We start from the raw sequence: 57671 nt of genomic DNA, 5'->3' as shown, positions 1-57671 counted from the left end.
GTAGCCAGAGGTGGGGAGATCGTATCCCGCAGAACAATTTCGGGCATCCTGCCGGTGTTCGATGTGGCTGTAGCGCTGTATGAGTCGCCGGTAATTTCGATTGCTGCTATCCGCGGTCGCACCCGTGGAGTAGGTATTGAGTTTGCGGCGGCCTGTGATATCCGCTTTGCCAGTGATAACGCAATATTTGGTCAGTTTGAAGTAGCTGTAGGAACAATACCTGGAGGAGGGAGTATGGAATTTCTGCCGCTTTTAGTGGGTAGGGCGCGTGCGCTGGAGATCATTATAGGTGGGGAAGATCTGGATGCCGGTATTGCCGAACGTTATGGACTAATTAACCGGATGATCACAGATGACAAGCTGAACGAGTTTGTACACAATTTTGCGCTCCGCATTAGCCAGTTTGAGCAGGTAATAACCGGGAAAGCTAAGGCGCTCGTCAATGAGCGGGCTCCGAGGCCACAGTTGGCACATATGAATGAGTCCCGCGCAGCGTATATCGAAACTGCCAACCGGCCAGAAAGAAAGCCCGTCATAGAAAAACTCCGGAACTGGGGTTTTCAGCAGGATAGCGATTTTGAATATAACGTAGGCGATTATTTAAACCGGATCGGTGAGAATAACAATATTCATTAATGAACCACTACAATATTGTCTCAATAACACAACTTTAATTTAATATTTATGGAAAACGAACCAATTATCGTTGATTCCAGCTTTTCCGCAGTGATCAACGCTCCGATCGAAAAGATCAATATCCCTGAATGGTGCTTTTCGCTCCCCGAAGATGAGTACCAGGCATGTTCACCAGCCCACGTTACTGCTGGTGTTACCACATCGCCGGAAGGAAAAAGGATGTCAATAAACGTGGAGGTATTGGGTGGCAGCCCCATGGTGCAGCATTACGTAGAAACGTTGTCGGAACCTGCACATCTGATTCTGGAGTCAGTGTCGGATGTGTTTACACCAACAGGCCGTGTCAATATTTTGGTGCATTGGGAATTAACCGTTGAGAAGCTAGATGAAAATACATGCAGGTTTACCAACCGGGTAATATCAAGACCAACAGAGGGGTTTCTAAAAGCTTTGGAGAAACAGGGTATGCCTTTTGATCTGTTTAAAACACAACGGCAACCTGTTTCTATCTATCATAATCAAAGTGAAACCCCGTTGTTTGCCAAAAGCATCGAACGGCATGCTTTAAGAAGTTGATAAGGGCCTTAATTAAAATTCAAAAAAATGGAAGCTCAAACCTATTTACGCGAAGCAACAGCGTTGATGTTTATCGACCCTTATAACGATTTTTTATCAGAAGGCGGAAAGGTGTGGCCAAGGGTGAAAGATGTTGCAGAGAATAATAACTTATTAAATAACCTCAGGACCATTGTTAAGGCGATCAGAGAAGCCGGTATCCAAATTTTTATTGTACCTCATAAACGTTGGGAACCAACTGACTACCAATACTGGAAGTATCCTAACCCAACCCAGGTAGGTATCATGAGCCGCCATTCCTTTGCAAAGGGCACCTGGGGTGGCGAATGGCATCCGGACTTTGCCCCCCAGGAGGGCGACATCGTGGCCAAAGAACATTGGGCCCAAAGTGGATTCGCCAATACAGATCTGGATATGCTGCTTAAGCAACGGGGAATCACCCATGTGGTTGCTGTTGGATTACTGGCGAATACCTGTGTAGAAAGCACTTGCCGGTTCGCTATGGAACTTGGTTACCATGTAACGCTGGTGAAAGACGCGACAGCTGCCTATACGCCGGAAATGATGCATGCTGCCCACGTCCTGAACGGACCTACTTATGCGCATGCCATACTAACAACAAGTGAGCTGATGGAATTATTGCCCCCAGCGCTGCCTGAAGCGTAATTAATAGTAGCTTTAAGCGACAAACCACCGGATAGCGGTGGCTTGTTGCTTTATAGAAAACGCCCAAATGCCATCTGAAATTCGATAACTATCCAACACACTACTGTGGTATCTCGATAAGAAAATTTCATTAACGAAAGGGGAACGAGGATCTTAACAACGTAATGATATCGTCATATTTAGCAGGTTAATCAAAATGCCCGGATTGTTTTTCTAAGCAAAAATTCCGAAATTTAAATGGGTATTTAATTGCCCTTCATTCAGCCTGGTCGATAGCTAAAGTAAGTTTACCAACTAATTGGATTGTCTTTTGTGAATTAGGACTTAATCCGAGGTATTATATTCAAATTATTAGCTTTTACGATATCAACTATCTTTACCCATGTGCAAGATTGCTCAAATGATCCCCCATTACTTAACTCTCCTGATTAAAGGTGCTTTATCCAAATTGGCGGTGCTGATTTTATGTTGTATACTATCGGTCTTATCTGTGTCCGACGTTGCAGCCCAGAATTTTTCAGAACTACATCCTCAGGAACTGCTTCCACAACTTAAAGCCAGTAAGCCGGATACCAACAGAATAAGTCTTCAGATAAAGATGGGAAAATATCATCTTTATAAACCAGGTGAGTTAAAAAATGACCTGGACAGCGCCCTCGTTTTTTTTAACGAGGCCCTGGAATTAAGCATTAAGCTTCGGGAAATTGACTGGCAGTATAAAGCCATTGGAATGATAGGTACTTACTACGTCGAAGCGGGTGACAAAAAAAGGTTTATACAGTCCTTTATGGATATTATCGCCCATTATCACGATACAGGAGATAAGCAAAAGGAAGCCACCGCCTGGCATGAATTAGCTAAACTTTACGAGAATACTATGACCGACGGCGAAATGCAGGACAGATTAGAATATTACCAACATGCCCGGTCCTTGTTTCTGCAAACGAATGACCAGATAAATGCAAACGACGCTTTACGGGGTATTGCCGGTATTCAGATGAGAAGAAAGCAATTTGACATAGCAGAAAAAGCATTGCAGGAGGTGTTGACTCAATATAAGAAATTAGGGTATAATAAACTGCATTTTACGTATGAGATGTTACAGTATCTGGAGTACGACAGGGGGAATTATAATCGGTCCATCGCTTATTGTCTGAAAGCCATCGAGAACATGAAAGTAACTGGCGATACTGGCTGGCTCGCACATTTCTACGGCAGTATCGCTAAATCGTATGTCACTACCGCAAAATTTGATGAGGCACTGGAATGGCAAAGGAAAGCAGCGACAGTGAAGAACCCGGATTTTCCGGATGTATGTGGCCTTGTTCAAATATTATTAAAATTAAACAGAATGGAAGAAGCACGTACTGTTTTGGAAACCGTTCTAAAGCAGGAATCAACCATAACTTATGATCAAAGAGTATATCTCTATCGGATAGTAGCACTTTATTACACAAAAGTTAACCAGTACGATGTAGCGCTTTTATACTATAAGAAGTTATTAGCCCTGGATCTGAAAAAGAATTATCATAGTGAGGCAGTCCACAATCCCGTATTATTAATTTGTTATACAGAAATGGCCGATGTTTATCAAAAGTCCGGTAATTTGGAGGAGGCAGGAAAATACTTTAAAAGTGCTGAAACCCTCATAAAAAATAGCACAACACCTATGCAGCCTGGCCTATTGGTAACTTTATATACAAACTTATATAAGTATCTACTCGCCAGAGGCAATTATCAGGCCGCCATCAAACATCTGGAACGACGGGACCAGCTCAAAGATTCAATTTTTACAGCTGATAAAGATAAACAGATAGCAGAATTACATGTGCAATACCAAACAACGCAAAAGGAGCTGTCCATAAAGGAACTGAACAGTAAACAGGCTGCTCAAAAGGCGCAGTTAGACAAGGTTAACCTGCAAAAAAATATTACCATTGGCGGAATAATACTATTACTGCTACTTTCAGGAATAGGTTATAAATCATATCGGGCTAAGCAAAAGACCAATTTGCAATTATTGGCCAAACAACAACAGATCAACCGCCAAAATACTACACTGCAACATTTGCTCAAAGAAAAGGATTGGCTACTAAAGGAGGTCCACCATCGTGTAAAGAATAATTTACATACTGTGATATGTTTACTAGAGGCGCAGGCCCGCAATCTTGAAAATGACGCTTTGGAAGCAGTAGAAAACAGCCAGAACCGGATATACGCAATGTCACTGATACACGAAAAGCTTTATCAGTCAGATGACATTAAAACAATTGACATGGCCGAATATATTCCTGAACTGGTGGAATCCCTCAAGGATAGCTTTGGAGTCGTTAAACAAATAAAGTTCAAACTGAATATCGATCCTGTTGAACTGACGCTTTCACAAGCCATCCCATTAGGCTTGATTTTGAACGAAGCGGTGACCAATTCTATCAAATATGCCTTTCCCGGTAACAAGCATGGTGAAATCTCCATTTTTATGGAGGATGACCAGGACCAGATCACTTTGCAAATAGCCGACGATGGTATAGGAATGCCAGCATTTGATAAAAATGCCGAGCCCGAATCCATGGGACTGCGGTTAATACAGGGGTTAAGTGAGGATATTGACGCCACTATTAACTTTGATGTTAGCCAGGGAACCAGCATAACTATTGTGTTTAAAGCAGATGCATTAAATGATTTAGCCGGAGTTTCGGAGTCAAGGGAGAAAAAAGAGGAGTATGCGTAAATGAAAAAAGCGACTGTTTTAAGTCGCTTTTTCAAGGTAGTGACCCTGTAGGGACTCGAACCCTAGACCCGCTGATTAAGAGTCAGCTGCTCTACCAACTGAGCTACAGAGTCTTAACATCTGTTAAATTCCGGCTTTCAAATTTAACGGTTTCTCTGACAATATTAATCCCTAAATTAATTAAATTTGAAAGGATAGTAAATATCGTTAACGCAAGATAAAATTGTAGTCCAATGCAAGAAGCGTATATAGTTGCCGGTTACCGTACTGCGGTTGGCAAATCCAAGAGAGGAGGTTTCCGCTTTTACAGGCCCGATGATCTGGCAGTTGATGTGATTACCGGCTTGCTCAAGTCCGTACCACAACTCGATCCCAAACTGGTCGATGACCTGATTGTTGGAAACGCTGTGCCCGAAGCAGAACAAGGTTTGCAGATAGGACGCATGATTTCCGTGAGAGCGCTGGGCATTGAGGTGCCTGGGATGACCGTTAACCGCTATTGCGCATCAGGACTGGAAACCATCGCCATTGCTACCGCTAAAATTCAATCCGGTATGGCCGATTGCATCATTGCTGGTGGTACCGAAAGTATGAGCCTGGTGCCCGTAGCCGGATGGAAAACTGTTCCCAACTACTCCGTTGCTAAATCCAACCCGGATTATTACATAGGGATGGGCCTTACCGCTGAAGCCGTTGCCAAAGAATTTAAAGTCAGCAGGGAAGATCAGGACCTGTTCTCCTATAACTCCCACCAGAAGGCCTTAAATGCTATCAGCAACGGCTATTTCAAAGAGGGGATACTACCTATTGATGTAAATGAAGTATATGTAGATGCTAAAGGTAAAAAGGCCAACCGCTCCTACATCGTAGATACCGACGAGGGCCCACGTGCAGATACCAGCATTGATGCCCTGGCTAAACTCAAACCCGTATTCGCCGCCGGCGGCTCCGTGACCGCTGGTAACTCCTCACAAACATCCGATGGCGCTGCTTTTGTGATTGTTATGAGCGAGAAAATGGTGAATAAATTAAACCTGAAGCCTATCGGGCGACTCGTATCCTGCGTTTCTGCCGGTGTACATCCGCGCATCATGGGCATCGGCCCAGTGGCCGCAGTGCCTAAAGCCCTGGAAAGAGCCGGTAAATCCCTCAGCGATATCGACCTCGTAGAGCTCAATGAAGCCTTCGCCTCACAGTCTATCGCCGTTATCCGCGAGCTCGGTATCAATCCGGATATCGTTAACATCAACGGCGGCGCCATCGCCCTGGGGCATCCCCTCGGTTGTACCGGCGCTAAACTCACCGTGCAGCTCCTCGGTGATATGAAACGCCTCAATAAAAAATACGGTATCGTTACGGCCTGCGTAGGTGGCGGACAAGGTATCGCCGGCGTCATCGAAAATCTCAGCTAAAAAAATTAAATATTCCTTGCAACGAGCCCGCAGTAATTGCGGGCTCGTTTTTTATTGTCTATTATGACTCAATATCTTATACTTTTTTCTATATAGATTAGGAATGCATATGATAAATTAAATTATAATATTTTAATCTACTTGAATTAAACTTTTTACTAATTTACCGCCTGATTAAGCAAAATTGCTATCAACCATATCGTTTATTATGGATCGCAGACAATTCCTTACCCTATCGCCTGCACGTAGTACTGTTGCCGCCCCCAAAGCAGCCCGCACTACCACTGGCATAGCTCCTTATTCCGGCCCCTGGGGCAAACAACAAATACTCCACCTCCTGAAAAGGACCATGTTCGGCGTCACACCGGCCGATCTTGCCGCATTCAGCAGCATGGGTATGCAACAGGCCGTAGATACCCTCCTCACCGTACAGCCGGACCCACAGCCACCCGTAAATAACTACGGTACCGATTCTACCGGAGTGTCGCTCGGCGCCACCTGGGTAAGAGCACCGAAGGGGGATATAGATACCGAAAATGATCGAATTACCTCCTATAAATCATGGTGGATCGGACAACTGATCAACCAACCCAGAAGCATACACGATAAAATGGTACTCTTCTGGCACAACCATTTCGTTACGGAAACCATCACTGTGCAAGATAGCCGATACCTCTACCAAAACTATCTGACCATGCACCGGCATGCCCTCGGGAACTTTAAGGCACTTACCAAAGCCATCACCCTCGACCCGGCCATGCTCATCTATCTCAATGGTTACCTCAACTCCAAAGGAGCCGCAGACGAAAACTACGCGCGCGAACTCCATGAGCTCTTTACCGTAGGGAAAGGGCCCGACTCCAAGTACACAGAAGATGACGTAAAAGCCACCGCCCGCGTACTCACCGGATTCCGTATTGATGATGCTAACCTCACCAGCACCTTCAATACCACCCAGCACGATATAGAAAATAAACAGTTCTCCGCATTCTATTCCAATAAAGTCATCTCTGGAAAAACAGGTACGAACGGCGCTACAGAGCTCGACGACCTGCTGACCATCATATTCCTGCAACCGGAAGTAGCGAAGTTTATCTGCCGCAAACTCTACCGGTTCTTTGTGTACTACGAAATAGACGATGCAACAGAACAAAACGTTATCGCACCACTGGCCGATATCTTCCGCACCAGCGGCTATGATATCAAAGTCGTACTCAACGCACTGCTCACCAGCGAACACTTCTTCGATCCGCTGAATTATGCCTGCCTGATTAAACCTCCGGTGGACTTCTGTGTAGGCGTGTTTCGCGAGTTTAATGTGCAGTTCCCGTCAGATTATACCACCCGCTACGAATGCTGGAAAGTAATCCACAGTACCGCTGCCTACATGCTGCAAAACCTCGGCGATCCGCCGCTGGTAGCTGGTTGGGATGCTTATTATCAGGCACCGTCGTTCCATGAGCTGTGGATCAATACCGATACACTGCCTAAACGGAATATGCTGACCGACGCCCTCATCAGCGATCGTGGCTTTAATTTCAATATGTTCATCGACCCGATGGCTTTTGCCGCGCAGCTGCCCAATCCCGGCGACCCGGTAGCACTCATCTCTGATTCACTGGATATATTATATCGTATAGGCGTTTCCGATAACCTGAAGGCCTTCCTGAAAGGAACCATCCTGCTCACCGGCCAAACCCAGGATTATTACTGGACAAACGCCTGGCAGCTGTATATAGCCAATCCGAACGATATGCAGGCCCGGAGCGACGTCCATATCCGCCTCCAGGCACTCTATAAATACATCATGGACTTGTCTGAATACCAATTATCCTGATCTGTTGATTTACCCTTATGAAAAGAAGAGACTTCCTTAAATATACCGCCCCCGCTACAGTGCTGCCTACACTGCTCGGTGGATTTTCCGTGAAAGCATTCGGCGCTACGCCACTCCTGCAGGCACTAAGCGCCGCCGCAGATAATGACCACGTGCTCGTCATGATCCAGCTCACCGGTGGTAACGACGGACTCAACATGGTCATCCCCCTGGATAAATACGCTGCCTACCAGTCCGCACGTACCAACATCGCCATACAGGAAGGAAAAGTGCTGCGGCTCGACGGCTATACGAAAGCTGGCCTGCATCCTTCCATGACGGGGATACAAAAGCTCTACAACGACGGGAAAGTAAGCATCATACAAAGTGTGGGCTACCCTTCGCCTAACTTCTCGCATTTCCGTGCCACCGATATCTGGCTCACCGGCTCTGACTCTAATCAGGTGCTCACCACCGGCTGGGGAGGACGCTACCTCGAAACACAACACCCCGGCTTCCCGGACGGTTATCCTAACGCTGATAACCCCGATCCGCTCGCCGTGCAGATAGGCTCTATCGTATCACCTGCCTTCCAGGGCACTGATGCGAGTATGGGCATCGCCATCACCAGTGCTACTGATTTCTATAACCTCATCGATGGTGTGCTGGACCCCGTGCCCAACACCAAAGCAGGTAAAGAACTGGAATATATACGCCTCATCGCCAAACAAACAAACAGCTACGAACAGGCGATTAAAAAAGCCGCCGCCAAAGTAACGTCGCAGGGCGATTACCCCGCTAATAACTACCTCGCTGCACAATTGAAAATTGTAGCGCGACTGGTAGCCGGCGGACTCAAAACCCGTCTGTATATGGTGAGCACCGGTGGTTTCGATACACATGCCAGTCAGGCAGAAGCAGGCGATACTTCTAAAGGGGCGCATGCCAACCTGCTGGGAGGCGTGTCCGAAGCTATCAGCGCGTTTATGGCGGACCTCAGAGGGCTCAAAGCTAGCCGCCGCGTTGTTGGGATGACTTTCTCCGAATTTGGCCGCAGGATCAAATCCAACGGCAGTATGGGTACGGACCATGGCGCCGCTGCTCCGATGATCGTTTTCGGCGATTATGTGATGCAGGGTGTACTCGGTAATACGCCATCAATCCCCGGTGCGAGCTCCGTAAATGATAATATCCCGATGCAATACGATTTCAGATCCGTATACGCATCCATCCTCCAGCAGTGGTTCTGCGTGAAGCCGGACGAACTTCAGGCCGTTTTGCAGAAGGATTACCAGCAGCTGCCACTCATCAGCGGTGTGGCCTGTGGCGTAATCACCGGTATCCCCGATATCACACCTGATGAGGATAAACATCTGATTATCAATAGCCCTAATCCATTTACCGACCGTACTACCATTACCTATATCACCGGCTCCGGTAATACCATGGTCCAGATTTTTGATACCATGGGACGGCTGGTAAGTGTGCCTGTTAACAAAGTGCATGCGCCCGGTACTTACACCTTTACCTTTGATGCCAGCTACCTGCCTACCGGTATTTACTATGCCCGCTTCCAAAATGGCGCAGTGCAGCAGGTAAGGCCAATGCTTAAAGTGAGGTAAATCAAATAGTTAGTTTAATTTTCGATTAAATTTTGTGCAACACTGTTGCAAACAGGATTGCTTTGACTATCTTTGCCCCGTGTACAAAATGTTCTGGCATCGGTTTTTGGCTATAATGCTGCTGGGGGTATTCTCATTGAATACACTCCCCAGGGAATTTATCCATGAATTCACCAGCCACCATGATACACATGATACCATACATCCGGTAGGAGATGTTACTATTTCCTCCCATCACCAGCACTGCGATTTTCTGCAGATAGGTATCGAGCCTTACGAGGGATTTGTTACTTCATATATAGCGCCGGTTCAAACGGTAATTTGGGTGTTGCAAAACCCCGCCTGTCCGGCCCCTGAGCATGCGATTCACCGTAATCTCCCTCCCAGAGCACCTCCTGAAGTGCTTCCATGTTGATATACCATTTCTGAAACAATGCAATAACGGAGAGAGCCAAACTGCGCGCAGCGCGGAATTCAATATCTGATGCCGGAGGCATCGGATGTAAATGACCTCCAGCCTTTTTAACTGATTTATCATAACCTTGATATGCAATACCTGCGTGTATTTATGACCCGCTTTTCGGTGATAACGCTAACCATGCTTGCGTTATATTCATTTGCTTATGCCGGCAACGCAAAAGATGAGCTGACCAACAACGCGCTCACCGGAAAAATTACAGATAAGAAAAATCATTCCGCCTTACCCGGCGCCACTATATACCTGCCTGATCTCAAAGTAGGTGCCTCAGCGGATGCCAACGGTAACTACAGCATTAAAAATCTCCCTAAAGGAAAATTCCTGGTAGAACTCCACTACATCGGCTATGCCGCATATACGGAAGTGGTGGCCATTGAAGGTGCTACCAATCACGATTTCGAACTTTCTGAAACACTGATTGAAAAAAATGAAGTGGTGGTAACAGGTGTAAACATGGCTACCTCCGCTAAAAGTAATCCGGTGCCTATCAGTATCATTCGTAAAGATGACTTGGATCAGCATATTTCCACCAATATCATTGACGCAATTTCGAAAGTCCCGGGCGTCAGCCAGTTATCCACCGGACCGGCTATCAGTAAACCTTTCATCAGAGGTCTGGGCTACAACCGTGTAGTAGTGGTGAGCGACGGTGTACGGCAAGAAGGTCAGCAGTGGGGAGATGAGCATGGAATCGAAATAGATGATTACAATGTAAGCAGAATCGAAGTGCTCAAAGGCCCGGCATCCCTCATGTATGGATCGGATGCGCTGGCGGGCGTCGTAAATATTATTACCCCTTCTCCTTTACCTGTAGGGAGAATTAAAGGGAATGTGGAGGCAAACTATATGTCTAACAACGGTACCATGGCTTATCATGCGGATATTGCCGGTAATCAGAACGGGCTTAGCTGGAGCGCTTACATCACCCAGAAACAAGCACACGATTATAAAAACAAGTACGACGACTACGTTTTTAATTCCCGCTACAATAACACCAACTACGGCGCCAGTATCGGTATCAATAAAAAATGGGGTTATTCACACCTGACCTTTACCTCTTTCAATCAAAACCTTGGTTTGGTAGAAGGAGAGAGAGATAGTGTGGGCGGCTTCATAAAACTGATCAATAACGGGGGAGTGGCAGAGGAAACTTCGGCAACGGACAGTGATAACAAGTCCTATAGCATGAATGTGCCGAAGCAAAAAATATCTCACCAGAAAATTGTTTGGGATAACAGCCTGTACCTGGCCAATGGCGGGCGTTTGGCGCTTACCCTCGGTTATCAGCTGAACCAGCGTAAAGAGTATGGTGATGTGCTGGCACCAAACGACCCGGAGTTATTCCTGAACCTGAAAACTTTTAACTACGGGCTTCGTTACTTCCTGCCGGAAATGAATGGCTGGCAAACAACCGTTGGCGTAAATGGAATGCAGCAAACCAATACCAATAAAGGAGAGGAATATCTCATCCCGGCATATGATCTGTTTGATATCGGTGGTTTTGCCGTGACCCGTAAATCCTTCGGGAAACTGACCCTGACCGGTGGTGCGCGTTTCGATAACCGCTCACTCAATTCCAAGGCACTATTCCTGGATGCAGATGGTAAGCCAGCTGCAAGTGGCGACGAACGTTTTACCGCATTCAATAAAAACTTCAACAACGTATCTGCCAGCGTAGGAATCAGCTATGCCGCCAGCGACCGGGTAACGCTGAAAGCCAATGCAGCCAGAGGGTTCCGTGCGCCAAATATCGCGGAGCTTTCTGCCAATGGCGTACACGAAGGTACCATCAAATATGAATACGGTAATACGGACCTGAAGCCGGAAGTGAGTACCCAGGCGGATATTGGCGTTGATTTCAATACCGAGCACGTAAGTTTGACCGCTAATATTTTCTATAACCACATCAACAACTTCATTTATTCCCGTAAACTGTTTAACCAGGCTGGCAGCGATTCTATCCCTGCGGACAATAATGAAGAAGGATACGCTGCATTTAAATACCAGCAAACTACTGCTAACCTGTATGGCGGTGAGTTGATGCTGGATATCCACCCGCATCCGATCGACTGGCTGCATTTCGAAAATACGGTGTCGTATGTACGTGGTTTATCTGCTAACGGTACCGACTCTACGAAATATTTGCCAAATATTCCTTCGGGGAGATGGTTATCTGAACTTAAAGGTAAGTTCAGGAAGATCGGCAGTGGCGTATTGCAGAATGCTTATGTAGGTGTGCAGATGGACATGAACTTTGCACAGAATAATATCTTTAGTGCGTATGAAACGGAAACGCCTACTGCTGCATTTACCTTGCTGAATGCAGGCTTCGGTTCCGACTTTGTGAATAAGAAAAGCAGGACGCTTTTTTCCCTGCATTTTGCGGTGAATAACATAACGGATGTAGCATACCAGAGTAACCTGAGCCGGCTGAAATATGCGGACGTAAATCCGCTGACGGGGCGTGCAGGTGTGTTCAATATGGGGCGCAACTTCAGTGTGAAGCTGGCAATTCCGATTGATTTTAAATAAGCATAGACATACCATAAATTTCAAGCGGTTGTATCAGCATTTTTTAGCGGTACAATCGCTTGTTTCTTTTACAGCAGTAGGATTTAACATATGAAAAATATAAATATTTGTAAATCTGATTGTTAAATTGAAAGATTAGTAGTTATCTTTATTTCCGATTACAAGCTGTGAGAATCTGAATTATCCTCTTACCCTAATAAGAGCAGGAAAATGTAATCATGCCAAAGTCTGTTGAAACGATAGTATAGTTTTTTAGTCATCATATTAATAACCAAAATTTAAGTTGTTGTAGCAATTTCCCAGGAACAAACCAGAATCAACGCTGAGAGTTACTTATGTGCCAACGTGAAATAAAGTTTTGCTTGTATTTATTCACCTTTTGCTCTGTTTATCGTCAACGATAAATCGTAACCTGGCTTTTTATTCTTAATTATCGCTTATGAATTGACGTATAACGTCAACGAATATACGTTTTTGCTTTTTTGGAGCCTGACCGCTATGTAGGTCACGGAATCCTATACCTTTTACTCAACCAATCTAAACTAAGCGCAAATGAGAAAAATTCTATTCGCATTGGTGGCATGTATGCTATTTACAGTGTCGCTATTTGCCCAGAGAACAATCTCCGGGAGAGTGGTAGATAACGATGGGGAAATCCTCCCTGGCGTTTCTGTCCAGATTAAAGGCACACAACGTGGTAGTATCACGAATGCCAAAGGACAGTACACTCTGACACTGCCGGAAAATGCCAAAACACTGATTTTTGCTTCTATCGGTTTTACAAAACAGGAAATTGAAGTTGGTAACCAGTCTGTAATTGATGTGCGTATGAAAATGTCAGCACAGTCATTAACAGAAGTGGAAGTTAAAACGGGTTACTCTTCAGTAAAACGTAATCAGTACGTAGGTGCTGCTACTACATTGGGTAATAAACCATTTGACGCCACTCCGGTAGGTTCCTTTGATCAGGCCCTCCAAGGTCGGGTAGCTGGTTTACAGTCTACCTCTGGTTCCGGACAACCTGGTAGCAGTTCCAATGTAATTATTCGCGGTATTCAGTCTATTGCAGGTTCAGGTACTCAACCGCTCTATGTATTAGATGGAATTCCATTACCTGCCGGTGACTTCAGTACACTTAATCCAAATGATTTTGAATCTGTAACAGTCCTGAAAGATGCCTCTGCTGCAGCCCTGTATGGTGCGCGTGGTGGGGTAGGTGTTATCGTTATTACCACCAAACGTGGTAAAGCAGGTGACAACCAGTTTACTTTCCGTTCTCAACTTGGTACCACCGCACCTGTTGCATGGAAAAATATGAGCATGATGAATACAGCTGAAATGCTGCAGTATGAAGAGAAAAACAAATTCGCTGCAACTCCGGGCTGGACATATTCTGCTAACAACCCTGCGAATGCTACGCTTAATGATGCTCAAAAAGCAAGAAATGCAGCTATCCTGGACAGCATCCGTAAAATTGATTACAACTACGCGGATCTGTTATATCGTAATGGATTCAGCCAGTCATATGAACTGAATGCCTCCGGTGGCAATGAGAAGTCCAGATACTTCTGGTCTGGTCAGGTATTTGATCAGAAAGGTACTGCAGATGATTCTAAACTGAGAAGATATGTTTCCCGCTTTAACCTGGATCAAAACTTCGGCAAGCTGTCCATGAAACTGAATTCCACAGTTGGTTATTCTATCAGTGATTATGCGGATGGTGAATACCTGGGTAACAGCGCCAGAAACGTATTCCAGATGGCATGGAGAAATAAAACCTACGAAAATCCATTTAAACCGGATGGGTCTCTGAATACAGGTGCAAGTACTACTTTAGCGCCAAAAGGTATTGCGAATGCTTTAGAAGGTATTGAGGCTACTACTTATCGTGAAAAGCAACTGAAGCTGAATACAGGTTTGAATCTCTCCTATAAGGTTTTACCATCGCTCACTGCTGCAAACGTTATTGGTATTGATGTTGCTTCCAACTTTGCACAGCGTTATGTAAATGCTAACTCTTATTATGGTTCGTTATTGACCCAACAGAGAGGAACAGACATTGAAGCGAACAGGATGATCGCTAACCTGATTAACACCTCCAGCCTCGTATTTGCAAACAGCTATGGTAAACATGAAGTGGAAGCTGGTGCATACTTTGAAATTGTGAGGAGCTGGCAGCAGGGTAATGGATTCTATCTCTATGGTCTTGATCCTCGTTTAACTTTGACTGGCCAAGGCGCTGGTTCTATTGTAACAGGTGGTGCAGCCAGTGTGCCTCAGCAGGCTTCCAGTGCTAAAACCGGTTACGGTATCAGGTCTTACTTCGGTAACGTACGTTACACTTACAATGATAAGTATACCCTCAATGGGTTGATCAGGAAAGACGGTACCTCACGTATCCTTAATCCAGATAACAGAGAAATTACTACCTGGTCAGCAGGTGCTACCTGGAACGCAATTAAAGAAGACTTCCTTGCTCAAAATGGTATCTTCAGCGATATCCGCGTTAGAGCATCCTATGGCCTGGTTCCGAATATTGGTAGTATCACGACTATTGACTATACCATGTTTGGAGTTACACCAACAACGGGTCTGCTGTCTGTTGATAACTACATGGGTACCCAGTATGCAGGCTTTGGTGGCCTGGGAACGCCTTTTCTTGGTTCCGCTATTTCTGGTATCAGGCCAACAGCACCAGGTAATCCTGACCTCAAGATTGAATTCATCAAAAAGCTGAACATTGGTATTGATCTGGCAGTATTGCATGATCGGGTACGTTTGACCGCGGACTACTACAGAAACCTGACCATCGATATGTTTGTTTCTCAACCACTGTCCTATACCGCTGCATTCACCTCTACAGATATCAATGCCGGTAAAATGAGTAACCGTGGTCTGGAATTAACGCTTTCCGGTGATGTGCTGAAGACCAAGGATTACAGCCTGACATTAGGTTGGAACCACGCAATCAATGTAAATAATATCGAAGATCTCGGTCTCGTAGATCAATATGTAGCCGGTACCTACCTGCTGAAAAAAGGCCTGCCTTTCGGATCCCACTACAGCCAGCATTATCTTGGAGCTGATCCTGCAACTGGTAAACCTACCTACGAAGGAGCAGATGGTAAAACTGTTACCGATGCAAGTCTCGCCCCTCAAATGGCTATATATGGCACCTTTATGCCTAAACACGTAGGTGGTTTCTCCTTAGATGCCCGTTACAAAGACTTTACCCTCAGCGCAGCATTCTCTTACCAGTTTGATGTAGTAAGATCCAACAACGTGTATAACTGGATTTCCAGAGGTACATCCGGCTATCAGGCTTCTGTAAACGGTGTGAAAGAACTGCTGACAAATACTTGGGAAAAACCTGGTGATAACAAATGGTTCCAGTCGCCACAATATGACAGAGGCTTTACCTCATCTGACCTGATGGATGCTAAATTCCTCCGCTTCAGAAATCTGCAGGTGGCTTATAATGTGCCTTCCATCAAATTCAAAGGTGTAAAACTGATCAAAGGTGCGAAAATATATGCACAGGGCTTTAACCTGGCAGTATGGAGCCCATGGATAGGTCAGGATCCGGAAGATAACAACAACATCAGTCTGAATGAGTATCCAAATCCAAAAATGTATACGGCTGGTATTGACATTACCTTCTAATCCTAAGGACTGTAATCTTTCCATTTAAACTGACTTACAATGAAACTGAGAAATATAATTTGTGTATCACTGCTTCTTGGCGCATCTTTTAGCTGCAAAAAAGTAATTGATATTAAGGAGACTGATATTATTGGCGGTGATATCGCACTGAAAACTGTGGATAACTGTGAAGCTGGTGTAATTGGAGCCTATTCCGCTCTTTCTACCAACATGGATATCCTCTTTAATGCAGTACTGGCTGATGAGGTAAAAGTTGCTGAGTTTTATAATTCAGCCACCGTTCATGAATGGCAATTCAGCACTGCGGATGTAGTAATCAGAGATAACTTTACCGCACTCACCAGCAATGGTGTCATTGCCGATAGGGTAAACCGTGTATTAGCCGCATTGCCTAAAGCTGACTCTTTAAAGGTTAGTGATGGCGCATTGCGACTCAAACTACAGGGAGAATGTCTCTTCTTACGTGCATGGTCACATTTTGAACTCTTCAGATACTATTGCGATAACTACGGTACCGGTAAACTGGGAATGGCTTATATGGAAAAAACTTCCCTGTCCCCACAGGCCCGTATTCCAATGGAAGAATATTTCAAGAAATTAACTGCTGATCTGGCAGCGGCTAAATCTCTGGTACCTAATAACCTGGATGACAGAAACCGCATCAACCGCGCTACTGTTAGCGGTATGCAAGCCCGTGTTGCCCTTTATATGAAAGACTGGGCTAATGCAGAAGCATATGCTACTGAATATATCAGCCTGTTGCCATTGGCTACAAAAGCTGAATTCCCTGGTATATGGACAGATGCTAACACCGCCGAAGTGTCTTACAGAATTGTACGTACTACAGCATTGGATCGCCTGGGTAGCCTCTGGCGTGGTGTATCTACCGCTCCTGGTGGTGTGATTAATATTGGTCAGATTAGCTGGGTTGCTTCCGGTAAGCTGTTTGGCTCATTTGATCAGACAAATGATGTGCGTTTCAATGCCTACCTGACCAATGAAAAATTGCTGTCAGATGCTGGCCGCCCATCCAACCTGATTAAAAAATATGCAGGTTCAGCCTATGCAACGGGCAACGAAAACGTTAACAACGCTAAAGTTTTCCGTACAGGTGAAATGTACCTGATCCGTGCAGAAGCACGCGCAGAACTGAACAAAGTTTCCGGTGCCAATAGTGCTGAAAGCGATCTGAATGACCTGCGCGCAGCCCGTATCACTGGTTATACTAATGTAACCCTCGCGGGTAAAGACCAGGCTATCGCCGCTATTATGAGCGAGCGCTTTAAAGAGCTGGCTTATGAAGGTCACCGCTACTGGGATCTGAAAAGGAGAGGTTTGGGAGTAGATAGAGATGCAGCAGATGCACCAAATGCCGCTGGTCAGAAACTGGCCGCTGGTAATTTCCGTTTCACGCTGCCAATTCCACAAACTGAAATGAATGCCAACAGATTGATGGTTCAAAACGACGGTTACAAGTAATCGCCCTTACATCATAAATAAAAAAAGATCCGGGAACATTCCCGGATCTTTTTTTATTTATGATGTATAAACGCTGGCACCGAATCCCTATATTCCAACTCCGGCAACCCCTTCGTGAAAAAATGATCCAGCAACACCGCCTTGTTATTCAATATGCGGTAGGCCGTAAACTTCGTACCCGCCAGTAACGCCATAATCGTATCCCCGGCATTTGTATACAAATAGTAGGAAGGCAAACTGTCGATCTTCCGTATGTAATTAATCAGCCGCTTCTGCTCCTTGCTGATCGTAATAGTTTGCATGGAATCCTGTCCATTTGCCACCTTGATAAATATATTGCCCGCCGTATAAACAGAATTTGAGTCGTCAGCACTACCGGATTTTAACCTGAATTTTTGTGGATGAACCGTCTTCCTGCCCCTTTCGACCACTTTTGCGTCAGCCACCTGTTCAGGACTGTTATTACAGCCCCAGCTGCAAAACCCAATGATCGCCAGTAGAAAACATATCCTTTTCATCAATATTTTTATTTTAAACGAACGCCGCAAATTTAGTTTTGACCGTAAAAATGAAACTTCCACCACTGATACATTTATTTGTTTAAATAAATGTGGATTTCGTAGTTTAGCACCGCATTTTCATGGTAGGTATATCAGAGGAAACAAACCTGCCGCACTTAATACCTACATTTTCCAAAGACACGCTTGAAGTTATTGCCTCTATAAATTCTTCTGACCACCATTGGTTCAGATTTTGGTTGAAAAAGATAGGGGCTGTTTTCACAGCCCCAAATATCTTCAACAACGTTTAATCTTTATGGCGATGAAATTTCTCCAACTTTGCCGTATCATCATCATAGTAAACAAAGAAATAAAGGTATATCGCCCGGGAAAGCCGCATCAGCCAAGGTTGTAATAACACCAGCAACACCCCGTTTATACCCAGCCAGATGAAAATACTGTTATCCCGCCAGCTGATACCGAAAAATACCGCATACCATATCAGGTTAAATACACTAAACGCCACAGATAATGCATAACTCACATAGCCCGTCCCAAACCAGAAACCAGTTTCCAGTTCATATTTCTGCCCGCATACCGGACAGTTTTCATACATATTGAAGATCTTCGAAAACTTCACATGAAACGGGTTCTGATCCTTAAACATCGGCCCTTTCCTGCATCTGGGGCATTTCATGGTAATCATGCTCCAGAGGTAGTTTGGGCGTTGCAGCTGATTTGTATTCATGGCGCAAAATTAACTAATTACTTCTGTTTCAAACTTCCTTTCTCCAATTTGCTGCCGCCACATCGCATAATACAACCCCTTCTCCTCCAACAAATCTGCATGGCGTCCGGTTTCAACAATCCGTCCTTTTTCCAGCACAAATATCCGGTCGGCATGCATGATGGTCGACAAACGGTGTGCAATCATCACCGTTATATGCTGTCGGGTAGCGGTGATATCCCGTACCGTCCTGGTGATTTCCTCCTCTGTAATTGAGTCCAGCGCCGAAGTAGCCTCATCAAATACCATCAGGCGTGGCCGGCGCAGCAGCGCCCGGGCTATAGACAGCCTTTGCTTCTCCCCACCGGAAATTTTTATACCACCCTCCCCAATAACTGTTTCCAGCCCTTTATCGGCTCTGGCCAGCAAAGAATAGCAGGAAGCCTTATCCAGCGCATCCATCACCTCGGCATCACTTGCCCCCGGGTTCACAAACAACAGGTTTTCCTTGATCGTACCCGCAAATAGCTGCGTATCCTGGGTCACAAAGCCCACCTGGTGCCGCAGCGCCTCCATATCTACCTCGTTCGCCTCTACGCCGTTATACAAAATATGCCCCTCGTTAGGCTTATACAAGCCCACCAGCAGCTTAACCAACGTGGTTTTACCAGACCCCGACGGACCCACAAACGCAATAGTTTCTCCCAGTTTAGCATTGAAACTAACCTTATCCAGCGCCTTGGTTTGCGCACTCAGATGCTGGAAGCCCACTTCACGGAACTGCAGCTCGTCGATATGAGTTATGTTTACCGGGTTAGCCGGCATTTCTTCTACCGGCGTATCCAATATCTGCTGGAAGTTTTGGAGAGATACCTGCGCCTCCCTGTAATTAAGGATGATATTACCTAACTCCTGCAGCGGCCCGAAAATAAAGAACGAGTACAGCTGCAATGACATCAGCTGACCAATACTTACAATATCACGGTAGATGTAGAACAGCAGCAGGAAAAGTATCGCTGAACGCATCAGGTTCACAAACGTACCCTGCACAAAGCTGATGCTGCGGATGCTTCTTACCTTCTTCAACTCCAGCATCAAAATCTTCAGCGTAGTGCTGTTCAAACGCCGGATCTCCTGATTGGTTAAGCCCAAACTCTTTACGAGTTCAATGTTGCGGAGCGATTCGGTAGTGCTGCCCGCCAGCGCAGTGGTTTCCTTTACAATGGTGCGCTGGATCACCTTTATCTTCTTACTCAATATATTCATCAGAATACCCAGCAAAACACTGCCTATCAGGTAAACAAATGGCAGCGTCCAATGTACATAGGCCGCATAAATGATCACGAAGATGACCCCTATCAGCGAAACAAATAACACGTTCACAAAAGAAGTAATGAATTTCTCGCAGTCTGTTCTTACTTTTTGTAAGATGGCTAACGTTTCCCCGCTACGCTGGTCCTCAAACTGCTGGTAGGGCAGGCGAAGGGAATGCTTCAATCCATCCGTATATACCTGCGCCCCAAATTTCTGTACAATCACATTTACGAAATAATCCTGAAATGCCTTCGCAATCCTGGATACCATAGCCACCCCAATAGACGCCAGCAGCAATAATATCACACCGGTGATATAACCGTTTTCGCTGCGGAATATACTGCCATCAGCTGTTGTACTTTTAGGATGGGAGGCAAACTTGTCAATGATGCGACCAAAGATATAAGGGTCCATCAGCGAAAAGAGCTGGTTCACCGTCGCCAGCAACATTGCCCAGAAGCAAAGCCATTTGTATTTGCTCAAATATTGTAGTAGTAGTTTCATATTCCTGTTTCCTTATCATTTATATATCGAAATGTTTCGAAGTTACAAAGGTACTATATGTTATAACACAGTAGGTTTCGTTCTGCTCAAAAATGACTAACTTAATATAGAAGTTCTTTATAAGCTCATAAATCTCCACATATGAAAACGTATGATGAAAAACACATCAAAAACATCGTACTGTTAGGCGCTGCCAAGAGTGGAAAAACCACCCTTTCCGAAACAATGCTGTTTGAAGCAGGCATCGTCTCTAAACGCGGTACAGTAGAGGAAAAGAATACGGTTTCTGATTACCACGAAATCGAATACGAACGTGGGAACTCCGTTTACGCCACCTCCATGCACACGGAATGGCGCGATTACAAAATCAATGTAATCGATACCCCAGGCCTGGAAGACTTTATCGGCGAAGTCATATCCTCCATCCGCGTTTGCGACACTGCCGTATTATTGCTCAACGCACAGTATGGAGTAGAAATAGGCACCGAACTCATATGGGACTATGTGGATAAATACCGAAAACCCACAATATTGGCAGTCAATCAGTTAGATACAGAACAGGCCAATTTTACCAAGACCGTGGAGGAGGCACGGCAGGTCCTGGGAAGCGCAGTCACCATCATGCAATACCCCGTAAATCAAGGCCCCGGATTCAATGCCATCATCGATCTCCTCAAAATGACCCTGTACCGTTTCCCTCAAAACGGTGGAAAACCCGAAAAACTCCCCATCCCCGATAACGAACTGGAACAAGCCAGCAAACTCCACAACGAACTCGTTGAAAAAGCCGCAGAAAACGATGATACCCTCATGGAACAATACTTCGAAAAAGGTAACCTCGACGAAGATGAACTCCGCGAAGGCCTCAAAATAGGCATGCTCAAACACCAGGTATTCCCAGTTTTTTGCCTATCCGCAAAAAATGATATGGGCAGCGGGCGACTCATGGGCTTCATCGATAATGTAGCCCCCTCCGCCATTGATATGCCCCCCGAAACCACTGAAGATGGGACCTCCATCCCCTGCGACCCCGCCGGCCCCGCCTGCCTCTTCGTGTTTAAAACCCTGCAGGAGCCACATGTAGGGCGACTCACCTTCTTCAAAGTGATGTCCGGCGAAATCAAACCAGGCATGGAACTCATCAACGAAAAAGGAAATACCACCGAACGAATCAGCCAGCTCTTTATCGCCGACGGTAAAAACCGCAATAATGTGGATAAACTCCGCGCCGGCGATATCGGCTGTACACTCAAACTGAAAAATACGCTCACCAATCATACCCTCTGTGATAAAAACTTCCCGGGACAAATAACCCCTATCGACTTCCCCGCACCTAAAGTGCGTGTCGCCATCGAAGCTAAGAACAAAGCAGACGACGAAAAACTTAGCGAGGTACTCGCCGAAATACATATGGAAGATCCCACTCTTGAAGTTGAGTTCAACCGCGAACTCAAACAGGTAATCCTCCATGGCCAGGGCGACCTCCACCTCCTCGTGACCAAATGGCGGCTCGAAAATATTTACAAGATGCAGGTCGACTTCCAGCCGGCAAAAATTCCTTACCGCGAAACCATCCAGAAACCTGCACTGGCATCTTACCGGCATAAAAAACAATCCGGTGGCGCCGGCCAGTTTGGGGAAGTATATATCAAAATAGAACCCTGGTTCGAAGGGATGCCCCCGCTGAAGGAATACCCCGTGCGCGACACAGAAGAGATCCCGCTCTCATGGGGAGGGAAGCTCGTATTCAACAACTGCATCGTAGGCGGCGCCATAGATGCACGCTTCCTGCCTTCCATCCTCAAAGGCATCATGGAAAAAATGCAGGAAGGGCCACTCACCGGATCGTATGTCCGCGATATTCGTGTAAGCGTATACGATGGTAAAATGCACCCGGTCGACAGCAACGATATCTCCTTTAAAATCGCCGGAATGATGGCTTTCAGAGATGCTTTCCACCAGGCGGCACCACAGCTGCTGGAGCCGGTGTTTGACCTCGAAGCCACCGCGCCCGATTTCATGATGGGCGATGTAATGAGTGAATTACAGAGCCGCCGAAGCATCATAACGGGCATGGATACACAAAACGGGTACCAGGTGATCAAAGCACGCACGCCGCAGGCAGAGCTGGATAAGCTGTTTGCCGCCCTGCGCAACGTTACTCAAGGAAAAGCCAAGCTCCGGTCCAACTTCGCAGACTACGCCCCGGTACCACCTGAAGTGCAGAAAAAGCTCAGCGATGAATACCGGAAAACAGAAACAGTGGCTTAATCTGTATTACCTGCCGGTGCTATCAGGGAAAACAGATGTAATATTAACCCTCGCCTAACACCCCCACGATTGCCTGTCCAGACTGCGGTATTGGATGGCCTCCGCCATATGCCGGGCAGTAATCCGCTCGCTATTGTCGAGGTCTGCAATAGTGCGGCTTACCTTCATAATCCGGTCAAATGCGCGTGCGGATAATTGCAGGCGCTTCATCGCATTTCGCAGCAGCTGCTGGCTTTCCGCGTCGGTATGGCAATAGGTATGCATCATTTTGGCGGTCATCCGCGCATTGCTACTCACACCATGGTCCCCAAAGCGCTCTTTTTGCAATGCCCTGGCAGCAATTACCCGCTGCCGTATTACGTGGCTGCTCTCCGCAGGAGTGGATTCAGTAAGGGCGGTGTAGGTTACCGGTGTTACTTCCACATGCAGGTCTATTCTGTCCATCAGCGGCCCCGAAATTTTATTGAGATATTTATACACCATGCCGGGTGCACAGCTGCACTTTTTCTCCGGATGATTGAAGTACCCGCAGGGACAAGGGTTCATAGACGCCAACAGCATAAAATTAGCCGGGAAGGTAATGGCCTGCCTTGCCCTCGCAATCGTTACACTGCCTTCTTCCATTGGTTGTCGCAGTACTTCCAGCACCGAACGCCTGAATTCAGGCAATTCATCCAGAAACAACACTCCGTTATGTGCCAGGGAAATTTCTCCTGGCTGTATGGTGCTGCCTCCGCCTACCAGTGCCACATCGCTGATGCCATGGTGCGGCGCTCTGAATGGCCGCTGTACTATCAGCGAAGTATGTGCTGCCGTTTTACCTGCTACCGAATAGATCATGGTTGTTTCCAGCGCCTCCTCCAGCGGCAACGGAGGTAGTATCGACGGGAAACGCTTGGCCAGCATGGTTTTTCCCGCCCCGGGCGGACCTATCAACACAGCATTATGCCCGCCGGCGGCCGCAATTTCCAGCGCCCGCTTGATGTGTTGCTGGCCCTTCACCTCACTGAAATCGAAATCGTAGGATACCGGCTGCTGGAGTAACCAATTTCCTCTGCCTGCTGTAGTAGGGTTAAGCAGGGTGCTACCCCGAAAGTGATTAATAACCTCGCTGATATGCGTGGCACCATAAACGGCAACATCTTCTACCAGCGCAGCTTCTGCCGCGTTATCCAAGGGAAGGATGATACCTGTGAAGCCTTCCGTTCTAGCCTGTAGCGCCATAGATAAAGCACCTTTCACAGGCAATAGTTTGCCATCAAGGGATATTTCACCCATCATCAGGTGGGATGCAAATGAATCACCGGATATCTGTCCGCAGGCGCCTAATATACCTATGGCAATAGGGAGATCATAAGCAGCACCTGTTTTCCGTATAGCAGCCGGTGCCAGATTTACTACGGTACGTGTACGTGGCATTTGTTTACCTATATGTTGAAGCGCAGATGTAATCCGCTGCTCACTTTCCTTTATCGCGTTATCAGGTAAACCTACCATGAAAAATTTGGAGCCTCTTGAAGAAACATTTACCTCAATGGTAATTGTGCTGGCTTGTACGCCCTGGATAGCGCTGCCATAGGTTTTAACAATCATATGGATATTGTAGAGGTTAACAAATCGGCGTGGTGCTGGGCCGGTGGCCCAGCACCACGCCCTCATTTTTTTCCGGCCGAAGGCCGGAAAAAAATGAGGGCGAAAATCTATAAGATAAATTTACTTAATCTGCTCCAGCAAATCCAAAACTTTTTCTCTCCTTAAAATTAGGTATCCTATCTTTTCTTTTGCAATACCATCTTTCAATAAATAAGTAAAATGCAGGTCATCTTCAATCACCTGCGATTCAAAATATTTAAACTGAATTTTAGATTCATTTTTCAGTTCTTCCGCCACCTCATACAGGTGTGTGGACAGGATAAACAGACAGTTGCTGCTCTTTAGTAATCCGCGAATCACGGCCAGTGAACAGTTGCGGGCATCTTCCACGTTGGTGCCTTTAAACATCTCATCAATCAATACCAGCCAGTTCTTGCCGTTATTAATCTGGATGATGGTGTTTTTAATTCTTTGTACTTCATTGTAGAAGTAGCTTTCGCCCTTAAAAATATTATCCTGTACCTGTATGTTACTGAAGATACCGTGGAAGAAGCTCAGCTCCATTTGCTCCGCTGGTACGCCCATACCAATATGTGCCAGGAAAACAGCAATACCAACGGCACGGATAAACGTAGTTTTACCTGCCATATTTGCACCCGTGAGGAACATAAAGTTAGTGGCCTGGTTCAGCTCCATATCATAGGCCACTGGCTTGTCCAGGATAACATGGTACAGTTGCTTCGCCTTTATCACCGGATACGAATGATCCAGCAATACCGGGAAGTTCAGCTTGTGGTGATTCACGGCTTTCGCCATGGCATAGAAGGCATCCAGCTGGTGATAGAGAGATATCAGCTCCACCAGGATTTTACGATTCCGTTTGCGCATGTAGCTGTCGAACCGGAGTATGTTAGCAGCATGAATTTTTCCTTCCTCATCGGCTTGTAAAATGGTGGCAAAGTCAGGCTGGTTCAGGAGCCGCTCTGCCCTGTCCAGCAGCACTTTCAGTACCTGCGGTGCCTGATCGGAATTAAATACCTGCACAAACTCATTGAATCCACGTATCAGGTTCAGGACTTCTGCAAAAGCAAATTTAATGTGCTTGAAATCCGGTGCGTACACCGTTTTGTGCAGCGCTGTTTGAATGTATAAACCCAGGCCTTCTGTATTGCTGATGGGATCAATCTGCGCCTCCAGGTAGTTTTCCACCACCACTATGGTACCGTTGGTAATTACGGATGGCCATTGGCCTTGCAGACTAATAATATATTTAAGTGCATCCTGTCGTTGTTGAATGGCTTTGATATCCTGCAGCGGCTTGGTAAAAAGCTGGCGCAGGTGCTCCCTTCCACCGGCTGTGATGGTGAAGTCCAGGCGCCCGAACAGGGAATATTCTTCATCGCGGTTAAAGATACTAAGGTCGTAATAGGAAGTTTTGTCCAGTTGCATGCAGCCCTTTTTTTAGTGAATATACGTATACACCTTTTAGGATGCAAAGATGGGAATATTCCATAAAATAGGAATATTTAGCTTTTCGGGCTGGCGTTTTCCTTAAATTTTTTCGGGAGAGATGAACGCATGCGGCGCTATATCTCTCCCGGAAAACACCAGGGCCGCAGGCCCGGGTGCAGCAAAAATAAGGGCTGGTGGAAATCGTAATTCCACCAGCCCGCAAAGCAATATTCTTGCTCAATTATCTGTTAAACAGTAAACGCTGACCTTTCACGGACTCATCAAATTTTCCGTTTTCATAAGCCAGATGCCCGCTTACAAAAGTATGGGTGATGGCCGCCGGGAAGGTATGCCCTTCAAACGGGCTCCAGCCGCATTTGTAATAAATATTTTCTTTGGTAACGTTGCTGCCTGCCTGCATATCTACAATTACACAGTCAGCAAAATAACCTTCACGCAGGTAGCCTCTGTCCTTGATTTGGAAACATATTGCCGGTGCATGGCTCATTTTTTCCACTACTTTTTCGATGGAAATTTTGCCCTGCTGCACGTATTCCAGCATCAGGAGTAAGCTATGTTGTACTAACGGTACACCGGATGGCGCCTGCAGGTATGGCTGCTGTTTTTCGGCCCAGGTATGGGGAGCGTGGTCGGTAGCAATGATGTCCAAACGATCGTCCAGCAGGGCTTCCCAGAGGCCGTCCCTGTTTTCCGGTGATTTGATGGCAGGATTGCATTTGATCAGGTTGCCATATTTCGCATAATCGTCGGCCGTGAAGTGCAGGTGATGAACGCAAACCTCAGCAGTGATGCGCTTTTCGGCCAGTGGCAGCATATTGCCAAACAGCTGGAGTTCCTTCGCGGTGGATATATGCAGGATGTGCAGGCGTGCCTGGTGCTTTTGTGCAAACTGAATAGCCACCAGCGACGACTCAAAACACGCTTCCACATTGCGGATCAGCGGATGGTCCGCCGCGGTGAGGTGGTCTCCTTTTTCCTGTTTGAACACCTCCATATTGTGGCGGATGATTTTCTCATCTTCACAGTGGGTAGCAATCAGCAGTTCACTATTGGAAAATACAGTGTCGAGGGTGAGGTAATTATCCACCAGCATATTGCCGGTAGAAGAGCCCATGAATATTTTTACGCCGCAAACGCGGTCTTTCTTTTCGTTGGTGCGAAGGATTTCTTCTACGTTATCGTTGGCGGCTCCCATGAAAAAGGAGTAGTTGGCTAGAGATGTTTCACGGCCGATATCGTATTTCTGCTCCAGGAGTTCCTGGGTGAGTGCCGCAGGTTTTGTATTCGGCATCTCCATGAAAGTAGTGGTACCACCGGCCACAGCAGCGCGTGCTTCTGTGTAAATAGTGGCCTTTTCCGTCAGCCCTGGCTCACGGAAATGCACCTGGTCGTCGATTACCCCAGGCAGCAGGTGTTTGCCAGTGCCGTCAATTTCTTTGTAATTACCGCTGATAGTGATGTTAGGCGCAATTTTTTCAATGCGGTTATCTTTGATCCATACATCCTGTACCGTGGTGCGCCCTTCGTTTACCACGGCTATATTCCTGATGAGGTAGTTTTGCATTTTGCAAATATAGCTAATTAACCTTCCAGGTGGATGGAGAATACGACCATATGGGATTGTAACTTGTCAATTACATTGGAGTAGCGCAGGTTTGGATCTTTCACATGCACATTGCCTATTCCGTTACTGACTTTAAATTCCGGGGAGAAAATAAAGCTCTCGAAGTAAAATTCAAAGCCAGCGCCTACCTCATACCCATAATCACTCTTCTTTATTTTGATGAGGTTTTCGGCTTTTTTTGCACGTGCATTGGAGGCCAGGTCATAGTCGAACTTCATACCGCCAATAGCGTATACGCGCATGTTACCGATACGGTCCGATTTAAACTTCAGCTGCAGCGGAAAGCTCAGCAGGATGGATTCGATTTTCTTATCCGTATCGGTGGGCTTTGGATAAGCTTCCCGGTAGTAGAGGTTTTTGGAGGCAAATACCAGCTGCGGATTTAAACGTATGTCGAAATGCTCCGCCAGGCGTGCATTTGCGAGCAAGCCGAGGTTGAAACCCATTGTTTTCAACGGTTCTACTATGGAAATGGAATCAGTGGCCAGGAAAGCCTGGGAATGAGTTAAACGGAAGTTCGACTGGTTGGTGGCCAGCGTAATACCGAAGTAATAGGGTTTTGCATCGTGTTCCAGCATGTTCAGATTTTGCTGTGCCTTTGCCGGCAGCAGTGTAATCCCGAACAGTAGCGTCAGTACGAGGATACGTAGATGGAACATATGCCGAATGTGAGCGTTTTGCATGTAACGGCCTGGAATCCTGTGTTTTTTAATATGTTGCACATTTCATCCCCCTGTGGAAACGCTTTCACGGATTCTGGCAGATAGCTATAGGCAGCCTGGCTTTTAGCAATCCATTTCCCGAACAGGGGTGTTATATAACGAAAATACAGATTATAAAATTGCTTAATAGGGAAAACTGTGGGGTTGGAAAACTCCAGAATTACCAATTTTCCTCCAGGCTTAAGCACGCGATTCATCTCTTGGAGGCCTTTGTGCAGGTTTTCAAAGTTACGGACACCAAAGGCTACTGTTATGGCATCAAACGTATTATCCGGGAAACTTATTGTTTCGCTGTCGCCCAGCTGCAGGCGGATCTGGTTCGCCAGACCGGCTTTTTGGATCTTTTCACGGCCAAAGGACAACATCCCTTCAGAAATGTCGATACCGGTAATATGGTCAGGGTTGAGCCGTTTAGCAGCCATTATCGCGAAGTCGCCGGTGCCGGTAGCCACGTCCAGCATCTTCTTAGGTTGCAGGGATTTGAGGTAGCCCAGCGCCTTTTTGCGCCAGATAATATCAATTCCGAGCGACATAAAATGATTCAAAAAGTCGTATCGGTGAGCAATATCATCGAACATCGTGGCTATCTGCTCCTTCTTGCTTAATTTTGACTCCGTATAAGGAACTATCTTCTCAACATTTAATTTACCTGACATAGGTCGCAAAGTTACAGAATTTGTGATCATTAGTCAGAACGAACAAAGCAATTATTATGGTGATCAAAACAGCAGAATATCTTATTAGTAGTCCGGATTGGGAGAAATGCCCCAAGCCAAACCTGCCGGAATATGCCTTCATTGGCCGTTCAAACGTGGGTAAATCCTCCCTGATCAACCTGCTCACCAACAACGAGAAGCTGGCCAAAACCTCCGGTACACCGGGTAAAACCACGCTGATTAACCATTTTATCATTAATCAGTCCTGGTACCTGGTGGATTTGCCTGGTTATGGCTTCGCGAAAAGAAGTATGTCGCAGCGCCGGCAGTGGGAACAAATGATTGAGAACTACCTGCGCAAACGTGAAAACCTGGTAAATGTTTTTGTGCTGATCGACAGTCGCCACGAGCCGCAGAAAATAGATATCGAATTTGTGAATCAGCTGGGAGAGTGGCAGATTCCATTCAGCCTGGTATTCACCAAGGCCGATAAAAGTACACAGGCAGAGGTAAGCCGCAACGTGAAGGCCTTCCTGAATAAAATGCGTGAAACCTGGCAATTCCTGCCGCCGAATTTTGTTACTTCTGTGGTGAAGAAAACAGGAAGAGATGGCATCCTCGGTTATATCGAAGAGTTGAATGCGCAGTTCAGAGCGATTGCGTAAGGTGACTTGTGGCTGAATACTGTGATTTTGCTTGTGGAATAGCCGGCCGCAGACTACCCGCGCGCAGCGCGGAACTACTGATGACACCGAAGGTGTCATTATAAAACCGCTAAGGAAATCAAATGAAAATATAATTGTGTTGTTTTACTTGCATAGCAGCTAAAGCAGCACAATTTTTTTTAGGGAGATGGAAATATAAAGGGGGAAGAAATGCCCGCCGGTGCAGGGAGCTTGCATCGGCACTTATTGTAAAGAGGTACAAACACTTACAGCTTAGTTCACCACCTTATTGGCGCAGCTGCTGCTGGCAAAGGCTTCTGGCTTGGCTTTAAAGGCAAATCCCATTCCGAGGATGTAGCCCATGGCTTCACGCAATGCCAGGTTACTTTTAAACTGTGGATTGGTATTGATGTCTGCATGTACTTCCATGTCCACATCATATTCCGTAAACAGGTCGCACAATTCATACGCAATTTCAATACTCTTGGCTACTTCTACCAGCATGCGTTCTTTGATGCTGTAGCAGTCTTTGGTTTTTTCGTTGTGGATAAACATAAATCCACCGTGGCCTTCGCGCAGAAAAACGATGACGGTTGCAAATTCCGTATCCAGACCTTTCACTTGCGAATCAGTACCAATGCATACTTTCAGGTGGTAACCACTGGCTGTTTCACGGATGATGGCCTTTCGTACTTCCTCTTTAACCGGAAGCTGAATCAGCTCTCCATTAAATCTTCTCCATTGCATAACATATATATTAGAGGGTGAACAAGCGGTATTAACAGATACGATTTGTAGTAAATCCAGTCGTGATGATATATGTCCGGGCGATGGGTTAACGTACCGAATATACGAAATGCACACGGTTTAAAAACCGCAGAAGGAAGATTTAAAGAAATATTTAAGGCGCTGATCAGCTGCGGGATGACAGCTATGCTGTCATCCTAAACAACCAATCCTCAGAACTGCCCGGTGCTCAGTAACACCAACGTACACGCCTCGTGTGGCTGTATGCCATTTTGTACAGCCAATGCTTCCAGCGCCGGATTTTCGGTGCCTGGATTGAAAATAATCCGCTTGGGCTTCAGTTGAAGGATATAGTCGTAATACTGCTCCTGTAGTTTAGGATTCATGTATAACGTAACCGTATCCACGTTTTCCAATGCAGGATGTTCCGTGATGATGGGAATATCGCCAATGGCGGCTTCCCGGTTACCGATGGCTACTACCGGGTGGCCATGGGCTTTGAGCCTGGAGGCTGCCAGGTAGCTATATCTGTCCGGATTAGGAGAAGCGCCAATTACTACCGTTAATTTTTTGTCTGTATTTGCCATGTTTCCTTGGTTTTATTTTTTCAGAAGAGATGGTATTGTCGCCGGGGCATGTGTTGCAGTATATCAGCAATGGCCTCGGTCAGCTGCGGATATTTAAATGTATATCCTTCCTGTAACGCCCTGGTGGGGACTACCCATCTGCTTTTCAATAGTAGTTCAGTTTCCGTGCCAATCAGGAAAGCCCCTGGTTTAAGCAGCCATGCCGGCGCGGGCAGGCCGACAAATTGACCGGCTTCTTTGCGGAGCGTGCGCATAAACTCCTTGTTGAGCACGGGAAACGGGGATGTACAATTAAAAACACCCTGCAATGCCGTATGTTCGCTGAGCCATGCCATCATACCGGCAACATCAGCCATGTGTACCCAGGTGAAACGTTGTTGTCCGCTACCCTGATGGCCGCCGAGCCCAAATTTCACCAGGTTGCAGAAAGGCTGCATCACTCCTCCGTTTTGCCAACCTAAGGTGACGCCTATACGAAGAATCGCTTTTCGTGTATTCGGCAACGTTATATCGTTAAAGGCGCGTTCCCATTGCTTGCATACCTGCACAGAAAAATCATCGGCTATTTCGCCGGTATATTCATCCATGGGTCGGTCTTCCGCATGGCGGTAAATAGTGGCGGAGCCCGCGTTGATCCATAGTTTTGGCGGCTGTTTGCAGGCAAGAATTGCCTTTCCGAGGGTTTGAGTTGGAATGATCCTGCTACGGAAAATTTCAGCTTTATTGACTTCGTTATATCGGCAGTTTACGCTGCGGCCGCTGAGGTTGATGAGGAGGTCAGCATCTTCCAATGCTGCCGTCCATGGGCCGGTTTGAGTGCCGTCCCACTGCATCCAGGTGGCATAACGGGTAGGGGGGACCTGCTCCATGCCTGCCGGGGGATTTGTATGTACCGCTGCTGCACGTTGACTTGCTAAGGTTGCCAGGCTTTGGTTACCGCTGGCTTTCCCCGCTTCCCGCTGGTTGCCGGTGCACATTTCCCCCGGGTTGCTCCTGGAAAGAATGATCACCTGGTTTTCCCGGCCCCAGATCTCTGCCAGGCTCCGTCCCATAAATCCGCTACCTCCGGCAATCACAATTTTTTTATTTTTCATAACCTGTGTTTTATTTCAGAACTTTCAGAAAATATTGAAATGTTGGCGCAAAAAAAATTACTTGATGAGTTTCAGCAGGCTGCTGTAGAACCAGGATTCTTCTGATTTAATGAAGGCGCTGATGGTACGGTCAGTTTGTTGGGCAAACTTGTTGATGTTGGAAATAGACTCCTTGAAGGATTTCAATTCCTTGTCCTTAGGGTCACCTTCTGCCTGCTGCAGTTGTTGCAGTACTTTCATGATGGGATCCAGCTCACGCTTTTTGCGTTCGCGTGCGATATAGGTCGCTACTTTCCAGATATCTTTTTCGGCTATAAAAAACTCCTTTCTTTCTCCGGGAATCAATACACGTTCCACGAGGCCCCAGTTGATGAGCTCCCTGACATTCATATTGGTATTACCACGTGAAATGTTCAGTTCCTGCATGATGTCATCGGCGCTCAGCGGATCCGGCATTACCAGCAGTAACGCGTGAATCTGTGCCATGGTACGGTTAATACCCCATTGAGCACCCAATGATCCCCATGTTTGTATAAACTGCGCTTTAGCTTCTTCCAGATTCATTGCAGGTCCTTTTTATTATAGCGTTTTAAGATTCGTTACGGGCAAATGTAAACCAAGTTTTTGAACTTTCAAAAGTTTATGAAATAAAGAAAGGATTAACCTTCTGCAATTTTTCTTCTGCCTCAGGCAGAGGGGAAATTTGATTTTAACAGGGCTGAAAGGCCACTTAACATCAAAAAAGAAAAAGTCCCGGGGAAAACCCGGGACTTCAAAATATTATAGCAAGTAAAGATGACTATACCAGCATTGTTACCGGATTCTCCAGGTAACCTTTCAGCGTAGCGAGGAAACGTGCACCTACAGCGCCATCCACACTTCTGTGGTCGCAGCTCAGGGTCAGTTTCATGATGTTGGCCACTTTGATCTGACCTTTCTCTACGATAGCTGTTTCCTTGATATTACCTACAGCCAGGATTGCTGAATCCGGCGGGTTGATAATAGCAGTAAACTCATCTATACCCAGCATACCGAGGTTGGAGATGGTAAAGGTATTACCACTGAAGTCCTGCGGTTGCAGTTTTTTGTTTTTTGCTTTGTCGTACAGTCCTTTCGCTTCACCGGCAATCTGGCTCAGTGATTTTTGATCTGCGAAACGAACCACCGGAACGATCAGGCCATCTTCGATAGCCACGGCAGAACCGATATGTACGTGGTGATTGTGACGGATGAAATCACCCATCCAGCTTGCATTCACATCCGGGTGCTGTTTCAGCGCCAGGGCAGATGCTTTGATCACCATATCATTGAAGGAGATCTTAACCGGAGAAATTTCGTTGATAGCTTTGCGGGCTTCCATCGCTTTATCCATGATCACATCAATCTTCAGGTAGAAGTGAGGCGCAGTGAATTTGCTTTCGCTCAGGCGTTTAGCAATTACTTTACGCATTTGTGTCAGCGGAGTATCAGTGAAACCTTCCTGACCAGCTGGCACGAATGCAGGTGCACCGGCAGCAGGAGCAGTAGTAGCGGCAGCAGCAGGTGCAGCAGCTGGTTTGTAATTGTCGATGTCAGCTTTGATCACACGGCCACCGTCACCGGAACCAGCCACTTTGCTGATATCAATACCTTTATCCTGAGCCACTTTCTTAGCCAGCGGAGATGCTTTCACACGACCGTCAGCAGAAGTAGCAGCCGCCGCAGGAGCTTCAGCCGGCGCAGCAGCAGGAGCAGCAACGGTGGCAGGAGCTGAGGCAGCAGGTGCACTAGCAGCAGGAGCGCCGCTTTCAGCAGCCAGGATAGCATCTACGTTTGTACCTGGTTTACCCACAATGGCAATGATGCCATTTACTTTGGCAGCAGTACCTTCCGGAGTTCCAATATATAATAATGTACCATCCGCATAACCGATCACCTCCATAGTGGCTTTGTCGGTTTCTACTTCAGCCAGTACATCATCGCTTTTTACAGTATCGCCAACCTTCTTATTCCATGCAACGATTTTACCTTCTGTCATGGTATCGCTCAGCAGTGGCATACGGATAACAGTAGCATTTTTCAGCGCCTCTTTAACCGCAGCGTCATCAGCAGCAGAAACAGCAGGTGCGGCAGCTGGAGCAGGAGCGGGTGCAGCAGCCTCTTTTGCAGGAGCTGCAGTTGCATTATTACCTCCATCCAGTAAGCTCTTATAATCTTCGCCTGGTTTACCTACAATGGCAATGATTTCATTTACCTTAGCTGCTTTGCCTTTCTCTACACCGATGTATAATATGGTTCCTTCTGCATAACCCATTACTTCCATCGTTGCTTTGTCCGTTTCCACTTCAGCAATAACATCGTCTGCTTTAACGGTATCGCCCACCTTTTTATGCCATTCCGCAATCACCCCTTCAGTCATAGTATCACTCAAAAGGGGCATTCTGATAACTTCTGCCATAGTGTTTATTCAAAATTTTGTTCAAACCTACATGTTTTTGCGCAAAAACGCAAAGAAGGAATTTTAAACTGTTTAAAAATATCTAATGAAAAGGGATATAATATAATAATCACTCTAAAAATCCAGCTCCATGTTTAACCGATCCTTCAACTCTTTCACTAAAGGATACTTTTCTGTCAACTGCTGGAACTGCTCCCTGCTGCTCAACGGAGCGGGTCCGATGTCCTGGGCCTGCTGGGATTCGTCCAGCTGAAGGGTCAGGATCAGGGTTGCATTGTTAAATTTCTGCTTGAAGAACTCCGATATCACCAGCTTCTCCTCCTCCATGAACCTGAACTGTACAATGTTCCGGCTTACAATACCAACCTCATCAGCATTCAGGATCTTCAGCACGGCCAGTGCCAGGTTACTTACCACAGTCATCTTATTAGCCTGCCGGTACCTGTCAATAAATTCTTCCCAGTAAACCTCCAGCGCTCCCGCTGTCAATGGTTTTGCTTCCTGTACCACTGTCGTTTGCTGCCGGGCGGCCATGGCTTCCTTCATCGCAGCCAGGCCTGTCAGCTTGCTACCTGCCGGTGCTGCTGCCTGTTGCGCTACTGGCGCCGCCGTAGGAGTGGCTGCCACAGATGCCGCCACTGGCGTAGGCGCCGGAGCCGTTGTTTGCACCGCCGGTTGAGCGGGTGCGGTAGCCACAGGAGCCATTGCTGGTGCCACTGTCGCTGGTTTTACTGCGGGTGTTTCCTCTACCGTCAGTTTAGGGCCTGCGGATGGTTCCGGCTGTATACTGGCTGTTGTTGCAGGCTTATCGGTAATGCTTTTAGCCGTTACGGGCTGGGCTACCGGTGCACGCAATTTCTGCGGGGCACTGCCATCAGCTACCAGTTTTTTTTTAGCTACCTCTCCTGTTTGGTCATCACTTACCAAAGTGACCGCCTGTTGCAGGAAGCAGAGCTTTATCAGCGCCATTTCCACATGCAGGCGCTTATTGCGGGCCATGCGGTAGTTGATCTCAGTTTCATTGAGCAGGCTGAGCGCCGTAATCAGGTAAGCGGGACTCACCTTGCCGGCCAGTTGCCTGTAGCGCTCTTTCAGGTTACCAGATACTTCTACCAGGTGTACTGCTTTCTCTTCCTTACTCAGCAACAGGTTGCGAAGAAACTCCGCCCAGCCGCCAAGGAAGTTGTCGCCCTCAAACCCTTTCTGTAATATCTCATCAAATAATAAAAGCGATGAGGCCACATCCTGGTTCAAAACCTGGTCCATAACTTTGAAGTAATAATCGTAGTCCAGGATGTTCAGGTGCTCCAACGTATTCTGATAGGTCAAATGCCCGGCCGTAAAGCTCACAATTTTATCCAGTGTGCTCAGTGAATCGCGCATGCAGCCATCCGTTTTCTGCGCCACCAGGTGCAAGGCATCGGTTTCTGCCTGAATATGTTCCTTGTTACAAATGTCCTGCAGGTGATCCACCGTATCCTGAATTGTGATGCGCTTGAAATCAAAAATCTGGCATCGACTCAGAATGGTAGGTAATATTTTATGCTTTTCTGTTGTTGCTAATATAAATATGGCATAGGAGGGCGGCTCTTCCAGCGTTTTCAGGAAGGCATTGAATGCAGAAGAACTCAGCATATGAACCTCATCTATGATATAGATCTTGTATTTTCCGGCCTGCGGGGCAAAGCGAACCTGCTCCACCAGGGTACGGATATCGTCTACAGAGTTGTTGGACGCAGCATCCAGCTCGTGAATGTTAAAGGAACTTCCTTCGTTGAAGGACTTACAGGAATGGCACTCATTGCATGCCTCTCCATCTGGCTGCAGGTTCTCGCAGTTTATCGTTTTTGCCAGGATACGGGCACAGGTAGTTTTACCAACCCCCCTTGGCCCACAGAAAAGAAACGCGTGTGCCAGCTGATGATTGCGGATGGCATTCTTTAACGTGGTGGTAATGTGCGATTGCCCTACTACTGTTGAAAAGTTTTGCGGACGGTACTTACGGGCTGAAACGATAAAATTCTCCATATATCTGCTACGCTTTCGGCGAGCGCCGAAAATACGAATAACATTCCGAGTTTTAGTTTTCTACACGCTTTGTTGTATAAAAATATTGATAATTAGTATATTATATATAGAGATAAAATTATTCGCTCACGGTGTATCTCGCGTCAATTTCCAAAATTAACTCCAGGTAGTTTTTCTTCAGCAGGATGATACAGTTGTTTAAATGCTCCATCAACGAGCTGCTGATGTCATGTAATTCCTTTATCGCCACATAATCCGGAATGCCGTCCTGTAAAAAATCTCCCTTATGCAACCTGAAGTGTTCTATGCTGGCTTTAATATCCTGTGGGAGATTCAAAGCTACCGTAGGGCAGGTAATTACGTGCAGGAGCAGTTTCCTGAATTCAACGGCATCTGCAGTCAGTGCCTCAAAAAAGGGCATGGCCACATCCACCGTGTAACTGTTGGAGCTGAAAATGAGGCTGATGCTATGTATCACACGAATCACCAGGTCGCTCAGCCGTACGGCATCCCGCTGGTAATCGAGTATCTGCTGGTACTGAAGTATCATTTCTCCTGCGCGGTCCGCCCCCAGCCGCAAAGCCTGGGTATAATGGTAGCGACAAGCCAGCACGTCATTGGCGGCCAGCCACTGCTGCTCCTGTTCCACATGTGTGGTGAGCTTCCTGGCAATACGCTCCGCCTTATTGGCCCGGTAACGTTTGCCGTCAAATTCAAAATGCGGTGTTTGCAGTTGCTGCAAAGCAATCGCCTGCAAGGTCTCCGAATCCTGGTAATCACGGTAGTAGGTCCGCATACGCAACACTACTTCCGGGTGATAAAGGCCCATAAAGCTGATCCTGCTCATTTCTTCCGTCGTAAGCGGCTGCAACGCCCGGATATCTATATGAGTAAATGCCCGGTTATCGTAATAATCATTAAAGGCTTTCGGAAATTCGTATATCCGGTGCCGTTGCTCCAGCTCTGTCACATACCGTTGTGGGCACATCCAATCGAAATCAACGGTTTCCAGCGTCAGTACTTCGTATACCCGGTTGGTTACCTCCTCCTGGAGCTGCTCTGCATTAGAAAAAAGCCGCCAGGCACTCTCTGTAATTAATTCCTTATCCACACCGGCCTCCAGGTACCTGTCCTCGCGCGACTCCGCATTAGGCTGAAACGCCCAGTCGTGCCGCAGCTGCACCCTGCTTTTCAGAAGTGCTTTGTGATAGGGCCCCGTCACTACAGGCAATCCCTCGGTGTCAAGTGTCGCGTAGCTTTGCAAAGTATAATACCTGATCAGTTGCTGCTGCACCTTGAAAATATTCTGAAACCGCTGTTTATGGTCATATAATTCCGGCATCTTATGCAAACAATGATCCATACAGTAACTGCCTATATCCGCCCTGCGGATGGCACTGAGTGCTGCCGCAGTACCCGCTGCATGCACGGCAATATCATCTGCCTGCAATTCCAGATCCCTGCTTACCTGCTGGTACTCCCGGTTGATGAGCTGATAGGACCGCCGCAGCAGTACCTGTATGGAGCTGATCACCCAGCAGGTAATGTGCACAAAAAATCCTGAAATGCTTCCACTCTGCCTGTGCCGGATCATATCATTCCAGCCATCATTTTCATACAGCATGTTATGCAGCAACTTATTTAAGCCATATACATAACTGCCCAAACGCATGCTGCCACCGGAAAAATGCCCGAATTCATGCGCCAGCAACATCCTGAACTCACTGATGTTGACACTGTTAACCAGCCCCAAACCTATTTCCAGATTCTTGCGCAATGGCCAGAACAAGTTGAAAAAACTGGAATGGTAAAAGAGTGAAATGCTGACATCCGGTACCAGAAATACCTTCCGGGGGAACCGGATCTGCGTTTCCTCCACCAGCTGCTGCAAAAATTTCGTCAGTTTTGGATGTGCCGCCAGGTCCAGCGGTAAACGATAAGGATTCACCGGTTGACTCCGATGAAATAAAAATCTCCCCAGAAAATACAAAATATTGCAACCCAGTACAATCAGCGCAACACCTGGAATGACAGACAAAAAATAGCCATAATAACGCATTAGCGCTATGCCGCCTGCAATACATCCTACTGCAAGCGCTATCGCGGTGAATACTAATGCCACGTACAACAAAAAAAACAAAATGATATAGCCAAACACCTTTATCAGTTGTTGCCTTGATGAAAACGTGGCTGCAGAGATCACACGGGCAGTATCCGCCCTGAGATCCGGGTTTAAGTTGGTCATAACATATCCTATGATTAAATACGATGGTTACTGGTTTAGGGATTTACTATAGACACTTTTTCCCGTATAAATGTTGAGAAAAACATGGGTCGGATAAAGATATGGTGAGATTAAACCAGTTGATAATTAACCAGTTGTGTGGTAAACTATTTAAATATTTTTTTATTACATGTGTTAATTTTTTGGGATCTGGGGTAAAAGAAAAAGCAGCAGGTACATGTGCGTGGACATATATCTGCTGCTTTAATATGTATACTAGATAAGAATCAGGTAAGAATAGGGTGCCTTTCAAACGGAGCGTTCCGGTCGAACAGGTACCTGTAAGTAGTAAGGGTACGGGTAGGCGTAGCTCCCAAACCTTCGGCTACATTAATCATTTTCGGATTGAAGTCGCCCACCCACTGCATTTCATAATCTACGTAAGGGGTATGGTGCTGGATAATCTTGGCTCCTTCCACGATCAGGTAGGCGTCTACCCCCATGGCCTGGAAGTCCGGAACGATCCCGAATATGATACCCACGAATTTTTTATTCGTACCCCGGATTTTCATCCAGAGAAACTGTATTTTCTGCCATAAACCAAATTTACCGTTAAACTTTTTCAGGTATTGATTCAGGTCGGGCAGGTTAAGCCAGATGCCAATTGGTTCGTCATGATAATAGATAAACCAGCAAAGGCGCTCGTCCAGCAAAGGTTTCATCTGCTTAAACAGGGCATAGGCCTGTTGTTCGCTCATATCCTTGCCGCCGGCATGCTTTGCCCAGGCTTTATTGTAAACCAGGGCAAACTCCCTTGCATAGCGTTCCAGCTCTCCTTTTTTAATATGTTCTGACCGGTACCCCGGATCTTTTTCAACTGCAGCATGGCGGTTAAAGAATTTGGCCCGCAGCTCGTCGTGCACCTTCATGCCATAACATATCTGGTGGAAAAACACCTGGAAACCATAGTTTTCCATCAATTGCTGATAGTAAGGCGGATTGAAGCTCATGCCATACAAAGGCTCGTGGAACCCTTCGGTGAGTAAGCCCCACCAATTATTGCGTTCCCCGAAATTAATCGGGCCGTCCATGGCGCCCATACCCCTGTCTTCCAGCCATTTCCTGGCAGTGTCAAACAACAGATTTGCTGCTGCCTGGTCATTGATACAGTCAAAAAATCCAACGCCACCTACCTTGCAGGTATCTCCTTTGCTCCTGTATTTCTTATTTACAAACGCGGCTAACCTGCCAATCAGCCGGCCGTTACTATCTTTCAAAATCCAGCGGATGCACTCACCAAACCTGAAGGCTTTGTTGAGCTTCGGATCAAAAACGGTGTTGATGTCTTTGTCCAGCGGGCGTATCCAGCCCGGAACATCCTTGTTCAGCTGTACATGTACATCCAGAAACTGCCTTGCTTTTGTTTCGTTATCAACAATTATCAAATCCATAGGGACTATTTGTGCAATTTGTGCAAATGTATAAAAATCCTTTTTGATGCATTGGCTGCCGCCAGGTAAAATATCCGGCTACCGTACTGGCATCATTTTTTCATATGCGATCCATATGAAACAACAATATATTATCCCGGCTGCGCTGGTGCTGCTACTGCTTATCCTAGGGCTGGGCTATTGCCGGCAGCAAAAAGATGTACGTAAAGTATTGGCTGAAAATGAGCGCCTGCACAATGAAAACCGTGATCTTAGAAGGAGCCTTGATCAATCCGGACGGGTAGCGCAACAGATTTCCGACCGCAAAGATATACAGCAAAGGGTAAATGCACAATTTGTAGACAGACGGGTGTATTTCCGGCAAAACTGGCAACAGTTCATTACCGTATCCCTGAGCGATTACCGCACCGGCTTACTCGGTGGAATAAAAGATCTCAGTATCATCGTCCGAAATCAAACCGATTACCCACTGGAAAATGCAGTGGTCACCCTGCAATACCTCCGCAATAACGACGAAGTCTTTAAAACAGAAGAATACGCCATCAAAAATATCCCTGCCCAGGGCCAGCAAACCTTACAGGCATCCAACAGCAGAAAAGGAAGTAAAGCTTCGGTAAAACTCCTTAGTATTACCAGTCAGGCTATGAATTTCTGCTGGTCCGTAAACAAAAAAGTAGCGCCCGGCACCCCTGATCCTTACGCCTGCGTGCCTTCCGCACCAGTGCCACAGAATCAGTAACTTTAAGTCATGATCACGCTACACCAAAGCACACATCCTTCCGTGAGTATCCGGGAATTATATGAATCGGCATTCCCATTGGCAGAGCGGCGGCCATGGCCTGCTCAGTTGAAACTTCTGGAAGCAGGCAAGCTTCGGCTTCTCGAAATTCACCGTGATGAACAGTATGCCGGATTTATATTTTACTGGTCTCTGCCTCACTTTGCCTTTGTTGAACATTTTGCAATAGATCCGAATGCAAGGGGAGGAGGTGCCGGTACTGCTGTGATGGAGCAAATGGCGGCAGCCTTGCCAGCAATTGTGCTGGAAGTAGAACCACCTGATACAGAACAAGCCATTCGCAGGATAAATTTTTATGAGCGGCTCGGCTACCGGACTTTTCCGGATTATTACGAGCAACCGCCATATCATCCGGGTTATGCGCCACTACAGTTGCAATTGATGTACCTTAACCTGCCGCCTGCCATGGATTTCGCTCAGATCAAAAAAGAACTCTATCGCGAAATATATCAGCAATAAAAAGATCCGCAACCAGTATGGCTGCGGATCTTTTAAATTTATAACACCAGTTACTTATCGGTCTCCACGTCTTGGTCGTTCCCCGCCACCGGAATTATTAGTCCTGGAAGGTTGCGATTGTTGCGGCTGCGAGCGTTGTACACGTTGCTGTGCTTCCTGTTGTGTTTGTCTGGCCTGTTGTTCCTGTTGCTGACGCTGAATTCGCTGTTGTTGCTCTTGCTGCTGACGCTGTTGCTCTTGCTGCTGTTGTTGTACCCTTTGCTGTTGCTGCTGTTGTTCCCTCTGAAGCCTTTGCTGTTGTTCCTGTTGCTGGCGTTGCTGTTGTTGTTGCTGCTGTTGTTGTTCTCTTTGAATCCTTTGTTGCTGTTCCTGTTGCTGACGCTGTTGTTGCTGTATCCGTTGCTGTTGTTCCTGTTGTTGACGTTGTTGCTGCTGTTGGACCTGTTGTTCCTGCTGTGCTCTTTGAATCCTTTGCTGTTGATCTCTTTGCTGTTGTGCCTGTTGAATACGTTGCTGGTCCTGCTGCAGGTTGCTGTTGTTCGTATTCACCCTGGAAGGGCGGCTGTTGCTATTATTATTGGCAGGAGCAGGGAAAGTGCTGCTACCGCTGTTAGTACCCGGGTTTACCCTCGAAGGTCTTGTGTTGTTATTGTTATTATTGCTGCCAGGGAAGTTATTATTGTTATCCGGTACCCTGGAAGGCCTTGTGTTATTGTTGTTATTATTGCTGCCAGGGAAAGTATTGCCATTGTTATCCGGCACTCTCGAAGGCCTTGTATTATTGTTGTTAGGGATAGTAGTATTATTACCACGGCCACCGTTGTTATTATTGGTATTTCCCTGATTAACTCTGCTACCCCCACCGTTGTTATAGCGGTTGTTATCCTGCTCTCTGCCTCGTTGAATAGCTTGCGCATCCGGACGATACATCTGTATCTGGTTATTGTTAATCCGGCTGGTTCCAGGTCTGCTGGCATCGGTGAGTCGTACCGGCCTTACATTGGAAGGTGCAGCAGGACCACGGTTAATCCGGTTGTTGTTGTAAACAGTGGTGTTATTGATAATCGTGGTGTTATTGATGTAGTAGTTATTTCGGCCACGATCCATGTAATAGTTGTGCATGCGTGAGTTACCAATGTACTGTCTGTTTACGAACGTCCAGTAGTTAACGTTGACAGAGTAACCCGAAGGGCCGAGCGGAGCCCATCCCCAGTAGTCGCCACCTGTACGCCAGTCAACCCATGCCGGACCCCATTCATTACCTGGAATCCACATCCATCCGTAACCGTTATCAAACATCCAGCGACCATAGTGGAACGGTGCCCATCCCCATGAATAGTCAGAGGCCCAGGTCCATCCGTAGTCAGTGTAAACCCAGTGTCCACCGGTGGAATAAGGTTGCCAGCCGGCCCCCATATTAGGAATCCAAACCTGGCTGTAGCCCGGGTAATTTACCCATCGGCCATAAGGACTCAGCGCATCATAAAAAGATACAGAGGCGCCTACCTGTAGGCCTGATCCATATCCACCATTATAACTGCTGTTATATCCGCTATTGTAACCACTGTCATAATCGCCGGGGGCGTAGTAAGTGCTGGCACAGCTAGTCAGGAACATGGAGACGGCAAGAAATGGGATAACAGATTTTTTTATCAACATTTTCATACTCCTGTTTTTGATGATTGGCTCCTGGTATTTAGACTGTCTGTGGATTAGTAATTCAGCTCACATATAAGGATTCTTTCCGGTACGGTCTAAAAGGCAGTTGTCTAATCGCTTTTTAGTAAAATTGTTAAAGCTTTGCTAATGAAAATATCGTTGTTTTAGCATCGCTGAAACATAGATTGCAAAAAGGATTCCAATTTTTTTGACCAACTCATAATCCTTGATAGATATGTTATTATAGTATGATATTATTAAATATATTTGTTCCTCATCTTATTAAGATAAAAATCTTTTTCTGCCAGCGTGACCGATTGATTAATATTGCCGCATGAACGAATTTTTTAGCATCCAACACATCTTTTTTACTGCCCTGGGCTATCCGGTAAGTTATATCGAGTTCATAGGTACCTTCACCGGCTTGTTATGTGTATGGCTGGCAGCGCGGGATCATATTCTTACCTGGCCCATAGGCCTGATTAACGTTTCCTGTTTTTTTGTGTTGTTCTGGCAATTGCAGTTGTATGCTGATATGTTTTTGCAGATTTACTTTTTTGCTACAGGCATATATGGCTGGATTTTCTGGTATAGCAAAAAGCCGGAAAACGAACCTATTTACGCTTTAAAAAATCGTACCCGTTGGACACTGGCGGGAGCCGTTGTGGTATTAACCGCTGCCATGGGTTATGTCATCAGCCACCTGCATCAGTGGTTCCCTGCTGTATTTGAACATCCTGCTGCGTGGCCTTATACGGATTCACTGGTGGCGGTACTCAGTGTATTCGCCAACATATTATTGGCAAAAAGAATCTGGGAGAACTGGTTATTTTGGGTTACGGTAGATGTTGTAGCCACTGTTATCTATTTCCAGAAAGATGTTCGCTTCCTCGGTATGGAATATTTCATTTTGCTCATCATAGCTTCGATGGGTTTGATCAAGTGGTTGAAAGACTACCGGAATCAAACCGCCTGAACCCTTCACCCTTTTTTAATGCACACCTATGACATTCATTCCTCGTAAAGATGTAAAACGCCTGCTGTTGGTATTCGCAGGTATATTCATACTCATGTTCTGCCTGCGCCTATGGTATGGTTACCAGTTCAAAAGCGTCACTATTTTCAACGAAGAAAATCCAGCTGAATCATTTGATTTTGGAGGCAGACGAAATTACGCTTCCGAAAAATTTTCCAAAGGTGAAAGCCCCAAAGCGGCAGTAATGGAGGCTATTTCCGCTGATGCCGGCAGCCAGAAGTACGAAAAGATTGCCCGCCTGAAAACCAAGTCCCAGCATTATTCCAGGGATGAAGAACAAATATACCAGCTTATCGACAGCTCTAAGTCCATCATCCAGTTTGAAAATAAAACAGGTAACACCGGAAAAAGAAGAGTGCAGTTGCTGATTGGCGTAATACCGGAGAAATTCGACTCTTTCTATCTGGCAGCACAGCGTATAGGCGTGGTGGTAGAACGCAATGTTACCAAAACAGACAAAACGAATGAATACAGTAAGTTGAATGCACAAAAGATTTCCTTACAGAAGACATTGCAGTCACTAAATGAATTGAAGCGTAGTCCTGGTAAAATTGAAGATTTTATAGCACTACATGATAAGATCTATGCCATTGAAACTGAGTTACAGAACCTGGGGGTAGAACTCGGCAGTTTCGACACGGTTAACGAATTCTGCACGGTACAGGTTTATATGTATGAAACAACGGTGGTTTCCGAAAATGTTATTCACTTCTCCACCCGCCTTGTACGGGCGCTGGAATGGACGGTAAAATATTACGGCATTTTTGTGCTGGGCGCAGCTTTTACTTTTGCGTTGATTGCTATCTTACTATATATCAGAGAGGTGATAGTCAGGGTATTAAAAAAGTAGTAGTAAAGGAGAAAAAACGATAGATATGTGCAGAGATGCATTTGTATCTTAATAGCATGAAAAACTTTTTGCTCTGGATAGCGCTGGCCATTCCTTCGCTGTCGCTATCCCAATCCCAATCATCTCAATCCCATCCAAACATCGTGTATATCCTTGCTGATGACCTGGGAATCGGTGATGTACACACATACAATGAAAATGGAAAAATAGCCACACCTAACATGGATCGGCTCGCAGCTGCTGGTATGAAATTTACAGATGCACATTCCTCCTCAGCAGTGTGTACCCCTTCCCGTTATAGTATACTCACGGGCAGGTATGCCTGGAGAAGCAGGCTGCAGAAAGGTGTGTTGGGTGGATTCAGTGCTCCATTATTGGACTCGAGTACGCTTACTGTGCCGGAACTGTTAAAAAAAGCGCATTATCAAACAGCCATTATCGGGAAATGGCACCTCGGTATGCAATGGCCGGGTACGGACGAACAGCATATTGATTTTTCACAGCCAATCCGCCTAACGCCGCTTAGCTATGGGTTTGATTACTACTATGGTATCAGTGCATCACTCGACATGCCACCGTACGTGTATATAGAAAATAATCATACCATCGAATTGCCGGTGGACAGCGTTTCCGCAAGCTCAGAAACACATGTACGAAAAGGTCCCAAGGGACCTTCTTTTGTGTTCAATGAAACGCTTGCCACCCTTACAGGTAAAGCAAAAGCGTATATTTCCGGACATAAAAATGAACCATTCTTTCTTTATTTCGCATTGCCTTCTCCCCATACTCCCCTGGTAACAGGCAGTGCTTTTCAGGGCAAAAGTGGGATCTGCGATTACGCGGATTATGTGATGGAAACAGATTGGGTGTTAGGGGAGGTGATGAAAGTACTGGAAGCACAAGGATTGAGTGAGAACACGCTGATAGTTTTCACAAGCGATAATGGCTATGCGCCTTATGCGGAATACGAAAAATTAAAAGCAGCAGGGCATGAACCGTCGTATATCTACCGTGGCGCTAAAGCGGATATCTATGAAGGTGGGCACAGGGTTCCCCTGATCGTAAGCTGGCCATCAACGGTTAAAGCTGGTACCACCAGTGATGCCACTGTGTGCTTATCTGATCTGATGGCTACCTGCGCAATTATTACTGGCCAAACACTCGCCGTTGAAGCAGGAGGCGACAGTTACAGTTGGTTGCCATTGTTGACAGGAAAGCCAAAGCAGTACAAACGCACTGTAACTATCCATCATAGCATTGATGGAAATTTCGCCATTCGAAAAGGTGCCTGGAAGCTGGCGTTGACACCGGGTTCCGGAGGATGGAGCGAACCCCGGACCGCACTGGCCCGTAAAGAGGGACTGCCGGAAATGCAGCTCTTTCATCTCCCGACAGACCCCGGAGAAAAAAATAATGTAGCGGCAGCGAATCCGCAAATAGTGAAGGAGCTGGAGGATTTGCTAAAAAGAAAAATTGCTGATGGCAGGAGTACATCAGGGCCAATGCTGGCTAATGATGTGCCGGTTGATATTTACAAAAGCGTAAAATAATAATGAGTTTCATCCGGCATCTCGCCGGATGAAACTCGTACTACAAGCCATTACACTTTATACTCCCCTACCACTTTCCCATCATCTCCTAACATCGTCAGTACCAGCTGTTGCTGATCTGCTTTGATCTTTATCAGTGTACGTTTGCCATCTTTTGGTCCGCCGCCGATAATCAGCGGATAGTTATGCTTGCCAGGTTCCGGCGGATGTACGCCATAGGTGTGCGTATGACCACATATGAGGATGTCGATTTTGTATTTGTTGAACAGGTCGCCGAAGAGGGCGCGACAATGCGATGCGCCATGCCAGTCACCTCCGTGGTGATGCGGGATATGCATCATCACTACTTTATGCTTTGCTTTTTTGTATGCAGGTGATTGCAGTTGTTTTTCGAGCCAGGCAGCCTGCTCTTCCCGGTAGGTATCGAAATCCACGATACCTGCATACACCGGATGGGTATCTTCCTTATCCTCGCCGGTATCCAGTACGATGGCAAATACAGGCCCCCAGGTGAACGAGAAGTAGTTGTTTTTACCTGGATTTTCAAAGTATTGGTGCCATTCGCGGGCGTATTTACCTCTCGTTTCGTGGTTGCCTCTTACATACATAAAAGGGGCTTGTGGGGAGAAGGTATCGCCGCAGGGAGTGAGCATATGGTCTATGATCTGTTGCTCGTCTGTCTGATAGTCGAATATATCGCCGTTAAAAAACACGAAATCGTAAGGATCGTTACCGTTCAGTTTCATCAGGTGGGGAATCGATTCCGGGCGATCATGAATATCGTTCAGAATCAGCCAGGAAACGGCTTTTGCCTGGGTATCTGGGGCGGTAAAGGTGTAGGTGTCACTCGAGAGGGTTTCTCCGTAAGTGAGTTTATAGGGCTGAAACTCGGTGATTTCCTTGGAAAACACTTTGTATTGGTACTTTTTTCCGGGTTCCAGTTGTTGGAGTGCAATGCGGTGGAGGCGGTTATTAGCCTCCACCAGGCCATGACTTACGTTATGCGCCTTTTGCATCGGTTGGCCTTCCAGTCCGTATTCAACCCAGCTGTAGGATGGCTGGGCTGTCAGCCACATCACGGTGATAGTATCCGGAGCAGGGTATTGGAGATAGGGTTTGGAGAGAAAAGTGTGTGCGCCGGCGATTGATTTTTCCTGCGGGCGGTCAATGGCGGCGCTTGCCAGGGTCGGCAAACCGGTTAGTCCCAGCAGCCCGGCTTTGGAAATATTACCGAGGAAGCTGCGGCGGGATTGTTCACTGTGTTTTTTCATATGATGTATTTAATTAAAGTCAATGCTCAAAATAAGTAACCTTGGGTACAGACGAGGTTAATTTTTTATGAATGGAATGGGTTGTGAAGAAATTTTCTTAAAGGATTTTATAGATTATTGTTTTAGTTAATATCATAGTTATTGCGGGCAGGTTAAGGGGATACATGGGGAGATAACTGCTAAACCTAGCAAAAAAGGGGTGTAAAACCTTTATTTTTCCGGGGTCGTGTTTTGATTTTCATCCATTAACACTTACCTTTGCGGCAAATTTTGGAAACTGTGGCAATAGCCCCGGTTTTGAGGAAATAACTTTTTAAGTATTTTATAAACCTCCTTAAAATATGCCTAACACAGGTAAGATCAAACAAATTATCGGTCCCGTGGTGGACGTGCACTTTGAAGACAAATTGCCCGATATCTACAACGCATTGGAAATCACCCGCGAAAATGGTCAGAAAGTAGTATTGGAAGTACAACAGCACCTGGGTGAAGACAGTGTTCGTTGTGTGGCAATGGACTCCACCGACGGTATGGTTCGTGGTATGGCCGTAGTGGATAAAGGCGCGCCTATTAAAATGCCAATTGGCGACCAGGTGAAAGGACGTTTGTTTAATGTGGTAGGTGAGGCAATTGATGGTCTGGGTCAACTGGATACCAGCGCTGGTTATTCTATCCACCGTCAGCCTCCTAAATTCGAAGATCTGGCAACTGAAACAGAAGTACTGTTCACAGGTATCAAAGTAATCGATCTGATCGAACCATATGCAAAAGGTGGTAAGATTGGTTTGTTCGGTGGTGCTGGTGTGGGTAAAACCGTACTGATCCAGGAGCTGATTAACAATATCGCAAAAGCGCACGAAGGTTTGTCCGTATTTGCTGGTGTGGGTGAGCGTACACGTGAAGGTAATGACCTGATGCGTGAGATGATCGAAGCCAACATCGTTAGATATGGTGATAAATTTAAAGAATCCATGGAGCATGGTGACTGGGATGTTGCCGCTGTGGATAAAGAACTGCTGAAAAACTCACAGGCTACCTTTGTGTTTGGTCAGATGAACGAGCCTCCTGGTGCACGTGCACGTGTGGCCCTCTCTGGTCTGACACTGGCAGAATATTTCCGTGATGGAGATGGCTCTGCAGGTGGTGGTCGTGATATCCTGTTCTTCGTTGATAACATCTTCCGTTTCACCCAGGCAGGTTCTGAGGTATCCGCGCTGTTAGGTCGTATGCCTTCTGCGGTAGGTTACCAGCCAACCCTGGCCACTGAGATGGGTCTGATGCAAGAGCGTATCACTTCAACCAAAAACGGTTCTATCACCTCCGTACAGGCGGTTTACGTACCTGCGGATGACTTGACTGACCCTGCTCCGGCTACAACCTTCTCCCATCTGGATGCTACCACTGTATTGGATCGTAAAATCTCCGATCTTGGTATCTACCCGGCTGTGAGCCCGCTGGATTCTACTTCCCGTATCCTGACTCCTGCCATCGTAGGTGAGGCACACTACAACTGTGCTCAGCGCGTTAAAATGATTCTTCAGCGCTATAAAGAGCTGCAGGATATCATTGCCATCCTGGGTATGGACGAGCTGTCTGACGAGGACAAGCTGACAGTATCCCGTGCACGTCGTGTACAACGTTTCCTGTCTCAGCCATTCCACGTAGCAGAGCAGTTCACCGGTCTGAAAGGTGTACTTGTTCCTATCGAAGAAACTATCCGTGGTTTTAACATGATCATGGACGGTGAAGTGGATGAGTATCCTGAAGCAGCATTCAACCTGGTTGGTAACATCGATGATGCTATCGCAAAAGGTAAGAAATTACTGGAACAGGCTAAAAACTAAGATTGTTGGTCATCCCTGCCCCGCAGGGATGACTCCACATAATTAACCATTTACCATCATTCACATGCTATTAGAAGTATTAACACCAGAAAGAAAGTTATACTCAGGTGAGGTGTACGGAGTACAGCTCCCAGGTATCGACGGTTCTTTTGAAATACTGGATAAACATGCGCCCTTAATTGCAGCGCTCGGAAATGGTAAGATGAAAGTGCTGAAAGATAAAACCCACACTGAATTTTTCACTATCAGTGGCGGATTCGTGGAAGTTTTACGCAATAAAGCTACCGTACTGGTAGAAGGTGCGGCAGCGCTGGATAAGAAATAATACCACCAGTTGAATATATTAGAAACAGGCCGGGTAAGATTACCCGGCCTTTCTTTTTGTCCTAACTATTCCAATCTTAGAAGAAACCCGCTGAATAAACAATATTATTCACGGGGTTTTTAAGACCCCATTTTCGGCACTTACGGTACCGGCTATACGAATAGCCAGCCACACGTAGTCCCTCCAACAGGGCAGCTTCAGTTGTGAAGCTGTATATTATTACCTAATGAATTCGCAGTTACAATGATTTTTTGCCAGTATGTATACAGTCACGGGTAAACGCTCGACATCATTTGTGGCCAGAGAAGGTGCTAATGATTTTTCAATAGGTTTTGCCTTCATAGGTGTATGCTAATACTCGGTATACGGTTTTCCCAGTGGGTTACAATACGCTCTTCACGATCTCTTACTTTAGCAAGATATTTAATTTGTTTTAAATAATCATATAATTCCTGTTCATTTTTACAGGTATAGTATACCCATTACTGTAGGATACAGATATTAGTGAGATAGGAACCGCCTCTTGTCCGGAATGACTAGTTAAGGGAAGGGTCAATCGGGAAATTTGCCATCATCGCGAAATTGCTGCCCATGCTCTTTAAGGCTTTCTGCCAGATCTGCTGCTCCTCTTTGTCGAACACAAGTGTGGTGGTAGCCGGGGAAATAATCCACGATTTTTCCTCCATTTCCTCACCCAGCTGTCCACTGCTCCAGCCGGAATACCCAATGAAGAACTTAATCTTATCAAGGTCCACCTGCCCGTTATTTATACTTTCTACCACCGTGTCAAAATGGCCGCCCCAGAAGATGCCAGGCCCTATCTGCATCCCGCCACTGATTACATCCGGCTGCTGGTGCACAAAGTGAATGGTATCCATCTGCACTGGTCCCCCCACATACACCGGTACCTTGGATACCAGCACGTCCGGTATCAACTCATCCAGCTGCTGGTCAAACAGCTTGTTCAGTACAAAGCCAAAGCTGCCTTTATCCTGATGTTCACAGAGCAATACTACTGTGCGGGCAAAATTCGGGTCTTTGAGAAATGGGTCTGCAATCAGCAACACGCCGGGCGCTAAGGTTACCATAAGCTTTCATTTTTATTCACTTGTATAAATTTAAGTGATTTCACGGAAAAGGTGTATCACGCAAAAATGTGGTTTGATTTTATCAGTGGGTGCTAAGTTAGTGACACCTTCGGTGTCACTGGTGGGTTCCGCGCTGCGCGCGGGTGGGCACTTTGCAGTTCGACACCTGTTGTGCCCGCACCTGTTGTGCCCGCACCTGCTCTGCCCGCACCTGTTGTGCCCGCACCTGTTGTGCCCGCACCTGTTGTGCCCGCACCTGTTGTGCCCGCACCTGTTGTGCCCGCACCTGTTGTGCCCGCACCTGTTGTGCCCGCACCTGTTGTGCTCGCACCTGCTCTGCTCGCACCTGTTGTGCCCGCACCTGTTGTGCCCGCACCTGTTGTGCCCGCACCTGCTCTGCTCGCACCTGCTCTGCTCGCACCTGTTGTGCCCGCACCTGCTCTGCTCGTAGCTGTTGCACAGAGTACCTGGGTTAGTTTTTACCTTGGTGTACCTGAAAAGCTGGTGCCGGGAGGGCACCAGCCCTCCCGGCCGGGCATTATCCGGCGCCGAAGGTGCCGGATAATGCCCGGAAATAAATATGTAACATACACGCTTTCAATAGCTTGTATATCATCTCCCTAAAAAATAAATAAAATGAAACGGAAAGAAAAAAGGAAAGTAGAAGAAATAAAAAAAGGAGGCTAGACAACCTCCTTACCATTTTATCAACCAAAATCTAAATCGCTTATGGAACGAATCCACGTCGATGTATGTAGAAAGTTTAATTTCTTGTGCTTTTGTCAAACCTAACTAAGCAAATTTAGTACCAGTTTGATAGGACAAAGGTAAGGAAAGAAGAAATAAAAAAAACAGAACTTCGCCGTTAAAATTACGTTAAAGTAATATTGAATTGCAGGCGCAGCGCCAACAAACTATCATAACATTCTAATTTTGTATCATTGTTGCTATAGCAAGCATCGTTTTTAACAAAACAATACTGCCACAACGTCCCTTATTTCTTTAAATTTAGAGCTCACATATACTTGCATGATACCGTTGAAGCGAATTTTTCCTGTCATAGTTGCACTCATCACCATCTCTCTGTTTGGCATCATTTATATCCAGGTAAACTGGATCAAAAGTGCCGCCGTTATCAAGAGCAAGCAGCTGGATCAGCGAGCCATTGATGTAGTGTACGATATCAGACAGTACTTTATCAATCACCGCGGCAGTACCGTACAACTCCGCATCAATCCATCAACCGATCCTACCAATAATTCACTGAACCTCGACTTCGGGAAACCACAGGTATTCAAACCCAGTGTAAGCGACCTGTTTACCCCCACCGAAATTCAAAAAGTGATCATGAACAGCCTCAAAGAACACCGGCTGGACACCACCCACTTTGAATTCGCTATTTCAGGTCAAATACCGGGCTTCCGCCCCGGATGGAGGATACAGACACCCGGATTTGCCGACCTGTTCAGCAAACTAACGGACAAGGATACACTCCGGCAAATCAAGGACTATAAAATGAAAATCATCTCCCTGGATGAAAATATGGGTACCAATTCTGAACAATTGTTCCTCATTACCCCCACCCAGGATGAAGTAGTGCGACAACTGACCTATATGATCATCGGCGGTATCAGTTTTACACTCATCATCATCACCGCCTTCGCACTCACCATCCGCACGATGCTGAACCAGAAGAAACTATCTGAAATAAAATCGGACTTTATCAATAACATGACCCACGAGCTCAAAACGCCGCTGGCCACCATATCCCTCGCCATTGACGCTATCGGCAATGAAAAAGTGATGGATAACAAAGATAAAATCCGCTATTTCTCCGGCATCATCAAGGAAGAAAATAAACGCATGAACAAACAGGTGGAATCCATCCTGCAGTCGGCCCTGCTCGAAAAAGACGAAATCGGCCTCAAACTGCAAGCCACCGACGTACATGACGTCATACAACACACCGTGGATAACCTCCAGCTCCAGCTGGCGGCTAAAAACGGCGTGGTGGACCTCCAACTGAACGCCATTAACCCGGTGATCATGGCGGATGATGTGCATTTCTCCAACGTGATATTTAATCTCCTGGATAACGCCATCAAATACTCAAAAGAAAACCTGGAAGTTTCCATCAACACCCATAATACCCGCAAAAGCCTGTTTATCATCATCACCGATAACGGTATCGGTATGAGTCGCGACACTATTTCGCGTATCTTTGAAAAGTTCTACCGCGCTCACACCGGCAACGTCCACAACGTAAAAGGTTTCGGCCTCGGACTCAGCTATGTGAAAGCGATTGTAGATGCTCATCACGGAAAAATTAAAGTGGAAAGTGTAGTAGGGAAAGGAAGTAAATTCACCCTCGAATTTCCACAGGAATAGTAAAGGAAACAGCGCATGATTATTAGTGAAAAAGAAGCCCAGCACTTCAAACACGCTATTGCCGTTCCGGGATTCGGACTGGCGATGCAGGAAAAATTGAAAATGTCCCGCGTGCTCGTTATCGGCGCCGGCGGCCTCGGCAGCCCGGTGATCCAATATCTCGGTGCCAGCGGGGTAGGTATAATCGGTATCGCGGACTATGGCGTTATCAACGATGAAGACATGCCACGCCAGCCCATCTACCACGTGCAGGACGTGAAAAAACACAAAGCTAAAATGGCCGGCAGCCGCCTCTATGGCGTAAATCCGTTTGCCCGCCCATTCCCGTTGCTGTTGCAGGCAAAACCGCAAACAATGGCGTTTCTGCTCGATGGCTTCGACATTGTAGTGGATTGCACCCAACATCTGCCCTCACACCTCCTGATCAACGATGCCTGCATTATCCACGATAAACCACTTGTGGTGGGAGAAGTGCATAACTGGCTCGCCTGGTACGGCGGTTTCAATATGCCCATGCCTGACGGTACAAGGTCCGCATCCTACCGCTGCGCACAAGACCTGACAGACGATTACCGCAACTACGATGCAGGCGCACTAGGGGTTACCCATGGCGCCACCGGCATGCGCATCGCCACAGATGTGATCAAATACCTGATTGAAGTGCCGATCGGACTTACCAACAAACTATACGGCATCGACTATCTTCATAATACCAACACGGTACATGAGCTAACCGCTGACAGGGAAGCCATGGAAGCCGTGAAAACAAACGGCCTCCTGACCGCAGAAGACTACGGACTGGATATTGTTCCGGATGTGGAAGATTAATCTGCGTGCAGTTTTAATACCGTTTTGGCTTCTCCTACCTTCAGGTGGTGCTTCATGCCTAATTTTACCGCATAGTTAGCCGGCTGATGGCCAATAGGGAAGTTGTAACAAACAGGATAATCGTAATCTTTCACCAGGTTGTGAATGATCTCATATTCCGACTGGCCGAACGGGGTCTGGGTTTCCTTGCCATCGGTAAAGGCGCCTACTACCAGTCCGGCCAGTCCATCCAGCCACCCGGCCCTTTTCAGGTTGTACATCATGCGGTCCACATTGTACCGGTATTCCCCGATATCTTCGAGCAACAGGATCTTTCCTTTCGTTTTTACCTGGGATTTAGTACCGGATATGTTAGCCAGCATGGACAAATTACCGCCTACCAGCAAGCCACTGGCACTGCCTTCGCGGTTGAGCACATGGGACGGGGTATTGTAACTGTATTTCCTGCCTTTGATAATCTGTTCCAGGCTGTGTACATATTCGTCTTCCACCGTGTCAGGCGTAATGCCGCTACACATCAGGGAATGAATGGTAGGAATGCCATAACGTTCATGGATATGTGCATGCAATACCGTGATATCACTGTAGCCGCATAACCATTTTGGATGCTTATGGAACTTTTTAAGGTTTAGTTTGTCGATTATACAGCCCATACCGTAGCCGCCACGACCAAAAAGTATAGCTTTGATCTCCGGATCATCCAGCATGTCCTGCAGCTCTTCCAGCCGCAGCTCATCAGGGGCGGAGAAGTTATGGAAACTGGTGCCCACAGTAATGCCAAGGTGTACGCGATAGCCCCAGCCACGGATTACCTCCGCAGCATACTCGGCAGCAGCCAGCTCCATTTTACTGCTGGAGCAGGTGATGCCTATTAAATCACCTTTTTTCAGATATGGTGGAATTCTTACCATTGTACTTTTGTTTACCTTTGTAAGATTGATATGTCCTCACGGACACATCGCCCGGACTAAGTTGATGAATTACATTGGCTATTCCAAAAACAAAATTATTTTTAGTATTCTTTAAGATAGTATGGGAAAATTTAACAGATATCTAATAACTGCGGCGTTACCGTATGCCAATGGCCCTGTTCATATCGGGCACCTGGCCGGCTGCTATATTCCCGCAGATATTTACGTGCGATATCTTCGCGCCAAAAAAGCTGATGTAAAATTCGTTTGCGGAACTGATGAACATGGGGTACCCATCACCATCAAAGCAATGAAGGAAGGCATCACCCCACAGGACGTTGTGGATAAATACCATAAAATTATTGGCGACAGCTTTGCAGCAATGGGTATCTCTTTCGATATCTTTTCCCGCACCAGCAACAAAGTTCACCATGAAACCGCTGCTGAGTTTTTCCTGAAAATGTACAACGACGGCCTTTTCGAGGAAAAAGAATCAGAACAGTATTATGATCCAAAGGCCAACATGTTCCTGGCCGACAGATATATCATCGGTACCTGCCCGCACTGCGGCAACGATAAAGCCTATGGCGATCAATGCGAAAAATGCGGTAACAGCCTTAGCCCGGATGAACTGATCAACCCGCACTCCGCCCTCAGCGATGCCGTGCCTGTAAAGAAAAAAACCAAACACTGGTACATGCCTTTACAGAACTACGAACCATGGCTCAATGAATGGCTGCTGGAAGGTCATAAAGAGTGGAAAAATAACGTGTACGGACAGTGTAAAAGCTGGTTGGACAGCGGTTTGCACCCACGTGCGATGACCCGCGACAGCAACTGGGGTATCCAGGTGCCACTGCCAGACGCCGAAGGTAAAGTGCTGTACGTGTGGTTCGACGCCCCGATCGGTTACATCTCTGCCACAAAAGAACTTACTGATAACTGGGCCGACTACTGGTGTCAGGAAGATACCAAACTGGTTCATTTTATTGGGAAAGATAACATCGTTTTCCACTGTATCATATTCCCGAGCATGCTGAAAGCACACGGTGGATATGTACTCCCGGATAACGTACCTGCAAACGAATTCCTGAACCTGGAAGGCGATAAAATCTCCACCTCCCGTAACTGGGCCGTATGGGTAAATGATTATATCTGCGACTTCCCGGATCAGCAGGATGTACTGCGCTATGTGCTTACCTCCACTGCTCCTGAAACAAAAGATAACGACTTCACCTGGAAAGATTTCCAGGACAGGAACAACAATGAGCTGGTAAATAACCTGGGTAACTTCGTAAACCGCGCTATGGTGCTGATGCACAAGCTGTGCGGAGGCAAAGTGCCTGCATTGCATGCTGACCTGGTAAATGACGAAGACCGGCTGATGCTGGCAGAATTTGCAGCTGCAAAAGAACGTGTGGAGAATGCGCTGGAAGCCTACAAGTTCAGAGAAGGTTTATCCGAAGTAATGGCGCTTTCCAGTAAAGGTAACCAGTACATGCAGCGCAATGAGCCATGGATACTGGCCAAAGCCATCGAAAAACTGAAAAAAGGAGAACCACATGATAAATACACCGCAGATGATTTGGAGATGCTGCAAAAACGCATCGACATCTGTCTGCATATTTGTCTGCAACTGACCGCAAACCTGGCTATCCTTATCAATCCATTCCTGCCGTTCACCGCTAAGAAAATGATGCACATGATGAAAGTGGTAGAACGTATGCTGGATTGGGAAAATGCAGGTTCTGCAAAACTGCTGAGCGTAGGGTATAGTCTCCGTGAACCTGAACTGCTGTTCAAGAAAATTGAAGACGATGCCATCAATGCCCAGCTGGCAAAACTGGCAGCATCCAAAAAAGCCATCGAAGCTGCTGCAGCTGCTACCGCCGCCGCATTGGCACCGAAGGAAGAAAAACCGGCTGCTCCTGCAAAACCGGAAATTCAGTTCGACGATTTCGCTAAACTGGACCTGCGCGTGGGTACCATCATCACCGCAGAAAAAGTGGAAAAAGCTGATAAACTGCTGAAATTACTGGTAGATATCGGCACCGAGCAACGCACCGTTGTTTCCGGTATCGCAGCACATTTCGCACCGGAAGATATCATCGGCAAACAGGTAACGCTGGTGGCCAACCTGGCCCCCCGCAAAATGCGTGGTATTGAAAGCCAGGGCATGATCCTGATGGCAGAAGATAACGGTAAACTCGTTTTCGTAAATCCTGCCGAGGCGGTGAAGCCCGGTAGCGGCGTAAGCTGAGTTCAACTTTCCAAGTTATAAATTTAAAGTCCTGCCTTACCGGCGGGACTTTTTTGTGTGCGCCAGGCATGGCGATCTGCTATAGGGTGCAAGTCCCGAACCCACTTTGTAGTAGGAAGGGTTAGCCAATAGCAAGGGTGTCGCGGGCGACTGCGAATCTGAAGGAAGCTGGCGG

Annotated in this window: 43 protein-coding genes and 1 tRNA gene (1 of these 44 running past the window's edge); 22 read left to right on the top strand and 22 right to left on the bottom strand. The window is 46.6% G+C overall.

The window, feature by feature from the left end; translation table 11 throughout:
• The 4 genes from KW844_RS19685 to KW844_RS19670 all read left to right on the top strand — a co-directional run.
• Positions 1–636 carry the 3' portion of an enoyl-CoA hydratase/isomerase family protein gene (locus tag KW844_RS19685; protein WP_218378498.1) on the top strand. 231 nt of this gene lie to the left of the window's left edge, so the window shows 636 of its 867 coding nt (coding positions 232–867); its start codon lies off the left edge, out of view; its stop codon occupies positions 634–636.
• Positions 637–684: 48 nt separating this feature from the next.
• Positions 685–1212, top strand: a complete 528-nt coding sequence (locus KW844_RS19680) for a hypothetical protein (protein ID WP_218378497.1) — start codon at positions 685–687, stop codon at positions 1210–1212.
• 27 nt (positions 1213–1239) lie between these two features.
• Complete coding sequence (locus KW844_RS19675) at positions 1240–1878, top strand: isochorismatase family cysteine hydrolase (RefSeq protein WP_218378496.1); 639 nt, start codon at positions 1240–1242, stop codon at positions 1876–1878.
• A gap of 382 nt (positions 1879–2260) precedes the next feature.
• Positions 2261–4609 carry a histidine kinase dimerization/phosphoacceptor domain -containing protein gene (locus KW844_RS19670; RefSeq protein WP_218378495.1) on the top strand — a complete coding sequence of 783 codons (2349 nt, stop codon included), beginning with the start codon at positions 2261–2263 and terminating at the stop codon, positions 4607–4609.
• A gap of 40 nt (positions 4610–4649) precedes the next feature.
• On the opposite strand, the gene KW844_RS19665 is transcribed toward KW844_RS19670, so the two are convergent.
• Positions 4650–4722, bottom strand: a tRNA-Lys gene (locus tag KW844_RS19665).
• Between the two features lie 120 nt (positions 4723–4842).
• On the opposite strand from KW844_RS19665, the gene KW844_RS19660 reads away from it, so the two are divergent.
• From KW844_RS19660 to KW844_RS19635, 6 genes are all read left to right on the top strand, one after another.
• Positions 4843–6021, top strand: a complete 1179-nt coding sequence (locus tag KW844_RS19660; RefSeq protein WP_218378494.1) for an acetyl-CoA C-acyltransferase — start codon at positions 4843–4845, stop codon at positions 6019–6021.
• Between the two features lie 208 nt (positions 6022–6229).
• Complete coding sequence (locus KW844_RS19655; protein WP_218378493.1) at positions 6230–7858, top strand: DUF1800 family protein; 1629 nt, start codon at positions 6230–6232, stop codon at positions 7856–7858.
• 17 nt (positions 7859–7875) lie between these two features.
• Entirely contained in the window at positions 7876–9459 is a 1584-nt protein-coding gene (locus tag KW844_RS19650) for a DUF1501 domain-containing protein (RefSeq protein WP_218378492.1), read from the top strand.
• 547 nt (positions 9460–10006) lie between these two features.
• On the top strand, positions 10007–12469 hold the full coding sequence (locus KW844_RS19645) for a TonB-dependent receptor (RefSeq protein ID WP_218378491.1): 2463 nt from the start codon (positions 10007–10009) through the stop codon (positions 12467–12469).
• Positions 12470–13021: 552 nt separating this feature from the next.
• Positions 13022–16132 (top strand): SusC/RagA family TonB-linked outer membrane protein, encoded by a 3111-nt coding sequence (locus tag KW844_RS19640; RefSeq protein WP_218378490.1) that lies wholly within the window; start codon positions 13022–13024, stop codon positions 16130–16132.
• 39 nt (positions 16133–16171) lie between these two features.
• Positions 16172–17611, top strand: a complete 1440-nt coding sequence (locus KW844_RS19635) for a RagB/SusD family nutrient uptake outer membrane protein (RefSeq protein WP_218378489.1) — start codon at positions 16172–16174, stop codon at positions 17609–17611.
• A gap of 53 nt (positions 17612–17664) precedes the next feature.
• Here the strand turns inward: KW844_RS19635 and KW844_RS19630 are convergent, their stop codons facing one another.
• The 3 genes from KW844_RS19630 to KW844_RS19620 form a co-directional block, all read right to left on the bottom strand.
• Complete coding sequence (locus tag KW844_RS19630) at positions 17665–18129, bottom strand: hypothetical protein (protein ID WP_218378488.1); 465 nt, start codon at positions 18127–18129, stop codon at positions 17665–17667.
• A 289-nt stretch (positions 18130–18418) separates the two neighbouring features.
• Positions 18419–18859: a DUF983 domain-containing protein gene (locus KW844_RS19625; RefSeq protein WP_218378487.1), complete on the bottom strand. Its 441-nt coding sequence runs from the start codon at positions 18857–18859 to the stop codon at positions 18419–18421.
• Positions 18860–18868: 9 nt separating this feature from the next.
• Positions 18869–20656, bottom strand: a complete 1788-nt coding sequence (locus KW844_RS19620) for an ABC transporter ATP-binding protein (protein WP_218378486.1) — start codon at positions 20654–20656, stop codon at positions 18869–18871.
• Positions 20657–20797: 141 nt separating this feature from the next.
• Here KW844_RS19620 and KW844_RS19615 point away from each other — a divergent pair, with 141 nt between their 5' ends.
• Positions 20798–22927 (top strand): translation factor GTPase family protein, encoded by a 2130-nt coding sequence (locus KW844_RS19615; RefSeq protein ID WP_218378485.1) that lies wholly within the window; start codon positions 20798–20800, stop codon positions 22925–22927.
• A 54-nt stretch (positions 22928–22981) separates the two neighbouring features.
• On the opposite strand, the gene KW844_RS19610 is transcribed toward KW844_RS19615, so the two are convergent.
• The 5 genes from KW844_RS19610 to ubiE all read right to left on the bottom strand — a co-directional run bounded on the left by KW844_RS19610 (position 22982) and on the right by ubiE (position 28995).
• Positions 22982–24520 (bottom strand): YifB family Mg chelatase-like AAA ATPase, encoded by a 1539-nt coding sequence (locus tag KW844_RS19610; RefSeq protein WP_218378484.1) that lies wholly within the window; start codon positions 24518–24520, stop codon positions 22982–22984.
• Positions 24521–24640: 120 nt separating this feature from the next.
• Positions 24641–25969: a DNA mismatch repair protein MutS gene (locus KW844_RS19605; protein ID WP_218378483.1), complete on the bottom strand. Its 1329-nt coding sequence runs from the start codon at positions 25967–25969 to the stop codon at positions 24641–24643.
• A gap of 244 nt (positions 25970–26213) precedes the next feature.
• Positions 26214–27557: a dihydroorotase gene (locus KW844_RS19600; RefSeq protein ID WP_218378482.1), complete on the bottom strand. Its 1344-nt coding sequence runs from the start codon at positions 27555–27557 to the stop codon at positions 26214–26216.
• Positions 27558–27574: 17 nt separating this feature from the next.
• The gene (locus KW844_RS19595; RefSeq protein WP_255578533.1) at positions 27575–28276 is read right to left on the bottom strand and encodes a porin family protein; all 702 of its coding nucleotides are present in this window, start codon (positions 28274–28276) and stop codon (positions 27575–27577) included.
• Positions 28249–28995, bottom strand: coding sequence for a bifunctional demethylmenaquinone methyltransferase/2-methoxy-6-polyprenyl-1,4-benzoquinol methylase UbiE (gene ubiE / locus KW844_RS19590; protein WP_218378481.1), 747 nt, complete (start codon positions 28993–28995; stop codon positions 28249–28251). Before ubiE ends, KW844_RS19595 begins: the two co-directional genes overlap by 28 nt.
• Positions 28996–29051: 56 nt before the next feature.
• On the opposite strand from ubiE, the gene yihA reads away from it, so the two are divergent.
• Positions 29052–29660: a ribosome biogenesis GTP-binding protein YihA/YsxC gene (gene yihA / locus KW844_RS19585; RefSeq protein ID WP_218378480.1), complete on the top strand. Its 609-nt coding sequence runs from the start codon at positions 29052–29054 to the stop codon at positions 29658–29660.
• A 273-nt stretch (positions 29661–29933) separates the two neighbouring features.
• On the opposite strand, the gene KW844_RS19580 is transcribed toward yihA, so the two are convergent.
• The 8 genes from KW844_RS19580 to KW844_RS19545 all read right to left on the bottom strand — a co-directional run bounded on the left by KW844_RS19580 (position 29934) and on the right by KW844_RS19545 (position 40228).
• The gene (locus KW844_RS19580) at positions 29934–30407 is read right to left on the bottom strand and encodes a ribonuclease H-like YkuK family protein (protein WP_218378479.1); all 474 of its coding nucleotides are present in this window, start codon (positions 30405–30407) and stop codon (positions 29934–29936) included.
• Positions 30408–30619: 212 nt separating this feature from the next.
• On the bottom strand, positions 30620–30994 hold the full coding sequence (locus KW844_RS19575; protein ID WP_218378478.1) for a CoA-binding protein: 375 nt from the start codon (positions 30992–30994) through the stop codon (positions 30620–30622).
• Between the two features lie 20 nt (positions 30995–31014).
• On the bottom strand, positions 31015–32088 hold the full coding sequence (locus tag KW844_RS19570; RefSeq protein ID WP_218378477.1) for a TIGR01777 family oxidoreductase: 1074 nt from the start codon (positions 32086–32088) through the stop codon (positions 31015–31017).
• A 57-nt stretch (positions 32089–32145) separates the two neighbouring features.
• Positions 32146–32652, bottom strand: coding sequence for a GbsR/MarR family transcriptional regulator (locus KW844_RS19565; protein WP_218378476.1), 507 nt, complete (start codon positions 32650–32652; stop codon positions 32146–32148).
• Positions 32653–32887: 235 nt separating this feature from the next.
• A complete protein-coding gene (locus KW844_RS19560) occupies positions 32888–34525 on the bottom strand; it encodes a pyruvate dehydrogenase complex dihydrolipoamide acetyltransferase (protein ID WP_218378475.1) in 1638 nt (545 codons plus the stop codon).
• A gap of 114 nt (positions 34526–34639) precedes the next feature.
• Complete coding sequence (locus KW844_RS19555) at positions 34640–36553, bottom strand: DNA polymerase III subunit gamma/tau (protein WP_218378474.1); 1914 nt, start codon at positions 36551–36553, stop codon at positions 34640–34642.
• Positions 36554–36671: 118 nt separating this feature from the next.
• Positions 36672–38798: a M48 family metalloprotease gene (locus KW844_RS19550; RefSeq protein ID WP_218378473.1), complete on the bottom strand. Its 2127-nt coding sequence runs from the start codon at positions 38796–38798 to the stop codon at positions 36672–36674.
• 266 nt (positions 38799–39064) lie between these two features.
• Positions 39065–40228, bottom strand: a complete 1164-nt coding sequence (locus KW844_RS19545; protein WP_218378472.1) for a hypothetical protein — start codon at positions 40226–40228, stop codon at positions 39065–39067.
• 115 nt (positions 40229–40343) lie between these two features.
• On the opposite strand from KW844_RS19545, the gene KW844_RS19540 reads away from it, so the two are divergent.
• Both KW844_RS19540 and KW844_RS19535 read left to right on the top strand, forming a co-directional pair.
• Positions 40344–40967 carry a hypothetical protein gene (locus KW844_RS19540; protein WP_218378471.1) on the top strand — a complete coding sequence of 208 codons (624 nt, stop codon included), beginning with the start codon at positions 40344–40346 and terminating at the stop codon, positions 40965–40967.
• Between the two features lie 9 nt (positions 40968–40976).
• Positions 40977–41486: an N-acetyltransferase gene (locus tag KW844_RS19535; RefSeq protein WP_218378470.1), complete on the top strand. Its 510-nt coding sequence runs from the start codon at positions 40977–40979 to the stop codon at positions 41484–41486.
• A gap of 54 nt (positions 41487–41540) precedes the next feature.
• Here the strand turns inward: KW844_RS19535 and KW844_RS19530 are convergent, their stop codons facing one another.
• Positions 41541–43151 (bottom strand): DUF6600 domain-containing protein, encoded by a 1611-nt coding sequence (locus tag KW844_RS19530; protein ID WP_218378469.1) that lies wholly within the window; start codon positions 43149–43151, stop codon positions 41541–41543.
• A 328-nt stretch (positions 43152–43479) separates the two neighbouring features.
• On the opposite strand from KW844_RS19530, the gene pnuC reads away from it, so the two are divergent.
• From pnuC to KW844_RS19515, 3 genes are read left to right on the top strand one after another with little or no spacing between them, the layout of a single operon-like run.
• Entirely contained in the window at positions 43480–44121 is a 642-nt protein-coding gene (gene pnuC, locus KW844_RS19525; protein WP_218378468.1) for a nicotinamide riboside transporter PnuC, read from the top strand.
• Between the two features lie 28 nt (positions 44122–44149).
• Positions 44150–45031, top strand: a complete 882-nt coding sequence (locus KW844_RS19520) for a DUF4349 domain-containing protein (RefSeq protein WP_218378467.1) — start codon at positions 44150–44152, stop codon at positions 45029–45031.
• A gap of 56 nt (positions 45032–45087) precedes the next feature.
• Positions 45088–46581, top strand: a complete 1494-nt coding sequence (locus tag KW844_RS19515; RefSeq protein ID WP_218378466.1) for an arylsulfatase — start codon at positions 45088–45090, stop codon at positions 46579–46581.
• Between the two features lie 50 nt (positions 46582–46631).
• On the opposite strand, the gene KW844_RS19510 is transcribed toward KW844_RS19515, so the two are convergent.
• On the bottom strand, positions 46632–47852 hold the full coding sequence (locus KW844_RS19510; RefSeq protein ID WP_218378465.1) for a metallophosphoesterase family protein: 1221 nt from the start codon (positions 47850–47852) through the stop codon (positions 46632–46634).
• Between the two features lie 341 nt (positions 47853–48193).
• Here KW844_RS19510 and atpD point away from each other — a divergent pair, with 341 nt between their 5' ends.
• Together atpD and atpC are read left to right on the top strand one after the other, a co-directional pair.
• Positions 48194–49696 (top strand): F0F1 ATP synthase subunit beta, encoded by a 1503-nt coding sequence (gene atpD, locus KW844_RS19505; protein ID WP_218378464.1) that lies wholly within the window; start codon positions 48194–48196, stop codon positions 49694–49696.
• 64 nt (positions 49697–49760) lie between these two features.
• Complete coding sequence (atpC, locus tag KW844_RS19500) at positions 49761–50021, top strand: ATP synthase F1 subunit epsilon (RefSeq protein ID WP_218378463.1); 261 nt, start codon at positions 49761–49763, stop codon at positions 50019–50021.
• A gap of 536 nt (positions 50022–50557) precedes the next feature.
• Here the strand turns inward: atpC and KW844_RS19495 are convergent.
• Positions 50558–51109, bottom strand: coding sequence for a YqgE/AlgH family protein (locus KW844_RS19495; protein ID WP_218378462.1), 552 nt, complete (start codon positions 51107–51109; stop codon positions 50558–50560).
• Between the two features lie 115 nt (positions 51110–51224).
• On the bottom strand, positions 51225–51569 hold the full coding sequence (locus KW844_RS19490) for a hypothetical protein (protein WP_218378461.1): 345 nt from the start codon (positions 51567–51569) through the stop codon (positions 51225–51227).
• Positions 51570–52147: 578 nt separating this feature from the next.
• Between KW844_RS19490 and KW844_RS19485 the strand changes: the two genes are divergently transcribed.
• Both KW844_RS19485 and KW844_RS19480 read left to right on the top strand, forming a co-directional pair.
• Positions 52148–53497 carry a sensor histidine kinase KdpD gene (locus KW844_RS19485; RefSeq protein WP_218378460.1) on the top strand — a complete coding sequence of 450 codons (1350 nt, stop codon included), beginning with the start codon at positions 52148–52150 and terminating at the stop codon, positions 53495–53497.
• A gap of 15 nt (positions 53498–53512) precedes the next feature.
• Positions 53513–54325, top strand: coding sequence for a ThiF family adenylyltransferase (locus KW844_RS19480; protein ID WP_218378459.1), 813 nt, complete (start codon positions 53513–53515; stop codon positions 54323–54325).
• On the opposite strand, the gene KW844_RS19475 is transcribed toward KW844_RS19480, so the two are convergent.
• Positions 54322–55236, bottom strand: coding sequence for an LD-carboxypeptidase (locus KW844_RS19475; RefSeq protein ID WP_218378458.1), 915 nt, complete (start codon positions 55234–55236; stop codon positions 54322–54324). The two genes, KW844_RS19480 and KW844_RS19475, sit on opposite strands and share 4 nt — an antisense overlap.
• Positions 55237–55357: 121 nt before the next feature.
• Here KW844_RS19475 and metG point away from each other — a divergent pair, with 121 nt between their 5' ends.
• Entirely contained in the window at positions 55358–57496 is a 2139-nt protein-coding gene (gene metG / locus KW844_RS19470; protein ID WP_218378457.1) for a methionine--tRNA ligase, read from the top strand.
• Positions 57497–57671 lie beyond the last annotated feature (175 nt).

This window comes from Chitinophaga sp. sic0106 (genome assembly GCF_019219075.1).
GTDB lineage: Bacteria > Bacteroidota > Bacteroidia > Chitinophagales > Chitinophagaceae > Chitinophaga.
Note: the sequence above shows the minus strand (reverse complement) of the source record. Positions and strands in the feature narration are given on the sequence as shown.

Coding starts and splice junctions, on each gene's coding strand:
- atpC (WP_218378463.1), top strand. CDS start 49,761: ATGCTATTAGAAGTATTAACACCAGAAAGAAAGTTATACTCAGGTGAG.
- atpD (WP_218378464.1), top strand. CDS start 48,194: ATGCCTAACACAGGTAAGATCAAACAAATTATCGGTCCCGTGGTGGAC.
- KW844_RS19640 (WP_218378490.1), top strand. CDS start 13,022: ATGAGAAAAATTCTATTCGCATTGGTGGCATGTATGCTATTTACAGTG.
- KW844_RS19660 (WP_218378494.1), top strand. CDS start 4,843: ATGCAAGAAGCGTATATAGTTGCCGGTTACCGTACTGCGGTTGGCAAA.
- KW844_RS19480 (WP_218378459.1), top strand. CDS start 53,513: ATGATTATTAGTGAAAAAGAAGCCCAGCACTTCAAACACGCTATTGCC.
- KW844_RS19610 (WP_218378484.1), bottom strand. CDS start 24,520: ATGATTGTTAAAACCTATGGCAGCGCTATCCAGGGCGTACAAGCCAGC.
- KW844_RS19520 (WP_218378467.1), top strand. CDS start 44,150: ATGACATTCATTCCTCGTAAAGATGTAAAACGCCTGCTGTTGGTATTC.
- KW844_RS19535 (WP_218378470.1), top strand. CDS start 40,977: ATGATCACGCTACACCAAAGCACACATCCTTCCGTGAGTATCCGGGAA.
- KW844_RS19565 (WP_218378476.1), bottom strand. CDS start 32,652: ATGAATCTGGAAGAAGCTAAAGCGCAGTTTATACAAACATGGGGATCA.
- KW844_RS19515 (WP_218378466.1), top strand. CDS start 45,088: ATGAAAAACTTTTTGCTCTGGATAGCGCTGGCCATTCCTTCGCTGTCG.
- KW844_RS19570 (WP_218378477.1), bottom strand. CDS start 32,088: ATGAAAAATAAAAAAATTGTGATTGCCGGAGGTAGCGGATTTATGGGA.
- pnuC (WP_218378468.1), top strand. CDS start 43,480: ATGAACGAATTTTTTAGCATCCAACACATCTTTTTTACTGCCCTGGGC.
- KW844_RS19560 (WP_218378475.1), bottom strand. CDS start 34,525: ATGGCAGAAGTTATCAGAATGCCCCTTTTGAGTGATACTATGACTGAA.
- KW844_RS19605 (WP_218378483.1), bottom strand. CDS start 25,969: ATGCAACTGGACAAAACTTCCTATTACGACCTTAGTATCTTTAACCGC.
- ubiE (WP_218378481.1), bottom strand. CDS start 28,995: ATGTCAGGTAAATTAAATGTTGAGAAGATAGTTCCTTATACGGAGTCA.
- KW844_RS19650 (WP_218378492.1), top strand. CDS start 7,876: ATGAAAAGAAGAGACTTCCTTAAATATACCGCCCCCGCTACAGTGCTG.
- KW844_RS19575 (WP_218378478.1), bottom strand. CDS start 30,994: ATGGCAAATACAGACAAAAAATTAACGGTAGTAATTGGCGCTTCTCCT.
- KW844_RS19510 (WP_218378465.1), bottom strand. CDS start 47,852: ATGAAAAAACACAGTGAACAATCCCGCCGCAGCTTCCTCGGTAATATT.
- KW844_RS19615 (WP_218378485.1), top strand. CDS start 20,798: ATGAAAACGTATGATGAAAAACACATCAAAAACATCGTACTGTTAGGC.
- KW844_RS19655 (WP_218378493.1), top strand. CDS start 6,230: ATGGATCGCAGACAATTCCTTACCCTATCGCCTGCACGTAGTACTGTT.
- KW844_RS19630 (WP_218378488.1), bottom strand. CDS start 18,129: ATGAAAAGGATATGTTTTCTACTGGCGATCATTGGGTTTTGCAGCTGG.
- KW844_RS19495 (WP_218378462.1), bottom strand. CDS start 51,109: ATGGTAACCTTAGCGCCCGGCGTGTTGCTGATTGCAGACCCATTTCTC.
- KW844_RS19675 (WP_218378496.1), top strand. CDS start 1,240: ATGGAAGCTCAAACCTATTTACGCGAAGCAACAGCGTTGATGTTTATC.
- metG (WP_218378457.1), top strand. CDS start 55,358: ATGGGAAAATTTAACAGATATCTAATAACTGCGGCGTTACCGTATGCC.
- KW844_RS19625 (WP_218378487.1), bottom strand. CDS start 18,859: ATGAATACAAATCAGCTGCAACGCCCAAACTACCTCTGGAGCATGATT.
- KW844_RS19680 (WP_218378497.1), top strand. CDS start 685: ATGGAAAACGAACCAATTATCGTTGATTCCAGCTTTTCCGCAGTGATC.
- KW844_RS19540 (WP_218378471.1), top strand. CDS start 40,344: ATGAAACAACAATATATTATCCCGGCTGCGCTGGTGCTGCTACTGCTT.
- KW844_RS19550 (WP_218378473.1), bottom strand. CDS start 38,798: ATGACCAACTTAAACCCGGATCTCAGGGCGGATACTGCCCGTGTGATC.
- KW844_RS19545 (WP_218378472.1), bottom strand. CDS start 40,228: ATGGATTTGATAATTGTTGATAACGAAACAAAAGCAAGGCAGTTTCTG.
- KW844_RS19580 (WP_218378479.1), bottom strand. CDS start 30,407: ATGCAATGGAGAAGATTTAATGGAGAGCTGATTCAGCTTCCGGTTAAA.
- KW844_RS19475 (WP_218378458.1), bottom strand. CDS start 55,236: ATGGTAAGAATTCCACCATATCTGAAAAAAGGTGATTTAATAGGCATC.
- KW844_RS19645 (WP_218378491.1), top strand. CDS start 10,007: ATGCAATACCTGCGTGTATTTATGACCCGCTTTTCGGTGATAACGCTA.
- KW844_RS19530 (WP_218378469.1), bottom strand. CDS start 43,151: ATGAAAATGTTGATAAAAAAATCTGTTATCCCATTTCTTGCCGTCTCC.
- KW844_RS19635 (WP_218378489.1), top strand. CDS start 16,172: ATGAAACTGAGAAATATAATTTGTGTATCACTGCTTCTTGGCGCATCT.
- KW844_RS19595 (WP_255578533.1), bottom strand. CDS start 28,276: ATGTTCCATCTACGTATCCTCGTACTGACGCTACTGTTCGGGATTACA.
- yihA (WP_218378480.1), top strand. CDS start 29,052: ATGGTGATCAAAACAGCAGAATATCTTATTAGTAGTCCGGATTGGGAG.
- KW844_RS19555 (WP_218378474.1), bottom strand. CDS start 36,553: ATGGAGAATTTTATCGTTTCAGCCCGTAAGTACCGTCCGCAAAACTTT.
- KW844_RS19600 (WP_218378482.1), bottom strand. CDS start 27,557: ATGCAAAACTACCTCATCAGGAATATAGCCGTGGTAAACGAAGGGCGC.
- KW844_RS19620 (WP_218378486.1), bottom strand. CDS start 20,656: ATGAAACTACTACTACAATATTTGAGCAAATACAAATGGCTTTGCTTC.
- KW844_RS19670 (WP_218378495.1), top strand. CDS start 2,261: ATGTGCAAGATTGCTCAAATGATCCCCCATTACTTAACTCTCCTGATT.